Genomic DNA, 56179 nt, shown 5'->3' on the forward strand with positions numbered 1-56179 from the left:
CGGCGGCGGCGTCGGCGGCGGCGGCGGCGGCGGCGGCTGCGCGGGCGGCGGCGGCGGCGGCGGCGGCGGCGGCGGCGGCGGCGGCGGCGGCGGCGGCGGGGGGGGCGGCGGCTGCGGCGGCGGCCATGGCGGCGGCTCGGGCTCCTGGGGCGGCGGACACGGCGGTCATGGCGGTGGTCATGGCGGCGGCAAGAAGTCCTGACGCCTTCTCCCCGCTCCCTGCGGAGCTCCCTGCATGAAGAAAGCGGCCCTTGCGGGCCGCTTTCCCTTTTCCGGTCAGGCGCGGTCGGAAGAGGCGGCCTGCGCCTCTCCCGGCCCCGGGCTCAGAGCAGCTTCGCCATCGCCACGGCGGTGTCGCTCATGCGGTTGGAGAAGCCCCATTCGTTGTCGTACCAGGCCAGCACGCGCACGAAATCGCCGTCCATCACCTTGGTCTGGGTCGCGGCGAAGGTCGAGGAATGGGCGTCGTGGTTGAAGTCGATGGAGACCAGCGGCGCCTCGCTGTAGCCCAGAACGCCCTTCAGCGGGCCTTCCGCCGCGGCCTTCACCGCCGCGTTGATCTCTTCGGCCGAGGTCCGGCGGCCCGCCGTGAACTTCAGGTCCACCACCGAGACGTTGGGCGTCGGCACGCGGATCGAGGAGCCGTCCAGCTTGCCCTTCAGCTCGGGCAGCACCAGGCCCACCGCCTTGGCCGCGCCGGTCGAGGTCGGGATCATGCTCAGGGCCGCCGCGCGGGCGCGGTAAAGATCCTTGTGCATGGTGTCGAGGGTCGGCTGGTCGCCGGTGTAGGCGTGGATCGTGGTCATGTAGCCCTTCACGATCCCCACCGTCTCCTGAAGCACCTTGGCCACCGGAGAGAGGCAGTTCGTCGTGCAGGAGGCGTTCGAGACGATCAGGTGGTCCTTCGTCAGGATCTGGTGGTTCACGCCGTAGACGATGGTCGCGTCCGCGTCCTCGCCGGGGGCAGAGATCAGCACCCGCTGCGCGCCCGCCGCCAGATGCGCCGCCGCCTTGTCGCGCGCCGTGAAGATGCCGGTGCATTCGAGGGCGATCTGCACGCCCAGCTCCTTGTGCGGCAGCTTCGAGGGATCGCGCTCGGCGGTCACGCGGATCGGGCCGCGGCCCACGTCGATGCTGTCGCCCGAGACGGTCACCACGCCGGGAAAGCGGCCATGCACCGAATCATAGCGCATCAGATGGGCGTTGGTCTCCACCGGGCCGAGATCGTTGATCGCCACCACCTCGATGTCGGTGCGGCCCGATTCGACGATCGCGCGCAGCACGTTGCGCCCGATGCGTCCGAACCCGTTGATCGCCACGCGAACCGCCATGATGCATCCTCCTTGCACGCGCCGCGAAGGCCCCTCGCCTTCGTTCCGAACGCTTCCCGCGCCCTCTGGCGCAGCACAGTAAAGGCGGCCCCTCCGGAGCGGAACTCCGCAGAAAGCCGCAAGACTCCGGGCGGAGGGCCAGGCCCCTCGTCCGGAAGGCGGCCCTGTATAGACTCGCCCCGTCGGCCCGCGCAACGCCGCCGGAGCCGCAGCCGGAAGACCGCGCCTCGGGCCCCGATCAGGCGTCCATCCGGCGTCGCGCTGGCGTCGGCGGGGGGGTGCGTGTTAAGCACATTGAAGGGTTCGATTCGAGATTCCTCAGGAAACGGATCGCAGGACGCGGATTCGAAGGCGGGGGCGCATGGCCGAAGGAGATGCTTTGCAGACGGCGACGGCGCGGTTCACCGCCGCGCTGAAACGGCTTCAGGGCGCCATGGAGCGACGCGACGCCTTCGCCGCCGAAGGCGATCCCGAGGAGCGACGCGAAATGCTCCTCGACGAATTGCGGCGGCTGCGCGGACAGCATGAAAGCCTCTCGCGCGAGCTCGAAGCCGCGCTGGAGCTGCAGAGCGAGGAATCGGGATTGCGCAAGGAGGCCCTCGGGCGCATCGACGCCGTCATCTCCGAACTGCGCCGCAGTCTGGGGCCCGCGCATCATGGCTGACGTGAATCTGGAGATCAACGGCAGGGCCTACCGCGTCGCCTGTCAGGACGGGCAGGAGCCCCATCTCGCCGAACTGGCCGGGCGGCTCGACCATCACGCCAGGGAGATCGCCCGGGGCGTCGGGATCGCGCCCAACGAGGCGCGGCTCATGCTGCTCTCGGGGCTCATGGTCGCCGACGAGCTCAGCGAGGCCGAAAACCGCATCCGCGAACTGGAGGCCCAGGTCAGCGAACTGCGCATCAAGGCCTCGGCCAGCCGGGCCCGCGCCGCCGTGACCGCCCCGCCCCCTCCGCCGCCGCCCGCCCCGGCCCCCGTCGCCGAAGACCTCCTCGTCACGCCCGAGCGCATGGCCGAAATCGAGGTCATGGTGGCCGACCTGCTCGACCAGGCCGCCGAGCAGATGGAGCGCATGGCCGACCGGCTCGACGCCACGCCCTGATCCCGCCGCAAGCTCCGCATCCGGATTTTCTGGACGCGCGGACCGCCTTGAGGCAATCTCCGCCCAGCCTTGCGCCGTACGCCAAAGGTTTTCCTGCGGAGAGGCCCCGTCCCTCCACGTTTCATGGATGCGCGCCCATCATGCGAGAACTTGCGACGCTCTGGATCGGCGAGCGTCTGAACGACATCGAAATCGCCAGCCTCTGGTCCTTCGCCAGCCAGGGGCAGAAGGTGAAGCTCTACGCCTACGGGCCCGTCGCCGGAACGCCGCGCGGGGTCGAGATCGCGGATGCGGGGGAGATCCTCTCCGGAGACCCCATCGTGCGCCACAAGAAGACCGGAAGTCCCGCGATCCACGCCGACCTCTTCCGCTACGCCATGATCGCCAGGACCGGCGCCGTCTGGGTGGATCTCGACATGATCGCCCTCAAGCCCTTCGTCTTCTCCTCGGATTACGTCTGCGGATTCGAGCGGCCGGATTCGGTCAACAACGCGGTGCTCGGCCTGCCCCAGGATTCGCCCACCCTCAAGGCGCTCTGCGCCCTGCGGCCCGACACCCGCGGCCTGCCCGAAGGCCTGCAAGGCCTGCGGCGCCTGCGCTATCAGGCCAAGAATCTGCTCGCGGGCGGCCTGCCGATCAGCCGCTGGCCCTGGGGCGACACGGGCCCGGCGATCCTCACGCGCGAGCTGATCCGCAATGGCGAAGACCGCCATGTCCTGCCGCGTGACGCCTTCTATGGCGTGGGGATCGAGGATCTCGCGCGCTTCGCCGAGCCGGGGCGGCTCGACCGGGCGAGCTTTCCCGACCAGGCTTACGGCGCGCATCTCTGGGCCAGCCAGCTGCGCCGCCATCTGACGCAACATCACGATGGGCGTTTTCCCCCGGGCTCTTTCGTCGCGACTCTTCTGGACGAGGCGCGACGCGACGGATTCACGTCATGATTCAGACCTATCTCATCAATCTCGACGGCAGCGACGAGAGGCTCGCCGCGGCCTCGCGGGGACTCGCGGAGCAGGGCCTCGACTTCGAGCGCGTGCCCGCCTTCGACGGACGCGGCAAGAGCACCCGCGATCTGCCGCTCTATGACGAAGACGCGGCGGTCCGCTACATGGGGCGCGCGCTCCTCGGCAGCGAGATCGGATGCTACCTCAGCCACATGAAGGCGCTACGGCGCTTCCTCGAGTCCGACGCCGCGCAGGCCCTCGTGCTGGAGGACGATTGCCGCTTCGCGCCGGATCTCGCGCCAAAGCTGGCGGAGATCGGCCGCTGGCTGGAGGCTCGTCCGATGTGGGACGCCGTCCACGTCAGCGCCCAGAAGATGCGCATGCGCACGCTCCTGCAGGAATTCGGCCCCTATGGGCTCTATCAGGCGCATCATTTCCCCATGCTGGCCACGGGGATCCTCTGGTCGCGCGCCGGGGCCGAGGCCATGCTCAAGGAAGGCGGCGGCAAGATCGACGCCGCATGGGACAATTTCCTGCGCCGCTGGCTGACCCGCAACGGACGGGGCCTCGGAGTCTGGCCGCCGCTCGTCTCGACCTCGAATGTGGCGAGCGACATCGATTCCGCCGCCGTCACCCGCAAGACCGCCAGACGCAGCGCGATCTATGGTCTGCGCAAGCAACGCCGCCTCTGGGCGGATCGCCTCGTGGCCATGAAGATGCGGCGAAGCTTCAAACCCGACCTCGCGCCCCTCCCGCAGGGCGATCCCGCGCAAGGATGAGGAAGCTTGCGCGACGACCGGGAGGCCGCTAGCTTCTCGGTCAGGCGAATCGCGGGCATGATGTAGTGGTAGCCTGGCAGCTTCCCAAGCTGCTCGTGCGGGTTCGATTCCCGCTGCCCGCTCCAGTTTCCCCCGGACGGAAAACGACGCCTTCCCCTGAAAATCGACTTGTCAGCCTCTCACGCCGGCCCTGCAGACCGGAACGCAGATTTCCGGATTCTTGACGCCGATGCTCCAGGATCCCGCCTCATCGCAGAGACGGGGGCGCGCATGTGCGGCATCGCAGGGATCTTCGACGCGCGGGGAAAGGCCGGAATCCCCCCCGCCCGGCTCAAGGCCATGACCGACGCCATCGCCCGACGCGGGCCCGACGGCGAAGGCGCATGGTTCGCCCCCGGACTCGCGCTCGGACATCGGCGGCTCGCGATCATCGACCCCGAAGGCGGCGCCCAACCCATGCTCAGCGCGGACGGAAGGCTGGCTGTGGTCTTCAACGGCATGATCTACAATTTCCGCGAATTGCGCGCCGATCTGGAGGCGCAAGGCGCCGTCTTCCGCACCCATTGCGACACCGAGGTTCTGCTCCACGGCTGGAAGGCCTGGGGCGAGGCCCTGCCCGGAAAGCTCGACGGATTCTTCGCCGTCGGGCTCTGGGACGCCGAAGCCGAAACCCTCGTCCTCATGCGCGACCTCTGGGGCAAGAAGCCGCTCTATCTCGCCGAGGAAGGCGGACGGCTGCTCTTCGGCTCGGACGCCGACGCCATCCTGGCCGCCCTGCCCGGCGCGCCGGGGCTGCGCGAAGAGGCCCTCGCCGAATATCTCGCCTTCGGCTATGTCCCGGATTCCACCGCGCTCCACGCCGGGATCGAAAAGCTGCCCCCCGCCTCGCTCCTCATCTGGCGCAGAGGACGCCCAAGGCCCAAGGCCCGGCGCTGGGGCCGCATCCGCATCCATCCTGAAGACCGGGGCCGCAGCCTCGCCGAAGCCGCCGAAGAGCTCGACGCCCTGCTCGACGACGCCGTCCGCAAGCGGCTCGTCGCCGACGCGCCCCTCGGCGTGCTGCTCTCGGGAGGCCTCGACAGCGGCGCCGCCCTCGCCATGGCCAGCCGGGCCCGCAGCGCCCCGCTCACCGCCTGCACCATGGGATTCGCAGACCCCGACCTCGATGAAACCGAAGCCGCCGCGCTCATGGCGAAGCGCTGGAACGCCGAACATCTCGTCGCGCAGGCCGATCCCGAGGCCATGGCCGATCCCGACGGGCTGGCCGCGATCTTCGGCGAGCCCTTCGCCGATCCCTCCGCCGCGCCGACTCTGGCGGTCTGCCGTCTGGCGGCGCGCCGCATGAAGGCCGCGCTCTCCGGAGACGGCGGCGACGAGATCTTCGCCGGATATCGCCGCTATCCCTTCCATCTGCGCGAGGAGAAGGCGAAGTCCCTGCTGCCCCTGAGTCTGCGCGGGCCGCTCTTCGGAGGCCTCGCCCGGATCTGGCCGCAAGGCGAGGCCCTGCCCAGGCCGCTCCGGGCGGGCGCCACCCTGGAGGCCCTCGCGGGAGATCAGGCCGCAGGTCTGCTCCGCGCCACCGCCGTCATGGACGAACCCACGCGCCGCGCCCTGCTCTCGCCGGTGCTGCGCGCCCGGCTCAAGGCTCATGATCCCGCCGACCTCCTGCGCAAGGCCCTCGCCGAAGCCGAGACCGACGATCCGCTCGCCCGCGCCCAATACGCCGACCTCGTGACATGGCTGCCGGGGCGGATGCTCGTCAAGCTCGACCGGACCTCGATGGCCGTCGGGCTGGAGGCGCGCAATCCGCTGCTCGACAAGGACCTGGCGCTCTGGGCCGCGAGGCTCCCGACGCGGCTGAAGCTGGACGGATTCTCCGGCAAGCGCGTCCTGCGCGCCGCTCTGGAGCCCTACGCCCCGCCGGAGATCCTCAAGGCCCCCAAACGCGGCTTCGTTCCGCCGCTGAAGGCCTGGCTCACGGGGCCGCTGCGGGGCCGCGTCGAGGCCATGGCCCGCAGCGAGGCCCTCGGGCCCTGGCTCGACCTCGGGACGCTCGACCGCCTGCGCCGCGAGACCTTCGAAGGCCGCCGAGACCACAGCCGCGCGCTCTGGGCCTGCCTCATGCTGGAGGCCCGCTTAAGCGCTCCTTAAATCCAAAGGCGTAGGTTTCAGCGCAGCCGGAGGACTCGCGCTTGACGGAGTCCTCGTCCATTCCTTCCGCCGCGCCTCTTCCGGCCGGACGGATCCCAAGCGGAGACCTGACCTCCATGACCCTGCGCTCCCGTCGCCCCGGCCTGGTCGCCCTTCTCGCCGCAGCCGCCTGGTTCGGCGCCCCGGGACCGGGGTTCGCGCCCTCCGCCGCCTTCGCCGCCGTCGATCCCGCCGCGAAGCCCGCCTATGACCGCGCCGCGAAGCTCTTCGAGGAGAAGCGCTATCGCGAGGCCATGATCGAGGCCAAGAACGCCCTCCAGTCGGCGCCCAACGACCCCGAAGCCCGGGTTCTGCTCGGCAAGATCTTCCTCTCGACCAACACTCCCGGCGCCGCCGAAACCGAATTCCGCCGCGCCTTCGAGCTCGGCGGTTCGGACGAGGCCCAGATCCTCCTCGCCGAGGCGCTCATGGGCCAGGCCCGCTTCGACGACGCCGTGAAGACCGTCACCCTCGAAGCCGCCACGCCCGAAATGCGCATCCGCAAGCGCCTGACCCTCGGCGCCGCCCAGATCGCCCGCGTCGCGCCCGATCTCGCCGAGCCCCATTATCAGGCCGCCCTCGAGATGGAGCCCGGACGCATCGAAGCCCGCTACGGCCTCGCGCGCGTGGCCGTGCTGCGCGGCGACGAGCCCGCCGCCATCATCGCCCTCGACGCCATCCTCAAGGGGAACCCCGACTACGCCCCCGGCTGGATGATGCTCGGCGAGGTCTCGCTCACCCGCGGCGACATGAACGGCGCCTTCGCCGCCTTCGACCGCGCCATCGACCTGCTGCCCACCAACGCCCACGCCTTCACCGCCCGCGCCCGCGCCCGGCTCACCGCCGGAGACCTCGACGGCGCCAAGCAGGACGCCGCCCGCGTCGCCGAGCTCTCGCCCCGCGATCCCATCGTGGGCTATCTGCGCGCCGCCATCTATTTCGCCGAGGGCGACCTCGCGCGGGCGGACCAGGAGTTCAACGGCATCCAGCAGATCTTCGAGGCCTTCCCGCCCGCCATGCTGCTCGGCGGCCTCATCAAGTACCGCAAGGGCGATCTCGGCCAGGCCGAGCATTTCCTCGGCCGCTACACCATGATGAACCCCTCCAGCGCCGAGGCTCAGCGCGCCCTCGCCATGGTGCGCGTGCGCAGCGGACAGCCGCTCTCCGCCGCCCAGATCCTCGAACGCCAGCTCCAGCGCGAGAAGCCCCAGAGCCTCACCACCCGGCGGCATCTGGCGGGCGCCTATGTGGTCGCCGACCGCCCGCAGGAAGCCGTCGAGCAGTTGCGCCGCCTGGCGGGCATGAATCATGTCCTCGCCGCCCGCGAAGCCGAAAGCGCCCTGGCGCTGCTCGGAATCGGGCCCAACGCCGTGGCGGACGCCGCCCTCGGACGCGAGATCCTCAAGGGCGTCGAGCTGCTGCGCATCGGCGCCGCCGACAAGGCCGGAGAAGTCGCGGAGAGCCTCGTCGAGCGCGCTCCCGGCAACATCCACGCCCTGAACCTCCTCGCCCGCGTGCAGGAGGCCCGCGGCGACCTCAAGGGCTCGCGCGCCACCCTGGAGGCCGCCTTCGCCGTGGATCCCGGCTTCGACGCCACGCTCCAGATGCTCGAAGCCCTCGACAAGATGGCTCAGGATCCCGCCGCCTCGCTGGACCGGCTCGGACGCGCCGCCGCCGCCAGGCCCGAAGACGCCGGACTCGCCCTGCGCTACGCCATCGGGCTTTCGGAGGTCGGGCGCGGCGAAGAGGCCGAACGCCTGCTGCAACAGCGCGTCGAGGCCAATCCGGGCGGCGCCTTCGAGCTCTCCGAAGCCCTGATCCGGCTGAAGTTCCTGCGCGGCGACAAGGAAGGCGCCGCCCGCGAAGCCCATCGCCTCTCGCAATCCACGCGCGATCCGGCGGCCCTCGCCTTCGCCGCCGCCGCCCTGCGCGACGCTCAGGCCGGAGCCCAGGCCCTGGAGGCCACGCGCCGACTCGCCGAAGTCCAGCCCGACGAACCGCGCTCGGCGGTGATGCTGGCTCAGGCCCATTTCGACAAGGGAGACCTCGGCGCCGCCCGCAAGGTGCTGAACGAGGCCCGCGCGAAATCTCCGCAGGATCTGCTGATCGCCCGCGCGCTGGTCGATCTGGCCGTGCGCGAGAAGGATCAGGCTGGCGCCCTCGCCGCCGCCGAGGCGCTCAAGGCGCAGGATCCCGTCGCCGCCGCCCGTTTCGGCGCCGACGCCCTGCTGCGGCTCGGCGCCCCCGGCAAGGCCGTCGAGCGGCTCGCCGCCGCCTATCAGGCCAAGCCCGATCCGGATCTCGCGCTCGACCTCTTCTCGGCCCGCCGCCGCGCCGGACAGGAGGCCGCCGCCTTCGAGGGGCTCGCCGACTGGCTCCGCCGCTCGCCGGACGACCGCCGCGCGCTGATGGTCCGGGCCATGAGCCTCCAGAGCGCGGGCAAGCTCGAAGAGGCCGAAGTGGATTATCTGCGGCTCCTCGCGCTGGATCCGTCCAATCCGGCGGCGCTGAACAACTTCGCCTGGCTGCGCCACGAGCTGGGCCGCCATGACGCCCTCGACTACGCCGAGCGCGCCTATGGCGTGGCCGCCAGCTCGCCGGAGGTCGCCGACACCTACGGCTGGCTGCTGGTGCAGAACGGACGCCTGCGCCGGGGTCTGGAGGTGCTGCGCGCCGCCGTCGACACCGCGCCCGACAACGCCGACGCGCGCTATCATCTCGCCTATGCGCTGCATCAGTCGGGGCAGACCGCCGAAGCGCGCACGCTGCTCGGAAAGGTGCTGGCGGAAAGCGCGCAGTTCTCCGCGCGCGCCGAAGCCGAGGCGCTCATGGCGCGGCTGAAGTAGGCCGGAGCTCCGGAGCAGAACAGGAAACCCCCGGCTCCGCGAAGAGCCGGGGGTTTTCATGTGAAAGGGAAGGCCGCAGGATCAGAGCTTCGCGGCGATCTCGTCGGGGAATTCGTAATTGCCGGTGACGGTCTGCACATCCTCGTCGTCGTCGAGGATCTCCAGCAGCTTCATCAGGGTGCGCGCGGAATCCTCGTCGCCCATCACATGCGGAGTCTGGGGGCTCCAGATGAGCTTGGCGCTCTCGGCCTCGCCGAGGGCGGCCTCCATCTGGCGGGAGACCTCATGCAGGTCCTTTTCGCCGCAGGTGACCCAATGGCCGTCCTCGTCGGTCTGGACGTCGTCGGCGCCCGCTTCGAGGGCCGCTTCGAGCACCTTGTCCGCGTCGCCCGCCGAGAGCGGGAAATGAATCTCGCCGACGCGGTCGAACATGTAGGTCACCGCGCCGTCCTGAGCCAGAGCGCCGCCGTATTTCGCGAAATAGGACCGCACGTTGCCCGCCGTGCGGTTGCGGTTGTCGGTCAGAGCCTCGACGATCAGCGAGGCGCCGCCGGGGCCGCGGCCTTCGTAGCGCACGCTCTCGTAATTGGCGGCGTCGCCGCCCTCGGCCTTTTTAATGGCGCGCTCGATGTTGTCCTTGGGCATGGACTGCGAGCGGGCGTCGCGGATCGCCAGGCGAAGGCGCGCGTTGGTGTTGACGTCCGCGCCTCCCATCTTGGCCGCGACGGTGATCTCGCGCGAGAGCTTGGAGAACATCTGCGAGCGCTTGGCGTCCTGAGCGCCCTTGCGGTGCATGATGTTCTTGAATTGCGAATGGCCGGCCATCGGACTCCTGTCCCCCCGCCCGTCAAGGGCGTGTTGCTCGGATCTGCTGTGGAATAAGTGGGGCGTGTTATAGGCCCAAAATCGCGGCGCGCCAAGCGGACCGGGCGGATCAGGCCGAAAACCGCCCCCCGGAGCCGGAGGCGTCGAGGGCGTCAGGCGCCGCCGCTTTGCGGATCGGGCCAGGCCGCCGAGAGCCGCCCGCCCCGCCGCAAGGGCGCGATCCGCGTCGCCAGACCCGTCGCGTCGTCGGTCTCGACGAAGACGCCGCAGAGCGTCGCCTCGCCGATCTTGGGCTCGTAGCGGTTCAGGGGCTGGCCGGTGGTGAAGCGCCGCAAGGGCTCGTCCTTGATCATGCCGATCACGGAATCATAATCGCCGCACATGCCCGCGTCGGTCTGATAGGCCGTGCCGCCCGCCAGAACCTGAGCGTCGCCGCTCGGGACATGGGTGTGAGTCCCCACCACCAGAGAAGCCCGGCCGTCGCACCAATGGCCCATCGCCATCTTCTCGGAGGTGGCTTCGGCGTGGAAGTCGATCAGGGCCGCGTCGCAGCCCACGCCCAGAGGACAGGCCGTCAGTTGCGCGTCGATGGCCGCGAAGGGGTCGTCGCAGGGATTCATGAAGACCCGACCAAGGGCGTTGACCACCAGAATCCGCCGGCCGTCGCGCAGATCCACCAGAGCCGAACCCCGGCCCGGAGTCCCCTTGGGCAGGTTCACCGGACGCACGATCCGCGGATCGCGGTCGAGATAGGGCAGGATCTCGCGATTGTCGAAAGCGTGGTTGCCCAGGGTGATCGCGTCGGCGCCCGCCTCGAACACGGCCTCGGCGATCTTCGAGGTCACCCCGAAGCCCGCCGCCGCGTTCTCGGCGTTGACCACCACGCAATCCAGCCGCAGATCGCTCCGCAGGCCCGGAAGGTCGCGCACCGCCGCCTCGCGGCCCGAACGGCCCAGCAAATCGCCCAGAAACAGAATCCTCAAGCGCCCGTCTCCCCCTCTCGCGTCAGGAGGATGGTTTCGCGCTCCGTGACCACGGCGTCAAGGCGCGCATCCGTCGGCTCCTGAGGAAGATGCGCCGATTCCTGCGCCGAGAAGGCGAATCCGCAAGCCCGGATCGGCTTCAGCGCCCGCAGGGCCTCCAGAGTCCGGTCGTAGAAGCCGCCGCCATAGCCGAGACGTCCGCCCGAGCGGTCGAAGGCGACCAGAGGCGCCGCCAGAAGATCCGGCGCGACCTCCGGCGAGCCGGGCGGAGGGACGCGCGCGCCGAAAGGGCCTTCGGTCAGGGGCGAATCAGGAGTCCAGAGCCGGAAGGCCAGAGGCAGTCCCTCGCCGAGGATCGCCGGAAGGGCGATCCGCCAGCCCGCGCCATGAGCCAGGCGCAGAAGCGGCAGAGGATCGATCTCGGAGCGGATGGGCCAGTAGCCCGCCAGAACGCGGCCTTCTCCCGCAGGCGCCGCCTCCATGAACCGCCGCGCGGCGGCCTCGGCCGCCTCCGCCCCGTGAGCCGCGAAAGCGGCGCGCCGACGCGCAAGGGCCTCGCGGCGCAAGGCGGCCTTCAGCGCGACAGGATCAGGGAATGAAGGATCGGTCAGGGCGAACGGCCTTCGGACAGGACAAGCGGCGGGAACCATCATGGGCCGTAACGCGGTTTGATCCTCGCGAGCCTGGGTTACCAGGTGGGCGCCATGTGCTCCGGACCACGGCCCGAAACAGGGACAGCTCCCGCGAGAAGATATAAGGCCACCAGGATTCAAGGCGTCTCGCACCGGACAGAACCCGCCGCCTGCAGGATACATCGCCCGAGCCCCGCCGCCAAGCGGGAAGCGGGTCAGGTTCCCGCAGATTCAGGCGCGGATTCGGGCGCGGCCGCCCGCGCCGGAGACGCCGCATCAGGCGGGGCTTCGGGCTCCTCGTCGGGGGCTCCGGCGGCCTCGTCGGCCGAAGCCTCGGGCGGCAGGCGCTCCAGACGCTCGCGGACCTCCTTCAGGGCCTCGTCCAGCTCTTCGGGCCGGAAGCGGTCGAGCCGCGCATGGTCCAGCCAGAGCAAGGCCGCCTCGACGGCGCATCCGGGAAAGATCTCCTGCGCCGCCGCCCGATAGACCGCCATCTGGCGCAGATAGCCCGTCGGAAGCTTCTCCCGGGCCGGAGGAAGCCCGGTCTTGAAATCCACCACGAAGATCCGCTCTGGAGTCAGGATCATCCGGTCGATGGAGCCCGAGACGGCGCGTCCGCCCAGAGCCGCCACCGGCCCGAAGACCGGCGTCTCGCTCAGGATCCGCGCCCCGGACCCGGCGGAGGGAAAGACCTCGGCGAGGGCGGGATTCCCGCTCAGGGCCAGAGCCCGCGCCACGAGGCCGGGCTGATCGGCGAAATCATCCAGAGGCAGGCCCTCCGCCATGCGCTCCAGAATCCGGTGAAAGGCCACGCCGCGCAGCATGGCCTTCCGGCGCTTCTCCCGGATCAGCTTCTCGTCGTCGGCCGGATCGGGCGGAGGCTCCGCCGCGTCGGGGTCGGGGGCGGAGACCGGCGGCGCGTCGGGGGAGCCGGGTTCGGCGGGATCCGCGTCGAGGCTCAGGCGCGAGGGCGCGACCGGCGCAGGAGGCGCGGGCTCGGGAGGAAGCCGTCCGGCGTCCCAGCCGGGAGGCCAGGATTCCGCAGACGGCTCCGGAGCCCGCAGCAGGGCGGGCGCGGGATCCTCCGGCGTCGGGACGCCGAGGCGCTCGACGCACAGCGCCTCGGGCAGGGAGTCGGGCGCATCCGGCAGGGGGAAGCTCCGGACGCCCGGCATGGACTTCAGGCCCTCCCAGACGGCGCGGTGCCAACTGCCTTCGGCTCCGGCGCCCGCCAGATCGGCGGGCGTGGCCTTCGCGGATTCCGCCTTCGGCTTGCCCTTGCGCCAGCCGCAGAGGATCAGCCGCCTGCGGGCGCGGGTCAGGGCCACGTAGAGCAGCCGGCGATGCTCCGCCTGGATCCGCGCGAGACGCGCCTGACGCGCCTCCTCGGCCTTCGCGGGGAGCCCCTCCTCCTTCGGCCCCAGCCAGAGGACGCCCTCGCCCGCCGCGATCAGACGGGACTCGCGGCGGTCGTCCTGAGCCTCGCCCGGATCGGCCACCACGACCATCTCCGCCTCCAGGCCCTTGGCGCCGTGGACGGTCATCACCCGGATCTCGTCGGCGCCCTGCTCCATGTCGCGCTTGATCTCGGCGCCGAGGCCCTCGATCCAGCGCAGGAAGCCTTGCAGCGTCGGGGGGCGGCTGGTCTCGTAATCCAGAGCCTGGGACAGAAGCTCGTCCACGGGCTCGGCGGCGGGAGAGCCCAGACGCCGCAAGAGGCGTCGCCGACCGTCCTGGGCGCAGAGGATCTTCTCGAAGAACTCGTAGGGGCGCAGAAAGTCCACCCGCGCTATCAGATCGCCCATGCGCGCCTGAGCCTCCGCCCAATGCGCCCGCTCATGGCGACGGCGCGTCAGGGCGCCCCAGAGGCTCCCGCGCCCGCGCGCCCCCGGAGAAGGGGCCGTCAGCTCGATCAGATCCTCTTCGGAGAAGCCGAAGAGCGGCGAACGCAAGGCCGAAGCCAGACTGAGCGAATCGGCGGGCAGAAGCGCCGCCCGCGCCGTCGCCAGAAGATCCTGAGCCGCCAGGGAAGCCCTCAGCCCGATGCGGTCCTCGCCCGCCACCGGGAGGCCCTGCTCCTTCAGCGCCGGGATCAGCCGTCGCGAGAAGCCGCCGCGATTGCGCACCAGAACCAGCACGTCGCCCGCCCGGAGCTTGCGGCCGCCGCCCGGCGCCAGAGGCTCCCGGCCGATCCAGGAGGCCAGCCGCTTCGCGAGGAATTCGGCGAGCCGCGTCTGGGGATCGCTCGCGGCGGAGGCGGGCGCGAGGCTCGTCCAGCCGGGAGGCTCGGGCTCCTCCTCCTTCGTGAAGAGCGGCCACCACTCCACGCGGCCCGGAAGCTCGGGGCGGGCGGAGCGGTGGAGGATCTGCGGCGCGGAGGTCAGGCCCTCCGGATCGGCGAAGACGTGATCCACCGCCTCCAGAATCGCCGGAGAAGACCGGAAGGAATGCGTCAGGGGCACGCCCTGGAGAGGATCCCGCGCGCCTGCGGCCTTGCGCTCGAAACGCGCGCGCTGGGCCGCGAAGGCGGCGTGGTCGGCGCCCTGGAAGCTGTAGATCGACTGCTTCTCGTCGCCCACCACGAAGAGCGTGCGTTTCCCGCCCTCGCGGGCCCCGCGCCCCACGTAGAATTCTTCGGCCAGGGAGGCCGCGACGCGCCATTGCGCGGGGCTGGTGTCCTGAGCCTCGTCCACGAGGATGTGGTCCACGCCCTCGTCCAGCTTGAAGAGCGCCCAGGCGCGGGCCGCGTCGCCGTCGAAGAGCGCCGCCGCCTTCGCGATGAGGTCGTCGAAATCGAGCAGCCCGCGCGGCAGACGCGCGGAGTCGTAGCCCTCGATCAGGCGACGCGCGAAGCGGGCGAAATCCGCCGCCCGCGCAGCCGCCGGAAAAACGGAGAGGCGGGGCTCCAGCTCCGCGAGGCCTTCGGCCAGCATCCGCAGGACAGGTTCAAGATCCGGGCGAAGTTTCTTGAGCGGCCCCGTCATCAGAAACTTCAGCGGGGTCCCTTCGTCCTTCGTCAGCAGGGCTTCGCGCAAGGCGGCGCGCTGCTCCGGGCCGGAGAGCGTCAGAGCCGCCTTCAGTTTCGCGCCTCGGGCCTGATCCTTGTCGCTGCCCCCCTTTCCGGTCAGCAGATGCTCGGCCGCTTCGGCCAGAAGCGGAAGGTCCAGCCCCCGGGCGAACTCCGCCCAGAGGCCTTCCTCCGTCTCGCCCTCCTTGAGGCCGAGGGCCTCGCGCGCCCAGGCCCCCGGCGCCGCCTGAGCCTGCTCCTCCGCCTGAAAGCTCTCGCGATGGAGGAAGGCCGCCGAAGCCAGACCCTCGAGGCCGCCCTGACGCCCGAAAGGCCCCGCGTCCATCACCCGCGCCTCGGCGAAGAAGCGCGCCGCCGCCGCCCGGTCGGCCGCCGAGTCCGAATCGCGCAGATCCAGAAGCGCCCGCTGCGCCGCCTCCCGACGCAGGGTTTCGCCCTCCTCCTCGGGCATCACCGAAAAGCGCGGCGACAACTCCGCCTCCACGGGGAAGCGCCGCAGCACGCTTTCACAAAAGCCGTGGATCGTCTGGAGCCGCAGCCCGCCCGGAGTCTCCAGCGCCCGCGCGAAGAGACGACGCGCCTCCGCGAGATCGCGCCCCCCCTCGCCCAGACGCGTCAGAGCCTCGCGAAGGGCGGTCTCCTCCATCAGAGCCCAGCCGCCGAAGGTCTTGAACAGGCGGTCCTGCATCTCGGCGGCGGCGGCCCGGGTGTAGGTCAGGCAGAGGATCTTCTGGGGAGGCGCCCCCGCCAGAAGCAGACGCGCCACCCGATCCACCAGAACCCGCGTCTTGCCCGAACCCGCGTTCGCCGAAACCCAGACCGAAGAGCGCGGATCCGCCGCCGCGCGCTGGGCCTTCTCGACCTCGCGGATCGGATCCTCAGGAGCTGAATCCCGCGCGTTCACGCCTCGCCTCCTTCTTCGCCGTCGCCGGATTCCTCGCCGCCCCATTCGCCCACCCGCGCCAGATGGTCGTAAGGGCTTTCGAACTTCAGCAGACGGGGCCGCAGACGCGGAAGATAGGGCGTCTGCGGATCCTCGTAATCCTCGAGCAGCCAGATCAGCTCCTGAAGGGTCTTGTCCGAGAACTCCGTCAGGTCTTCGGGACAGCCGAGCTCCTTGAAGCCGGAGAAATCGCTCTCCTTCGCCCCCGGCGAAATCGAGACGTAGCGCAGACCCCGGATCCGCATCTCCGGATCGGCCTTGACCTCCGGGAAGCCGCCCCGGCGCAGGATCGCCGCCTCAAGGGGCAATTGACGCGCCCAGGACCGCACCTCGCCGCCGCCGGGCGGAGTCCCGGTCTTGTAATCCACCAGCAGATAGCCGCCGTCCGGCAGATCGTCGATGCGGTCGGCCTCGGCGGTGAGGCGGAAGCGTCGCCCCGATTCCAGAGGGATCAGGATCTCGCCCCGCGCCTCCAGCAGGACCGGACGCTCGCCCCCTTTCCGGCGCTCGGCCTCGCGCGGCAGGAAGTCCCGCGCGAAGCCCATCGCCCGCACGCGCCAGCTCTCCTGAAGCGCAGGGCGGTCGGCGAGGTCGGTCAGAGCCTCCTCCAGCCCCCCGGCGAAGAGCGCGAGCGCCTCCTCCTCGGGCGGCAGGCCCTTCCGCGTCGCCTTGACGAAGCTCTCCAGCGCCTGATGCAGCGCCCGGCCCCGCGACAGCGCGTCCGGCTCGGCCTCCAGCGCGGGTAGAGCCTCCAGCCCGAGGATCTCCCGGGCGTAGATGGCGTAGGGATCGCGGACCAGGGTCTCGACCCGCGTGACCGAGAGCCGACGCGGACGGCGCTCCACAGGCGGACGCGGCGCCGGGCGGTCTTCGGGCTCGGGCCGCAGGGAATCGGCCTCCGCCTCGCGGGCCGCCCGCAAGGCCGCCTCGCCCCGCGCCCGCGCGGCCTCCCAGTCGCTCCGGGCGTAGCCGCCGAGCAGGATCTCCAGACGCCGCAGCCAGCGCGAGGCCGAAGCCGGAGCCCCCCCCTGCTTGCGCGCCCGCGTCAGCCAGACCTCGGGAGTCCCGCAGGCGATGCGGGCGAAATCCTGCGCCAGACGCCCCGCCTCCGCCTCCAGAGACTCGAGCCCGAGCTCGCGCCGCATGGGCCGCGACAACCAGCCGTCGGGCTGGGAGGAGGCGGGCCAGACGCCTTCGTTCAGACCGCCGATGATCACCACGTCGGCGGTCTGGGCGCGGGCGTCGGCGGGGCCCCAGACGAAGGCCCGTCGATGGCCGCCGCCCGGCGGACGCGCCGCCTCGCCGCGCAGGAGATCCGCGAAGAGCGCCGGCCAGGCCCGGGGCGAGATCGGGCCGAGATCCGGAGCCGCCTCCTCCAGCCGCTCCAGAAACTCCTTCAGGGCCTCGCCCGTGGGACCCTGCTCGGAGGCCCCGTCGCTCAGGGCGAAGGCCGCCCGACGCTGGGCCGCCAGAAGCGCCGCGCCTTCGATCTCGCGCGACGCGGCCGCCTCCGCGAGGGGGCGGAAGATCTCCGTCAGGCCGCAGATCCACTCCCGGATCTCCCCGGCCTCACGCTCGGCGCGCAGACGATGGCCCTCCGGATCGGAGCGGCGTACGGCGGCGGCCAGAGCCTCCGCGAGCGCCCCCTCGACCGCTCCGGCCAGGCCCTCCAGGCCCGGCCCGAGCCGACGTCCCCGCAAGGCGAAACGCTCGTAGCGCCGCGCCAGACGCAGATGACGGCGTCGGGCTTCTCCGGGCTCCGCGCCCGCCGCCGCGAGGGGATGCTTCAGCAGGCTCAGAAGCTCGGTCGCCGCCAGAGGCTTCCCCGGATCGCCGCAGAAGACCCGCGCCAGAAGGCTCAGCAGGATCCCCGGCGCGGTCAGCGCCAGAGGCCGCCCGCCGGAATCGTCGGGCTCGATCCCCCAGCGCCCCAGAGCCGCCGCCGTCCGGCGGCCCAGGGCGCGGTCCGGCGTGACGAGCGCCACCGTCCGTCCGGGCTCGGCCAGAACCCGGCGCATCACCGCCGCGACGGCCGCCGCCTCCTCGCGCGGACTGCGGGCCTCGATCAGCGAGAGCCCCGCGCAAGCCTCCGGCGCAAGCTCGCGGATGCGCCGTTCGGCGGCGCTCCAGGCGTCGGTGAAGGGCGGAGGCCGCAGCGCATGGCCCAGAAGCCGCGCCCGCGCCAGAGCTCCCCCGGCGGGCGGCTCCCACCAGAGCGCCTGATCGCGCGGCAGGCCCTCCAGCTTCAGCAGGGCCGCCGCGTCGCCGCCGGGATGCTCGGGATGCTCGTCCAGCTTGAGCCATTCCTCGGCGCCGAGCGTGTCGTCCAGCCAGGGCAGGATCGCCGCCCCCTGAGGCAGACGCGCCGCCGCATGGATGAAGTCGCGCTCCACGGCCGAACGCCCCGCCTCGCCCGCCACCAGGATGGGCGTCTCGGGGGGATTCGCCTTCCAGGCCTCGATCCGGGATTCCAGAGCCGCCACCCGCAGAGCCGCCGCATCCTCCACGCCCCAGGCGCGGCGCTGCTCGGGCCAGGCCTCGCCGAGGATCTTCAGGAACTTCAGGGATTCGGCCCAATGCGCCGCATGGTCGTCCGGCGCCAGATCCTTCAGCTTCTCCGGATCGATCTTCGCCGCCAGCATCTCGTCGAGGAGATCGGCGATCTGGAGCGCCAGAGCCGCCGAAGCCTCCTCGCGCGCGAGGTCGGGCGCATGGCGCGCCAGGCTCCGCACCAGACGCGCGAAGCTCAGGACCCGCCGCAAGGGCGCCGCCGCAGGCGGAGAACCCGCAGGCGGAGGGACGTCGGGGAAGGCCAGGATGCGCGGAGTCAGGGTCACGCGCCCGGCCTCATGGGCGAAGGCCTCGCGCAGGGCGCGCGCCCCGCGCCGCGTGCCGACGTAGATCGTCATGCGGGCCAGAGCCGCCGGATCCGCCCGCGCTCCGCCGAGACGCCGCAGCACGCCGCGCGCCGTCAGACGCGACAGGTGGACCCCCGGAGGCGCCTGATAGAATCTCGGACCCCCGCCCGGATGATCGGAGAAGAGCCCCGTCACGCCTCTCCCGCCTCGCGCAACAGAGCCTCGGCGGCGGGGATTCCCGCCGGAGTCCCGACGTCGGCCCAGCCGCCCGCATGCCGGAGCCCCGAAGCCCGCCCCGCCGAAGCCTCGGCGAAGAAGACCCTCGACAGGGAGAAAGGCCCCTCCGGCTGATCGACCAGCAAGGCCGGATCGAGGATCTGCGCCCCCGTATAGACCCAGGGCGCGGCCTCGCCCGCAGGAGGGCGGCTCAGGCGCGAAGCCTCGTCCAGCAGGAAGTCGCCCGCCCGCGCATAGCCCACGGCCCGCGCCTTCTCGACCACGAGCAGCAGAAGGCCCATCCGCGCGCCCTCCCAGGCCTCAAGCAAGGCCGGGACAGGCGCGGCGCCCGTCCAGACGGCGTCCGCGTTGAGCGCCAGCACCGGACCCGGACCCAGAAGCGGCAGAGCCTTGCGCATGCCGCCGCCCGTCTCCAGCAGGAGGTCGGATTCGTCGGAGACGAGGATGTCGAGATCCTTGCGCCGCGCCAGAGCCGCCCGCATCTGGTCCGGAAAGGCGTGGACGTTGACCACGGCGCGCGGAATTCCCGCCTCCTTCACGCGGTCCAGAGCCCGGTCGAGCAGAGTCCGGCCGCCGACCTCCACCAGAGCCTTGGGGCGGTCGTCGGTCAGAGGCCGCATGCGCGTGCCGAGGCCCGCCGCGAAGATCAGGGCCGCAGAAGGAGCCGCAGAGGGGGCGAGAGTCATCGGGAGGGCTCCTTCTGCGGCGAGGCGAGGCGGGCGAGGATCTCGGGCCCGGGCGCGGGGATATGGCGCGCGACGAAATCCGCCAGAGGCTTCAGGGCGGGCGCGGAAAGATCGCGCCGGAAATGGCTCCAGACGCGGGGAATCAGCTTCACGTAACGCGAATCGCCGCGCAGGGCGAAGCGGGCGAAAAGCCCCAGGATCTTGGCGTTGCGCTGAGCCGCCCAAGCGTCATGGGACAAGGCGAAGGCGCGCGGATCGCGGCCCGTGCGCTCGGCGAAACGCAGCTTCAGAGCCTCCGCCAGATCCGGCGAGACGTCGCGGCGGGCGTCCTCCAGCAGGGAGGCGAGGTCATAGGCTCCCGAACCCCGGCGCGCGTCCTGATGGTCGAGAATCCCCAGAGCCGCCGCGCCCGGGCGCTCCGGCATGTGGAGCAGGTTCTCGGCGTGGTAATCCACATGGACATAGCCCGCCTCGGCGCGATGCGGCGCCAGAGCCGCCAGGACCAGAGCCAGCCATTCCGCCCGCTCCGCCTCGCCCAGGGGGTTTCCGGCGGCGGGCGCCCAGACGTCGACCAGCAAGGCCGCCTCGCGGGAGATGATCGCCTCGTCGTAAGCCGGAGGGCGATGAACCGTCCCGAGAAAGCTCAGGGCCTCGGGAATCGGCTCCTCCTGAAGCTGCGCCAGAGTCTCCACGGCCAGGGCGTAAAGCTCCGGCTCGCGGGCGGCGTCGGCGGCGCAGAGCCGCGCGAAAAGCCCCTCGCCCAGATCTTCGAGCAGCAGATAACCCGCCTCCGGATCGGCGGCGAGGATCTCCGGCGCCGAAAAGCCCCGTCCGCGCAGCCACTCGCCCACCGCTCCGAACGGCGTCACGCTCAGGCCCGTCGCCGGAGCGCAATCCATGAGGATGGAGGTCAGGCCCTCCTCCGCCCGCAGCCGCAGATAGCGCCGCGCCGAGGCGTCGCCCGCCAGAGGCAGCCGCTCCGCCGCGCTCCAACCCGCGTCTTCGAGCAAGGCCTCCAGAGCCTCCGCCCGGTCGGGCGCCGCCGCCAGAGCAGCCCGAGCCGCCGCAGCCAGAGCCTCGCCGCGCGGGCCGGAGGCCGTCAGGCTCAACAGGCGTCCGCCTTCGGGCGTCGGGACGATGCGGATGCGCAGGGCGTCGCGAGGGGCGCGCCCGCCGAGCGCCTCCGGCCATTCCACGAGGCTCACCGCCTCCGTCCAGTGGAGAAGACCCAGCTCCTCCAGCTCCGCAGCCGAGCGCAGACGATAGAGATCCGCATGGCGCCAGAGCCCTCCGGGCCCCGCATGCTCGTGCACCAGCGCGAAGCTCGGGCTGGAGGCCTCGCGGGCCGCCGAAGCGCCCAGACCCCCTTGCAGGATCGCCCGCGCGAGAGTCGTCTTGCCCGCGCCCAGATCGCCCTCCAGCAGGAGCGCGTCGCCGGGCGCCGCAGCCCTCCCGAGGGCCGCGCCGATCCGCGTCATGGCGGCCGGATGAGGGGCGGAAAGCTCAAGATCCATCGGGGCCTCGGGGTCGTTCCTTCGGGGGAGGGGCGGCGCGAAAGGATCCGCAGGCGCATGGCCGCGCTTGCAAGGCCTTCCGTCTTCGCCTTAAACCTTCTCGCGGGCGGGCGCAATGTTCCCGCTCCGCCCCCGCTCTCCGCTCAGGCTCCCGCCCGGACCCTCTGCGCGCGTCACCCAAAGGCCCCTTCCCATGACCAGCCTGCTCCGCAAGCTCGACCATCCCGTGATCCTGCTCGTGATCACCATGCTGCTCTGGGGCGGCAACTCCGTCGTGGGGCGGGCCGTGCGCGAGGACATCCCGCCCGTGACCCTCGCCTTCTGGCGCTGGACCATCGCGGCGGCGGTCGTGGCGCCCTTCGTCTGGCGGCGGTTCCTGGAGGATCTGCCCGCGCTCAGGGCGGGCTGGAAGGAGACGCTGCTCCTCGGGCTGACCGGGATCGCGCTCTTCAACACCTTCCTCTACGAGGGCCTGCGCCACACCACGGCCATCAACACCCTGACGCTGCAATCGGCGATTCCGGCTCTGGTGCTGGTCATCGGCGCGCTGATCTTCCGCGAGAAGATCCCCGGACGCATCTGGGCGGGGGTGCTGCTCTCGATGCTGGGCGTGCTGGTCATCGCCACCCATGGCGAGATCGCGCGTCTGGCGCATCTGGGATTCGGAATCGGCGAAGTCTGGATGCTGGCGGCGGTGGCCGTCTATGCGCTCTACACCGCCGCGCTGCGTCTGAGGCCGAAGGGCGCCCATCCCATGAGCTTCCTGCTGGCCACCTTCCTGATCGGCGTGGTCGTTCTGGCGCCCTTCTATCTCTGGGAGCGCGGGGCGCGGGGCGGCGTGGATCTGACGCCGACCACTCTGGCGGCCTTCCTCTATGTGGGGCTCTTTCCCTCGCTGATCGCCTACATCGCCTTCAACCGCGCGGTGGAGGCCATGGGCGCCCCCGCCGCCAGCCCCTATCTGCATCTGACGCCGCTGTTCGGAATCCTGCTGGCGATGATCTTCCTCGGCGAAAGGCTGGAGGCCTATCACCTCGTCGGCGGCGCCTTCATCGCGGCGGGGATCTTCTGGGCCACGCGCAGGATCAGGGCGCCGCAGGGCTAGGCGGACGACGCGCCAGGCGCATCAGGGCCCGCACGCCCCGCCCCGGCTCCTCGCGCAATTCGAGGTCGCCGCCATGGCGCCGCAGGATCCGCCGCGCCAGAGACAGGCGCATCGCCGGAAGCGACAACTCCGGCCAGTCCTCGGAATCGCGCGGAGCCGCCAGAGCCTCGGCGAATTCGGGCGGCAGGGCCAGACCCTCGCCGCAGGCGCGGATGCGGATCTCTCCCTCGTCGCCTTCGGCCTCCGCCCGCACGATCTGGCCGGGACGGGCGTTGCGGATCAGGGCGCTCACCGTGTTGTAGACCGCATGCCCCAGACGCGGCGAATCGGCCAGAGCCGTCCCCAGCTCCGGAAGCTCCGCATGCAGCGTCACGCCCCGCGCCGAGGCCTGCTGACCCAGCCAGGCGAAGATCGGCCCCAGAGTCCCGGAGATCTCGACGGGGGCGAACTCCATCCGCTCGGCCTCCGAGACGATGCGGGCGTAGTCGATCAGTTCGTCCACCCACTGGCGCAGCTCCTGAGCCGCCACGCGGATCTGACGCGCCGCCTCGGTCTGGGCGCCCGCCAGAGGCCCCCGCTCGCCCTGCTCCAGGGCGTTGGCGAAGCCCGAGATCACGCTCAGCGAACTGCGCAGGTCCTGCCCCGCCGAGCCGATGGCCTGAAGCACCCTCGGCCTGAGCGTCGCGCCCGAGACCCCCGCCGCCCGCAGAGGCGTCGCGGGCGCGGAATCGTCCTCGACCTGAAGCGTGGTCAGCAGGATCGAGCCGTCCGGCAGAGGCGCCGCCGCCATCTGCACCGTCGAGCCGTCGCGCCGCCGCAGCGAGCGCCGCCAGAAACGCCGGGGCTCGCCCACGCCCGCCACCTGCGCCACCACGCCGTCCCACATGTCCGGATCGGGGTGAAGCTCCGCGCAGAGCCGCGCCACCTCCGCGACGTGAGGCCGCGCGCCGCTGAAGTCCGGCAGGCTCCAGATCTCCAGAAAGGCCTGGTTGGCCAGCTGCAAGGCCCCGTCCGAGCCGAAGAGCGCCACCCCCTCGCGCAGATGGGACAGCATCGTCCGCTGGCTGGAGCGGGCGGATTTGTACTGGCTCTTCAGCGCGAGGGGCTCGGTCACGTCCTCGAAGACCGCCAGAGCCCCCCCCAGAGCATGAGGCCGCCAGCTCGCATGGACGGTGCGCCCGTCGGGGCGGTGCCAGTAGGAATCGAAGCTCTGCTGGCCGGTCAGGCCCCGGATCTGCTGCAGCTGCTCGGCGCGCCAGCGGCCGTAGTCGCGCTCCTCGGGCAGACGGCGGCGGGCGCGCAGTTCGTCGAAGATCTCCGAGAGCGTCGGATGGGCCTCGATCTCGGCGTCTCCCATGCTCCAGATCCGCGCCATGGCCTGATTGCAGAACTCGAGGCGCTCCTCGCGGTCGAAGATCGCCACCCCGACGCGGATCGCGTCCAGGGTCTGCTCGGAGGCCTGCTTCTCGCGGCGCTGGTTCACCTCGGCCTCGACCTCGCTGGTCAGGTCGAGCCCGTAGCCGAGCGAACCCTCCTCGGTCGGGATCTCCAGGATGTCGAAATTCCGCACCGCCCCCGCCACCACGGGCCGACGCCGACGCCGCTGCGGACGGCCCTCCTCGCGCGCCAGACGCGCCAGAGCCGCCGCCCCGGACTTCTCGCCGGAGATCAGCTCCACCTCGGCGGCCACGGCGGCGGCCGGAGTCTCGGCCTCCACCGCGCGGGCGTAGGCCATGTTCGCCCAGGTCAGACGCCCCGAACGGTCGCGGCGCCAGGCCAGAAGCGGCGCCTGATCCAGAGCCGCCTGAAGGCGCGTGCGCTCGCGGACCTCGGCCGCCGATTGCGCCGCCGCCGCCGCCAGTTCGCGCCGGGCCTCGGTCTCGTCGAGCAGCCGCACCACGGCGCGTCCGCCGACCGTGCGGCCCTCCGCCCGGCGCTTGCGGCCGTCCACGCAGGGAATGTCGAAATCGAAGGCCGTGCCCCGCTCGCAGAGCCGCCGCATCGCCGCCGCCAGAGTCCCCGCCACATGAGGCGCCGCCACCGCCTCCGCCGCCAGACGCCAGGCGTTCACGCCCCGCTCGCCCGCCAGACGCCGCGCCGCCGCCTCGGCGAAGCCCACCGCGCCGGCCAGTTCGTCGCCGCGCCAGATGAGCGCGCCGTCCGCCCGCGCGAGGGTCAGGGCCTCCAGAGCCTCCGAGGCCCGGGATTCCGCGAGGCGGCCCGCCTCCGCCGCCTCGGACAGCCGCCGCAGACGCGCCCGCAGCCGGAAAGCCCAGAACGCCAGAAGAGTCGCCAGAGCGAAGGCTCCGGCGGTCACCAGCTCGACGGGCGCGAAGGATTCGAAGACCGGCGCCGGAACGGCCTCGCCGAGCGCCTCCTCAAGCGCCTCCTGAGCCCCGGCCGGCCAGGCGACGCCCGTCAGCAGCGCCGCGAGCGCGACGCGGCGCGCCCGTCGGAGGCTCGACGCGCCGCCGGAGGAGTCTTCTGATGCGTCTGAATCCACGAGGCCCCCCAGAAGGCCTTCAAGGCCGCCGCAGGGCGCCCGCCGCCCCGTCCGCCGCCCCGAGCGTCGGAAGCCGGAGACTAGCCCTCCCCGCCGCCCGCACAAACCCCCTCTGGCGTATGGCGTTCAGGCGGCGGCCGGATCGGCCTCCGCAGGAAACCCCGCAAGGGCCGCGTCGGAGCGCGCTTCGAGCGCCAGCACCCGGTCGGCGGGCCAGAGGATCTCGACCACCGCGCCTTCCGGCGGCTCGCCCTCCTCGGGGCGCGCCGGACGGCCCGGACGATTCGGACGCGCGTTGGCGAACCGCACCCGCGCGCCGCCCCGCTCGAGCAGGGTCTTGGCGATGAACACCCCGAGCCCCATCCCCTCGTAGCCCTCGCGCGGAGAGCCCCCCGCCTCGCGGGCGCGGGTGGAGGCGTAGGGCTCGCCCAGGCGCGCCAGAGCCTCCGGCGAGAAGCCCGGCCCGTCGTCGCAGATGCGCAGACGCAGCACCTTGCCGCCGTCCAGCGCCGCCTCGACCCGCACGCGGGATTCCGAGAAGTCCATGGCGTTCTGAAGGAAGTTGCGCAGCGCATGCAGCGTCGCCGGACGGCGCTCCACCGGCAGGGAGGCCGCGCCGCCCATGATCTCCAGACGACGGTCGCGCGGCGTGACCGGACCCGCCGCCTCCTCCAGCAGCGTGCGCAGGCTGATGGTGTCGAAATGGCCTTCGGCGTCGGCGCGGGCGGTCGCCAGCTTGGCGAGGATGCCCCGGCAACGCTCCACCTGGGCCCGGATGAAGGCCGCCTCCTCCGCGAGATCGGGCTGACCCTTCAGGTCGCGCTCCATCTCCTTCGAGGACATGGCGATGGCCGCCAGAGGCGACCCCAGCTCATGGCCCGCCGCCGCCGCCAGAGTGCCGATGGCCGCCAGCTTCTGCTCGCGGGCCAGAGCCGCCTCCGTCGCCGCCAGAGCCGAGGACATGCGCTGCTCCTCGCCGGTCAGGCGCCGCACGTGCACCGCCACGAAGACCACTCCGATCGCCAGAGCCGCCGCCACCCCCGCCCGATGCAGCTCCGGAATCTGGAGGATCGTCAGCCCGTCGGCGCGCCTCAGCGGCCAGGCCCAGAGGTAGAGCGCCACGCTCAGCGCCAGAGAAACCACCCCCGCCGCCAGAGTCGCCCGCTGGGTCAGCACCGCCGCCGCCACCACCGAAGGCGCCACGAAAAGCAGACAGAAGGGATTGTCGAAGCCGCCCGTCAGCCCGAGCAGCAAGGCCAGCTGCGCGGCGTCGAAGAGCAGCCAGCCCAGAGCCCCCCGCTCGGAGAGCCGGGCGTTGGGCGGCAGGACCACCATCGCGATGAGGTTGAACCAGACCAGCGCCAGAACCGCCATGGCGCAATGCAGCACGGGAATCTTGAAGCCGAGCAGCCACCCGACCGTCAGCGCGCCCACCTGCCCCGCCGCCGCCAGCCAGCGCCAGAGCAGCAGATGCCGCGCCAGAACCAGAGGCGTGGGCTCCGGCGCGAAGACCGACCGCAGCCCGAGAATCGCGCGCGGAGCCGGACGCGAAAGGCGCTCCGCCCCATCGGGGGCCGTCGCCGGCGTCGCGGCCGGCGAAGTCCCGACGAGAGGGGCGGAGGCGCTGGTCATCTCAGGCCGCGCGCGAGGCGGCGGGCTCTTGGGTCAGCAGGAGATAGGCGCTCTGGGCGTCGGGCGCGCCGCGCAGATTGGCCCGCGTCTCCGCATGGCGCAGAACCCGCGAGATCCGCGCCAGAGCCTTCAGATGCTGCGCTCCGGCCTCCTCGGGGGAGATCAGCGCGAAGACCAGATCCACCGGGGCGTCGTCGCCCGAGGCGGGCGCCTCGCTTCCGTCCGGCGCGATCTGGAACGGAAGGCTCCAGTCGCGCAGCGGCTTCTCCAGCCGCAGGAACAGGCCCAGGGCCTGATCGATTCCCTTGAGTCGGGCGTGGGGAATGGCGACTCCGTCGCCGACCCCCGTGGCGGCCAGGACCTCGCGGCGACGCAGGGACTCGAGCGCGTACTCGCGCCCCACCCCGCTCCGCCTCGCCGCGCGCGCGGCGATCTCGGCCATGACTTCAGCTTTGTCCGACGCGCGAAAATCCAGAATGACCGCCTGTCCGGCGGCTTCGCCCAGCAAATCGCTGATCCGCATCGTCTCACCTGTGCATCGGACGCCGCGGCGGGAAAAACCGCCCCGGCGCCGCCTTCGACCTGACCGCCCCCTGAAGGACGGCGGCTTCTCATCTCCCCTGAGCGACGCCCTTCGGGTCGATCCAGCCGATATGGCCGTCCGCCCGCCGATAGACGACGTTCAACTCCCCATGCGCCTCGTTGCGGAACATGAGCACGGCCTCGTCGGCCATCTCCATTTGCAGCACCGCCTCGCCCACGGTCAAGGAAGGGATGCTCGATTTCGCCTCCGCCACGATCACGGGCTGGAGCGCGGCTTCGCCGTCCGGCGCTCCGGCGGCCTCGTCGTCGCCGTAGGCGGTGAGGATGAAGCTCGTCGCCGCCTCGACGCGGTTGACGCCCCCCAGACGGCGCGTCGAATGGGCCTTGAGGCGGCGCTTGTGGCGACGCAGCTGCTTCTCGATGCGGGCCGCCGCCTGGTCGAAGGCGGGATAGATCTCCGGCGCGCGGCCTTCGGCCTGGATGGTCAGGCCGGTGCTCAGCTGCACCGAGACCTCGCTGCGATAGGTCTTGGCGGCGTCCCGCGAGAAAGTCGCGACCGTTTCGAGAGGCTCGTCGGCGTATTTCGTGACGATGTCGAGGACTTTCTCCTCCACATGTTTCGGCAGCGAATCGCCCACGTCGATGTGACGGCCCGTGACTTTCATGCGCATGACGGCCTCTTTTCCTCGTTGAGCGACGCGGGAACGCCCGCGTCTCCTGTCGTCTCCTCCGGGCGTCGGGTCCGGCCGCGCAGACTGGCCGCGCAGGCTCGCCGCATCGCCCCGGCGCGTCGCCCCGAAGACCGGATTCGGCGCGCCTTCCTTCCAGAATGGAGGCGGACCCCGGAGGTTTCAAGACCTAATCAGGCGAAGACGCCCCCGGAGCGACGTCTCCGGACGGATGAGGGAATGTTCATCGATTCCCGATATTTGGCCACCGTGCGCCGCGCGATGTCTATGCCGTCGTTCCGGAGAGCCTTCACGAGGTCGTCGTCCGAGAGCGGCGCGCCCTGGGCCTCGGCGTCGATCATGCCCTTGATGCGGTGCCGCACGGATTCGGCCGAGAAGGCCGCCCCGCCGTCCGCCGAGGCGATGGCCGCCGTGAAGAAATACTTCAGTTCGAAGACGCCCCGGTTCGTGCCCATGTATTTGCTCGAGGTCACGCGGGAGATGGTCGATTCGTGCATCTCCACGGCGGCGGCCACGGTCTTGAGGTTCAGCGGCCGCAGTTCGCGCACGCCATAGGCGAAGAAGCCGTCCTGCTGGCGCACGATCTCCGAGGAGACCTTGAGGATGGTCCGCGCCCTCTGGTCGAGGCTCTTGACCAGCCAGTTGGCCGTCTGGAGCTTCTCGGCGAGATAGGTCTTCACCTCGCCCTTCTTCTCGCCCCCCTCGATCCGGGCGAGATAGCGCTGGTTCACGATGAGCTTGGGCAGGGTCTCGGCGTTCAGCTCCACCGTCCAGCCGCCATGCTGGTCGGGGCGCACGAAGACGTCGGGAATCACCGGCTGGCTCGGCTCGCCGCCGAAGGGCCGCCCCGGACGCGGCTCCAGGCGGCGGATCTCCGCCAGCATGTCCGCGAGGTCTTCGGCGTCCACCCCGCAGAGCTTCAGCAGCTTCGCCTGTTCGCCTCTGGCCAGCAGCTCCAGATTCTGGAGGAGCTTCTCCATGGCCGGATCGAGCCGGTCCTTCTCGGCCAGCTGCAGCCCGAGGCATTCCGCCAGATCCCGCGCGCCGACGCCCGTCGGATCGAAGCCCTGAAGCAGCTTCAGCGCCTCCGCGACCTCCGCCGCGCCCGCGCCGAGCCGATGGGCCGTCTCCTCCAGATCGGCGCGCAGATAGCCTGCTTCGTCCACCGCCTCGACGAGGTCGGCGCAGATGATCTTCACGATGCCCGGCGCCCGCGACAGCCCCAGCTGCGCCAGGAGATGTTCGCGCAGATTGGCCGATTCGGCGAGGGTCTCCTCGACGGAGGAGCCCATCTCCTCGAATCGCGAATCGCCGCCCTTGCCGACCGTGCTCCAGTCGCCGCCCGCGTCGCCGGGGGCGGGGCCGTCGGAATCCGCCACGGAGCGGTCCGCGTAGAGGTTTTCAAGGCCGGTGTCGAAGGTCTCCTCGGCGAGGGTCAGGCGATCCTCGCGCAATTCGGCGTCGAGTCCGGCGGGCTCCGGCGCGGCGACGTCGGCGGGAGGGGCGTCGGCGGGCGGCTCCTCGCGCGGAGCCTCGGCGCCCGGCTCGACCACCTCCAGCAGCGGATTCTGCTCGATCTCCTGAAGGACGAACTCCGAAAGCTCCATGTTGGACATCTGCAGCAGCTTGATCGCCTGCTGAAGCTGCGGCGTCATGACGAGCTGCTGGCTCTGGCGGATCTCGAGGCGGGGGGCGAAGGCCATGGCGCGACCTCAGCCCTGACCGGGCGGAGAGCCCGTCACAGACGGAAGCCCTCGCCCAGATAGACGCGACGCACCACCTCGTCCGCCACCAGGGCCTCCGGCGAGCCCTCGCGCAGCACCGATCCCTCGTGCAGGATGTAGGCCCGGTCCACCACGCCCAGAGTCTCGCGCACGTTGTGATCGGTGATCAGAACGCCCACGCCCCGCGTCTTGAGCTGCGCCACCAGCCGACGGATCTCGTCCACCGCGATGGGGTCCACGCCCGCGAAGGGCTCGTCCAGCAGGAGATAGGACGGATGCGAGGCCAGAGCCCGCGCGATCTCCAGACGCCGCCGCTCGCCGCCCGAAAGCGCCGCCGAAGGGGCGTCGCGCAGCCGCTCGATGGAGAATTCCGCCAGCAGCCGCTCCAGGGTCTTGCGCCGCTTGGCGGCGCTCGACTCGACGATCTCCAGCACCGCGAGGATGTTCTGCTCCACGGTCAGGCCCCGGAAGATCGAGGCCTCCTGAGCGAGGTAGCCCACGCCCATGCGCGCGCGTCTGTGCATCGGCAAGGCCGTCGCGTCCCGACCCTCGATCAGGATGCGTCCGTAATCCGCCGGCGCCAAACCCGCGATCATGTAAAAGCATGTCGTCTTCCCCGCCCCGTTCGGCCCCAGGAGCCCGACCGCCTCTCCCCGCCGCAGCGTGAGGCTGACGTCCCGGACCACGGCCCGGCCCCTGAAGCTCTTGCCGATCCGGTCGACGATGAGCCCTTGCGCCGCATCGGCGCTCCAGGCGCCGGCGGCGGCCCGCGCAGGCCCCTCGTCTTCGGCCATGCTGACCGCCCCTCCTTTAGAATTCCCTATGTCCAGGATTTTACGTCATCGACCTTCGGGACGGAACAGCGTCTGCACGCGTCCGCCTTCGAGGCGGGCCTGGCCGCTGTTGAGGTCGATGCGCAGGCGCGGGCCGCGGATCACGTTGTCGCCCTGGGTCAGGATCACGTCGTCGCCCATCAGCGCCACGCCTCCCGCCACGTCGTATTCGGCCCAGCTCCCCTGGGCGGTCTCGGAGCCGTTGGTGATGAAGACGTCGCCTTCGGCCCGCAGGCTGCGGATCGCTCCCTGAGGCGAAGCGGCGCCCGCGCCGCCGTCTCCGGCGTAGACCACCTCGATGCGCTGGGCCTGAAGCCGCAGGTCGCCCTGACGGGCGTCCACGCCCCCCGCGAAGACCGCCCGCTGCTCGCTCTGGCGCACCTCCAGGGAATCGGCGGCGATCTCGATGGGCAGATTCGGATTCTGGCGGAAGCCGCCCAGAGCCCCGAGCCCGGCCTGACCGAGCGCCGGAGCCGCCGGACTCAGCAGGGCGAGCAGCGCAAGAGCCGCGCAGGCCCGCCCGAGGCGGCGCGGCGCGGGACTCGTCTGGGGGGAGTCAGTCATCGGAGATCTCCTCGCTGGACCTCGCCGGGGCTGAAGAGCCGCGCGCGGCGGCGGGCAGCACGGTCATGCGCACGCGCCCCTTGAAAAGCACATTGCGGGCGTCTCCGTCCAGAGCCTCCAAAGACTCGGCCGAGATCGCGCCCGCCGGTCCTTCTCCGCGCACGGGGGCCAGACTCCGCAAGGCCTGGGTCCGGCCGTCGAGCAGGGCGGCTTCGGTCTCCATCCAGTAGCCTTCCTCGGACTCGACCCGCACGCCCCGGGTCAGGGTCAGTTCGCGGCTCTGCGTGAGGAATTCGCCGCCGCCCGCGTTCAGGCGCAGCGGCGCGCCGTCGGCGGCCTCGAAGCGCCCCTCCAGAGGCCCTATCCGCACGAGCTGCGGCTGAGGCCCGTCCGGCTCGGCCCAGTCGGCCGCCAGAGCATAGGCCTCGCCCTGCGCCGTGCGGCCCGACAGACGGGGGCCCGTCAGGCGCAACCCGTCCTCGAGCGCCTCGCGGTCGTCGTCGGAGAGGAGGATCGTCGGCGCCGAGGGCCGCGAAGGCGCCAGGAACACCAGAAGGAAAGGCGCCGTCGCCGCAAGCGTCCAGAGGGCCGCCCGCCAGCGGCGACGGCTGCGGGGCGCGGCGGGAGGCGCGCCCCCGCCCGTCATCATTTCACCCCGGCGCGCAAGCAGTCGTGGATGTGCAGCAGCCCCACCGGACGCGGCGCAGGCCCCTCGGCGTCGACCACGAAAAGCGCCGTGACCTTGCGTTCGTTCATCGCCGCCACTCCCTCGACGGCCATGGCGCCGCGCCGCACGGTCAGGGGCGTGGAGGTCATGACCTCGGGAATGGAGCGGTCCAGCAGCCCGACGATGTGGCGCCTCAGATCGCCGTCGGTGATGATGCCGACCAGAGCGCCGCGCTCGTCGACCACGCCCACCAGGCCGAGGGCCTTGGCGGTCATTTCGCCCACGGCCTCCTCCATGGTCGCGCTCACGGGGATCAGCGGCAGCCCGGCCCCCGAGATCATGAGATCCTCGACCCGCAGCAGCAGCGCCCCGAGCGTGCCGCCCGGATGCAGCATGCGGAAGCGGTCGGGATTGAAGGCGCGCCGCTCCATCAGCGCCACGGCCAGGGCGTCGCCGAGCGCCAGCGCCATGGTGGTGGAGGTCGTGGGCGCAAGGCCCATCGGGCAGGCCTCGGGCGCGGGCGGCAGGATCAGGGGCGCGGCGGCGGCCCGCGCCAGGGTGCTGTCCGTCCTGGCGGTGATCGCGATGACGGGAATGCGCCAGCGTCCGGCGTGGCTCAGCAGATCCGAGAGCTCCCTGGTCTCGCCGGAGTTGGAGATGATCAGGGCCACGTCCTCGGCGGTGACCATGCCGAGATCGCCATGGCTGGCCTCGGCGGGATGCACGAACTGCGCGGGAGTCCCGGTGGAGGCGAAGGTCGCGGCGATCTTGCGGCCGACATGGCCGCTCTTGCCGATGCCCGAGACGATCACGCGTCCGCGCACGTTCATCAGCAGATCGACGGCCGCGCCGAAGGCTCCGTCGAGAGATTTCGAGAGGGCGAGAAGCGCCTCGGACTCGACCTTCAGCACGCGGCGGGCCACGGCGAGATCGGCGTCGGATTGCGGCTTGCGCGCGGAGGAGACGGGAAGAACCAGAGCTGTGGTCATGGGGGTACGCCTAATGTTCGAACACGTCCGACTCGGGCCAGCCGGCGAGATCCAGCCGCGCCCGGTCAGGCAGAAACCGGAAGCAGGCTTCGGCCAGATCCCTGCGTCCCTCCCTGTCGAGGCGGGTCTCGAGCTCCGTCTTCAGCCGATGCAAGTAAAGCACGTCGCTGGCGGCGTATTCAAGCTGCGCGGAAGTGAGGACCGGAGCCCCCCAGTCGGAGCTCTGCTGGACCTTGGAGAGATCCACGCCCAGAAGCTCGCGGCAGATCTCCTTGAGGCCGTGGCGGTCGGTGTAGGTGCGGCAGAGCTTCGAGGCGATCTTCGTGCACCAGACCGGACGCGCCGTCGCGCCGAGGCCCTTCTCCAGCACCGCGATGTCGAAGCGCCCGAAGTGGAAGAGCTTCAGCGTCTGCGGATCCGCCAGCAGCGCCGCCAGACGCGGCGCATGGATCGGGCCGGGCGCGAAGCGCACCAGATGCGCCGTTCCGTCTCCGGAGGAGAGCTGCGCCAGACAGAGCCGGTCGCGATGCGGAATCAGCCCGAGGGTCTCGGTGTCGATGGCCACCACGGGGCCGAGGTCGAGTCCGTCGGGCAGATCGCCCTCATGCAGATGGATGGCGGCCATGACGTGCTTCCCGGGGCGCGGCCCGGAGACGCCGCGCGGCGTTGCGGAGGCCCGAAGCCGAACAGGGAAGGCTCCGGAAACGACGAAGCCCGCAGAAGCCTGCGGGCCTGAAGGCGGAGCGCGTCGCGCTCCCGAGGGGACGTCCGGCGGGGAGTTTCCTCGCCGCGCCTTCGATCCGGATTTCGGCTCGGGGTCCGCGCCGCTGTGCGGCGCTCGCCCGGAGCCTTGAATCTGGTGCCCAGAAGAGGACTCGAACCTCCACGCCTTGCAGCGCTAGTACCTGAAACTAGTGCGTCTACCATTCCGCCATCTGGGCGCCGCTTGTCGCGACGCCGGGGAGATAAGGCCCCCGACGCCCCTTTGTCAAGGCCCGGATTCATCGAAAGCGCCGGTTTGCGCGCTTTTCCTGCTCCGGCCCGGCGCCGTTCAGAGGGCGCCCTCGCGCAGGCGCACCTGAGGCCGCGCTCCGGCGAACTCCGGCCGCCAGTCGAGGCCGGTCCGGGCGCAGCGGGCGGGCTGGCCGAGGGGATCGCGCGAACCGTCGTGAGGCGCCATGAAGCCCAGGCCATCCGCCACCTGCGTCGGCCCCAGACTGAGGAGGGCGGCCTCGGCGACGGCCCGCGCCCGCTCCTCCGTCGGCCTGCGGGCGTTGGCCACTCCATAGGCCCCGCAGAGCTTCAGTTCGCCCCCCTCCTCCAGCGCCCGGGTGAAGAAGAGCATGTGGCCTCCTTCGCCCCAGGGCAGCGCCGCGAGGTGGTAATCGACGTCGATGGTCTCGCTCCCGACGACCCGCATAGGCTCGGAGGCTACGCAACCGGCCAGAAGCGCCCCCAGACTCCAGATCGTCACACACGCACGCATCAGGCTCTCCCTTGACGAAACACTCACGCATTCATCCGCAGCATGCGTTCCGATGCGCGCGGAGGCAAGGGGGTTTTCCCGTCGCGCAGAGTTCAAGAATCCGGAATCTCCAGGGAAAACATGAGCTTTCGCACAGATCCTCCCGCATGGCGGGAGGATCCCGGGCGCATCCTCCTCCTGCGGCGGATCACCGGTAGCGCAGGACGGCCTTCTCGAAGGCGAGGCTCTGATCTCCCTCCGCCGATTCCAGACGCAGCAGGAACTGGATGTCCGCCGGACGAAGGTTGCGCTCCATCAGCCCAGGACCCGCCTCCAGGCTGAAGGACAGGCGCGCGCCCTCCGCCGCCTCGCCGATCAGCGTCGGCAGCAGCACGCGGTCCGCCAGGAGGAAGGTCTCGCCCTGAGCGCCCCGACGGGCCTCCAGAATCAGCCGGCCGGGCTTCTGCGGCAGACTCACGCCGGTCAGCAGCAGATCCACCGCGCCGCCGGGGGTGGCGGGCGGCGGCGTGGGCGGCGCGACCGTCCCGCTCCCCGCCGAGGCCGGAGCCGCGAGGCCTCCGGTTTCGCCGTTGCCTGCGGCGCCCTCGCGCCGGGGCGCGGTCAGGACGCGGGCCGCCGCGCCGAGGGTCGCGTCTCCCTCCACGGCCAGGACGTATTCGAAGCTCCGCGCGGGCCCGGCCGAGGCAGAAGCCGAGGCGGCGCCGCCGAAGGCGCCGAAATTCGTGCGGTCGTAGCGATAGCCCGCCTGAACGTTGCGCGCGCCGTTCAGACCGAACTCCAGGAAGAAGATCGCGGGCGTCGAATCGAGGTCGCGCGTCGCCGCCTGGAGCATGCCGCCGTTCTGGTTCTGGAAGGCGAAGCGTCGGGCGCCCCAGACCGGATCGGTCGGCGAGGCCCGGCTCGCGCCGCCCTGATTGCGCCAGACCTCCCAGAGCCGGTCCACATTGGCGTGCAGCGCGTAGAACAGCGGATCGAAGCCCGAGGTGCTGAAGTCGAACATGTCGCCACCGACATAGGCGTGGGCGGAGTTATGAGCCTCCATCTCCAGCTGTCCCATGGCGAAGACGCCGTTGACCGGGCGTCCGCCCGCGAATTCGGCGAAATTCCCCGAACGCACCGCCTGACGCTCCGTCTGGACCGAGGAGCCCGCGAAAGGCAGGGGCTGACGGGCGAAGACTCCCACCGAGCGCACCGCATGCGCCAGAGGATTGGTCGCCGGATCGCCCTGATAGATCGGCGGAATCGAGGGATTCGCGTGGACGTCCCAATAGGGCAGCGCCAGATTCGGGTCGCCCGAGGCCTGACGAAGCCGCAGCTCCATCGCCGCCAGATAGGCCCGGTGCCAGGGCAGGAACCACCAGCCGCCATGGACTTCGTTCTCCGGATCCCGACGCCCTGCGCTCAGCCGCGCCGAAGGCCCGCAGATCTGGGCGTGATAGAGCGCCCCCTGACGCCAGCCGCCCGGATGCGGCAGGCCCTGAGGCATGCCCGCGTCCAGGCCGCGCATGACCTGGATTCCCCGCCGCAGCGACTGCACCACCTGGTCGCGGTCGGTCAGCTCATGGGCCGAACGCCGCACCGGAGGTCCGGCGGGTTGCGCCAGAGCCAGCCTGTGGACCGCCGGCGCGGCCAGTGCGCCGCCTGCGAGCAGCAGGAGGGCGCGGCGGGTCGGACGAAAACGCGCGTTCCGGGTCATGCGGCTGGATCTCCCTGATTATGGACGTCGAGGGCCGATCATCGTCTTGAGGCGATTCCCTTCGGCCGACGAGGCATCCTAGCGCGCGGGAATCCCTTCGCCAATTCGCCCGCGCGCCGCAGCCGCGGATTTTACCGAATCTTGTTCAGGATCACGGCGCGGAGAGGCGGTCCGGCGCGACGAGCCCCGGGAATCCGGCCGCGAAGCTCTCCGCCTGACGGGAGTCCAGGCGGGTTTCGAAGGCGATCACTCCCCGGCCCGTCCGGGGGTCGATCTGGAGATCCGCCACCGGCGATTCGGCCGGAGCCGCCTGAAGCGCCAGAAGACGCAGCGCCTGAAGCCGGGCCTCGGGCCCCGCCGGCGCCCCGCCGAGCGCCAGATCCGCCATCTCCGGATCCACCTCGATCATGAAGCGCGCGCCGGTGCCCGCCCGGATCGCCGCGAAATCCGGCCCCGTCTCGGGCGCGAACTCGGGCGGGGACGCCGCCGTCACGGGCGCAGGCGGCGGCGGAGCGGGAAAATAGACCGGAGGCGGCGCGGGCCGGATCGCCCGGGCGTAGGCCGCCGAGCCGAACAGCAGGGAATCGCCTTCCGCGCCCGTCGCGGGACGCAGCCGCGCCAGAACCTCGGGCGACAGCGCCGTGGGCGCGCCCGGCGCCCCGATCCGCGGCGGCAGAGGCGCCGTCCCGCCCGAAGAGGCCGTCGCCAGACTCGGCGCCGACGCGGCCCGCGCGAAGGCCGCGGGCTGGTCCAGCAGGGCCAGAGCCGCCGGAAGATCGAGAATCGGCAATCCGCCGTCCCGCGCGCCCTCCAGCCTGGGGCCGGCCTCCTCCAGCAGCGCCGTCAGCCGCTCGATGGAGAGCCCCGGCGCCTGACGCCGCAGCTTGAGCAGCGCCCCCGCCACCTGAGGCGCCGCGAAGGAGGTGCCCTGATCCGTCGCGTAGAGCGTCGCGCCGAGGGTCGAGGTCATGAGATCCACGCCCGGCGCCGCCAGATCGGCCGAATCGCTGATGTTGCTGAAGCGCGCCAGAGCGCTCCCCTGGGCGTCGAGCGCCGCCACCGCCAGACTCCGCGAGACGCAGGCGGGCATGCCCACCGTCCCCACCGAACCGGAGTTCCCCGTGGCCGCCACCGTCGCCACGCCCATGCGCTCCAGGAGATAGACGATCTCGGCGAGATATTGCCGCCCCTGGAAGGCCTCGTCGCAGGGATCGGAGGGCGCGGCGCTGGCCAGACTGAGATTGGCCACCGCCACGTCATGCTCCGCCGCCACGCTGGAGACGAAGCGCAAGGCCGCGATCTGGTCGGACACATAGGAGAGCGGACAAGGCGCCGTCTGGCCGAAGGCGGCGCAGGTCAGGGGATCCTCCACCCGCGAGAAGACCTGAATGGCCAGAATCGGCGCGCCGGGCGCGATTCCCTCCAGAGCGTGAGACTCGCCCTCCGGCCCGAGGTAGCCGCCGCCCCGCCCCGAGATCAGGCCCGCCACCTTGGTGCCATGGGCGCAGAGCGGCCCCATCTCCAGAGGATCGCAGGGACGCGCGGCGTCGCCGAGGGTCTGGGCGGCGCGGCCGTTGGGACAGAGCGTGCGCGCCCGATCCGCCGCCACCGTCGAGGAGAAGCAGGCCTGACGCACCACAAGCCCTTCGAGATAGGGATGCGCGGCGTCCACGCCCGTGTCGATCACGGCGGCGGCGGGGCCTTCGGGCGGCGCCGGAGGCGGAGGGGGCGATGGCGGAGGGGCCGTCCCGACGGAGGCGGAGGGCGCGGAAGGCGGCGCGCCGGAGGGAGAGGGCTCCCCCGCTCCGCCCGCCTGAGGCTGGGGAGGCTGGGCTCCGGGGATCTGGGCGGGAGGCGAAGGAGACGGCGCGGGAGGCTCGGCGGCCCAGGGGCGCAGACGGTCGAAGGCCGCCGAGGTCAGGCGGTCCACGTAGATCTCGGAGGCGGCGCCCGAATCGATCAGCGCCTGAAGCTGCGCCGCCGTGATCTCGGCCACGCGCAGGTCTCCGCCGAGCGGCTGGATTCCGGTCGGGCGCGGGCCCTCGGCGGCGCCCTCCAGAGCCCCTTGCGCGGCGGCGGCGGCGGTCGAGAAGCGTCCGCCCGTCCGGCGGGCTCCGCCTTCGTCCTCGCGCAGCCGGATCACCGCCCGCACGGCGCCGCGCAGCCGGATCGTCTCGTGGAGCAGGGGCTCGACGTAGGGAGACAGGGAGACGACGTCCTCGGCGGCGGCCTTCCGCGCGCCCGGCCCGGCCAGGCCGAGGCAGAGGGCCCCGATCAGAGCGCCTGCGGCGAAGCGGTCGATGCTCATGGCGCGGCGTCTCCGGTTCGGGGCGTCCGGTTGGGGGGGGCGCCCCTGGACGGGATCTTCGGCATAGGACCATGCGGACCTCCGGAAATCAACGATTCCGCAAGGATTATCCTGTCTCTGGAGAAGCTCCCGGGAGGCTGCGCCTCGCGCGGCGGATCCGCGCCCCGACCCCCCGCCGCCTTCGAACAGGCCGATCCGGACGATCTCCGCCCTTCTCCGGCGCGCCGGAGAGGCCGATTTCCGGCGCGCCGACGCGAAACGCGTCCGGAGAGGCCGCATGTTAAGGAAAAAAACACCAGATGGGCCCTCACTGAGGCAGGCGCAATTCATGGACGCTGAAATGCCTGACCCTGCGGCCGATCCGCTCCCCGCCGCCCCGCATCCTCTGGGCGCCCGCTTCTCGACGCGGCTGGCCCTTGGCCTGTCGGCCTCGATCTGCGCCGCCTTTCTGGGCTTCGCGGGCGTTTCGGCGTGGCGCGAGGCCGGAGCCAGCGCCGAGACCCAGCGCGCCCTGCGTTCGCAGCTCGCGCGCAGCATGGCGGGGGCTCTGTCGCAGCCCGTCTGGAACGAGAACCACGCCATGATCGGCGCCATCGGAGACGCCGCCTTCGAAAGCGGAGTCGTGAGCGTGCGCGTCTTCCGCCATGACGGCGAGCTCCTGCTCTCGCGCGCGGCGAAGGAGGGGGCCGCCCTCGACGAGGGCGAGCTGGTGATCAAGCGCACGCCGATCCTGCGCATGGTCCAGAACGCGCCCCGCAGGGTGGGCGAACTCGAAATGGTCTGGCGGGCGCCGAACTTCACTCAGGCGCTGATCGCTCAGGCCCGCTCGAAGCTGCCCCTGCTGCTGATGACCCTCGCGGCGGCGCTGCTGATGACGCATCTGCTCGTGCGGCGGCTGGTGACGCGGCCTCTGGAGGCGCTCGGGGCGGCCATCGAGGCCTCGCGCCGCGCCGCGCCGCCCGCGCCCCTGCGCATGGAGCGGCCTCCGCCCGCCGAATTCGGCCCGGTGATCCACGCCTACGACCACCTCGCCGAGGAGGTCCGCCGCCGCGACGCCACCCTGGCCACCCGCATGCGCGAGCTCCACCGCGCCGACGAGGCCAAATCGCGCTTCCTCGCCATGATGAGCCACGAATTGCGCACGCCGCTCAACGCGGTGATCGGCTTCGCCTCGATCATCAAGGACGAGATGATGGGCGAGGTCTCGCAGCCGCTCTACCGCGACTACGCCAACGACATCCACGAGGCGGGCGAACATCTGCTCGGGATCATCAACGACATCCTCGATCTGACGCGGCTCCAGCAGGGCCGGATGGAGATCCATCCCTCGCTCATCCATGCGAGCGAGCTTCTGCGGGCGGCGCGGGTGCTCGGCGAGGCCAAGGCCAGCGCGCGCGGGGTGCGTCTGGAGCTGGCGGACCGGCCGGTCTCTCTGGCCGACACCCTGAGGGTGGACGGACGGCTCGTGAAGCAGGCGCTGCTGAATCTGGTGGACAACGCCATCAAGGCTTCGCCGGAGGGCGGCGCGGTGCGGATCTGGTTCCTCGACCGGCCGGCCGGGGGCGTGGCCTTCGTGGTGGAGGATTCCGGCGCGGGATTCGTCGGGCGCGACGTCGAGAAGCTCTTCGAAAGCTTCTCCAGCGAGCAGAACGCCTATGTCCGCGACAAGCAGACGGGGCTGGGGCTGGGGCTGCCGATCTCGCGGCGGCTGATGCGGCTGCATGGCGGAGACGTGGCCATCGACGCCGACGCTCCGGGCGGAGGACGCGCGAGCCTCGAACTCCCCGCGAGCGTCGTCGTGACCCGCCGCGCCCCCGAAGCGCCCAGCGCCGTCTCGGCGGCGGTGTGATCCGCACCTGAAAAAGGGCCCCCGAAGGAGCCCCTTTCCTGTCTCGTCCTCAGGCGAAGCGCCGCGCTTCAGCGTCCGGCGCGGGCGCGCAGGTCGCTGAGGAAGGCGTTCATGTCGCCGCCGCGGGCCTCGATCATCGCCACGAATTCGCTGCGCTGGGTCTGGGCCAGAGACGCGCCCTCGATCACCAGATCCGCCACCTTGGGCGAACCCGAGCGGTCGCTGACGCTCCACTGCACGTTGACCGGCGCCGTTCCGGGCCGGTTGATCTGGGTGTTCACCACCACGCCCCGGTCGCCCAGGTCGGTCGCGCCCACGATGGACAGCATCTCGCCGTTGTAGCCGGTGAAGCGGTCGGTGAACCAGCGCAGCACGTAATTCGTGAAGAGGTCCACATATTCCTCGCGCCGGGCCTCGGGCATGTCGCGCGAGTAGCGGCCGAGCGCGAAGCCCGCGATCTGGCGCACGTCGGCGTATTGGGTCAGGATGGCGCGCATCTGCGCCTCTTCGCCCGCGACGCTGCCGTCGCCGACGATCGCGATCACGCGGCTGGCGGTGTCCTGCACCAGGGTCCGGGCGGTCTGCACGTCCACGGCGAAGGCCGCCGCGGGAGCCCCGAGGGCCAGAGCCAGGGCCAGGGCCGTGGAGCGGAGGAGGGTCGTCATCGTCAGGATTCCTTAAGACTGGTCGAGGGAAAGGGGCCTTCTTCAGAAAGGCTCGTCCTCGTAGATGTCCGGCGCGGACGGCGCCGCCGTGGGATCGCCGCCCGCGATCAGCGCGCGGCGTTGCTGCAGCCAGACGCTCTTGGCGATGGCGTAGCTGTCCGCCGAGCCGTAGAGCGCCGTGTCCACCGTGGCCATGTTCTGCGCGCGCCAGTCCACGGCTCCGGTCACGGAGGCCGCAGGCGGAACCCACTCCGCATGCGCCGCCGGAGCGGCCCAGGAGACCGGATCCAGCGCCACGCCGCCCAGACGCCCCACCGCGTCGCGCGCCGTGGAGGGTCCGAGAAGGGGAAGCTCCACATAAGGCCCCTCGCCCACGCCCCAGGAGGCCAGGGTCCGGCCGAAGTCCTCCGGCTGGGCGGGAAGCCCGACTTCGGTCGCCGGATCGAGCAGCCCGCCCGCTCCGACCACCGTGTTCACCGCGAAACGCCCGACGGAGGTCGCCGCGCTGCGCAGATCGCCCCGCAGGACGCCCTGCACCGCCTGGGCGGGAACCGCGAGATGCCCCACGGCGTTGCCCGCCAGATGCTTGACCAGAGCCGGAGTCGCGGCGTCGTAGACCTGAGCCGCCGGGCGCAGGGCGAAGCGGTCGGCGGCCTTGTTGAACCCGTGGACGGCGCGGTTCGCCGGCTCGAAGGGATCGGCGATCAGGCCGTCTCCCGCCGCGGTCGCTCCCTCCGTCCGGGCGCCGCCCGAAGCGCAGGCCGTCAGGCCCGCCGTCGCCGCCAGAACAATCGCCGCCTTCCGCATGGACAAAGCACGTCTCCTTCCCGTCTCTCTTCCGGTCTAAAATAGGCCTCCCGGCCCCGCATCGCCAGAGCGCGGAAGGCTTTTCCTGTTGCGCCGCATCAAGTTCCCGAAATCTGCGGCGGTCTTGCCGCAGAGGGCGCGGGGCGCCATAAGCCCCGCCATGAGGGCGCGCGATCTGGACCACATGCTGACGGCTCTGCGGGGCGCAGGCGAGGAGACCCGCCTGCGGATTCTCGCGCTTCTGGCGCATGGAGAACTGGCGGTCGCGGAATTGACCCAGATCCTCGGCCAGAGCCAACCCCGCGTGAGTCGGCATCTGCGGCTGCTCGTCGAGGCGGGGCTGATCGAGCGCAGGCGCGAGGGCGCATGGGCCTTCTTCCGGCTCGCGCGGGAGGGATTCGGGGCGGATCTTGCGAGCTTCCTGCTCGCCCGCAGCGCTCCGGAGGACGCCGCCCTCGCCGCCGACCGCGCGGGACTCGAGGGAATCCGCCGTCGCCGCGCCGAACAGGCCGCCGCCTATGTCCAGGAGCGGGCCAGGGCGGGCGATTCCCTGCGGGAGCTCCAGGCGCCCGCTCAGGAGGCCGAAGCCGTCGCGCGGGCGCTGCTGCGCCCCGCTCAGGGCGCGAGGTTCCGGCGCTTCCTGGACCTCGGCGCGGGCGACGGCCGCATGCTGGAGATCTTCGCCGACCGCTATCTCTGGGGGGTGGGCTATGATCTGCATCCGCCCATGCTGGCGCATGCGCGGGCGCGGCTCCAGGGCCCGGAGTTCCCGCATTGCGAATTGCGTCAGGCGGACATCCTCGATCTGCCGGAGGAGCCGGGCGCGGCCGACGGCGCGATCTGCCATCAGGTCTTGCGCTATCTCTCGGACCCGCCCCGGGCCGTGGCCGAGGCGGCGCGGGTTCTGACGTCGGGCGGTCGGCTGCTCATCGGCGATTTCGCCCCCCACGCCCTGGAGGAGCTGCGCGAGAAGCACGCCCATCGACGGCTCGGATTCGCGGACGCCGAAATCTCGGAGCTCTGCGCGGCGGCGGGCCTGAGGCTGATCGAGACGCGCAAGCTCGGGCCGCCCCGCCGCGACGGGCTGACCCTCGCCTTCTGGCTGGCGGAGAAGACTTAGCCGAAGCCCGGCGGAGGCGGCGCCCCCGGCCCCGTCAGCGCCAGAGCCTTGAAGAGCCGCCCCATCTGGTCGGGCGCGGTCAGCCGCAGGCGGTCGGCGGCGATCTGCTCGGCCCGCGCCGGATTGCTCCGCGCCAGAGCCGGGGCCCGCGCCCCGATCCCCAGAGACTCCAGAAGCCCGCCTTGAGTCCGCAAGGGCCAGACCCGCGCCCCTCCTCCGGCCGACGCCGCGCCCAGGGCCGAAAAATCCACATGGGCGGTGAGGTCGGCGGGGCCTTCGAGGTCCAGAACATCCGCGAAGGCGTGTCGGCGCAGGGCCTGGAGCGTGTCGCCGAGCGCAGGGCCCGCATGGCCGTAATCGATCCAGAGCGCCGCCCCGCCGCTCCGGGCCAGACGCCCCCCGATCCGCGCCGCCAGACGCAGGCTCTCCGGCGAGACCTCGAAGAGCGCGCCCTCCGGAGCCTCCTCAGGGGCGCCCGCCGCCTCGACGGGCGGCCCGAGTCCGAAACGCGGCGCGTCGCCTTCCGGCGCGAGCCCGATCAGCCTTTCCCGCCAGACTCCTCCGGCGCGCTGGAACTGCCGGATCGGCAGGGCGTCGAAGAGTTCGTTGGCGAGGAGCAGCAAGGGGCCTTCCGCCGGAAGCTCGGCGAGGTCGGCGGCGAAGCCCGGGGCGAAGGCCGCCAGCTTCCCGGCCTGAATCCCGCGCAGCCTCGGCGAGATCTCGATCAGCCAGAGCCGCGCCGCCTTCAGGAAGCCGGGAACCCGGCCCGCCGCGCGCAGGGCGTCGGCCATGAGCGTCCCGCGTCCCGGCCCCATCTCGACCAGCAGGAAGGGGTCCGGCGCGCCCTGGTCCAGCCAGACCTGCGCCAGCCAGAGCCCGAGCATCTCGCCGAACATCTGCGAGATCTCCGGCGCCGTGACGAAGTCGCCGCCCGCGCCGAAGGGCTCTTCGGTCAGGTAATAGCCCGTTTCGGGATCGGCCAGCCGGAAGCGCATGAACTCCGCGACGCTCATCGGCCCGTCCGCCCGCAGACGCGCCAGAAGCGCCTCCCGCGCCCGGCTCACGCGCCCCTCACGCGGAGGCGGACGCCGGCGGCGGACGCCGCAGGGCGAAGACGACCAGCCCCAGACCGATCAGCAGCATGGGCAGAGAATAGACCTGCCCCATGGTCAGCTTCAGCGGCCCGAGGATCAGGGCGTAGCCTTCTCCGGGCATGAAGTAGTCCATCTGCCGGAAATTCTCGACGAAGAGCCGCGCCGCGCCATAGCCCGCCAGAAAGATCCCCGCGCAGAGCCCCGGACGCCGCAAGGCGCCGCTCCTCCAGGCGAAGAGCAGGATCAGCCCCAGCAGCAGGCCTTCGAGCCCCGCCTCGTAAAGCTGGCTCGGATGACGGGCGACCTCGTCGCCGCGATAGATCCACATGTTCCGGGCGTCGTCCCAGAGCGGGAACTTCATGCCCCAGGATGCGGAGGTCTCGCGGCCGTAGAGCTCGGCGTTCACGAAATTCGCCAGACGCCCGAAGAAGATCCCGATGGGCGTCGCGCAGGCCACCGCGTCGCCCAGAGACAGGGGCGAGGCCTTGATCCGCCGCGCGAAGATCCAGATGGCCAGAACCGCGCCGATCAGGCCTCCGTGGAAGGACATCCCGCCCTCCCAGGTCTTGAGGATGGTCCAGGGCGCCGCGAGATATTCGCCGGGCTTGTAGAGCAGCACGAAGCCGAGACGACCCCCCAGGATCACCCCCAGAGCCATCGCGAGCAACAGATCCTCGGCGCGCTGCGGAGCCATGGGCGCCGCGCCTCCCGGCCAGAGCTTCGGACGGTTCATCAGCGCCGAGACATAGCGCCAGCCGATCAGCAGACCCGCGATGTAGGCCAGGGCGTACCAGCGGACCCCGAACCCGCCGAGGCGCAGAAGATACGGACTCCATTCGGGAAAATTCAATTGCGCGAGCATGATGGAGTCTCCTGATTCCGGCGGGCGCATCCTGAGCGGCGCCGCCCGCTCCGTCAAGCAGCCCGCGAGCGGCCTTGCTCCGCCTCTCCATAAGCGCCATATCAGGCGCAAGCGCCTCAGGGCCATGGAGAGACCGATGCAGACCAATTCGAAATTCTTCGACGACCTTTCGCGGATCGTCACCGGCGCGGCCAGCGTCGCGCAGGGCGTGAAGGACGAGGCTCAGGGCTTCGTCAAGTCGCGGATGGAGGGGCTCGTCAGCGGCATGGACTTCGTCACCCGCGAAGAATTCGAGGCCGTCCGCGACATGGCCCAGAAGGCCCGCGAGGAGAACGACGCCCTCTCCGCCCGGCTCGCCCGGCTGGAGGCCCGGCTCGCCGCCCTCGAGACTCCGTCGGCCGACGCCGCCTCCTGAGGGCTCTTCCGGAGGGCGCGGATCAGCGGAAGCCGATCCGCCCCTCGGACCAGAGCTTCAGCAGCTTGTGCGCGATGCTGAAGCTCGGCGGGATCTGGAGGTAGCCGCGTCCCGCGATGGCCCGGGCCACCTCGGCCCGCGTGGCCCAGACTCCGTCGCGCAGCTCTTCGAGCTCCAGCTTCAGCGGCGCGTCGCCGAGGCTCTCGGCCAGACAGCCGATCATGAGCTGTCCGCCGAAGGGCCAGGGCTGCGAAGCCACGTAGCTCACCCGCCCGACGCGCTGGCCGGATTCCTCGGCCACCTCGCGGCGCACGGCCTCCTCGACGGTCTCGCCCGGCTCGACGAAGCCCGCCAGAACCGAAGCCCAGAGCGCTCCGCCCGTCCGGCGCGCCAGAAGGCAGCGTTCGCCGCGCTCCACCAGCATGATGACCACAGGATCCGTGCGCGGGAAGCTCTGATGTCCGCAGGCCTGGCAATCGCGCCGCCAGCCCCCCGAAGAGGATTTCATCGCGCCGCCGCAGCGCGCGCAATGGCGGGTGTCGTTGCGCCAGAGAAAGAGCGACCGCGCGCAGCCCGCAAGCGCCAGATCCTCCGGCGCGATCTTCGTCGCCGCCTCGCGGAGCGGCGCGAAGGCCGCCGCCGCCCCCGCCGGAGCCGGAGCCGCCAGAGCGGGCGGCACCTCCTCGACGCCGGTCAGATCCAGCGCGAAGCGGGGCGCGCCGGACTCCGTGCGGCCCATGAGCGTGGGCGGCTCGGCGGCCAGAGCCAGAATCTCCGGCGCGAGCGGCGTCCAGGCCAGAGCCTCGCCGAAGAGCAGAGGATCGCCCCCCCGCGCCGCCATCAGCCGCGCCTCCGGCGCCCGGAGCAGCGGCTCCAGAGCCTCGGGGCTTGCGCGCAGTTCGGCGGCCCGATCCGTCAGCCCGCCCGTGAAATCTCTCTCCGCCATGCTGTCCTCCGGCGTTGCGGCGCGGATCATACACAGGAAACCGCAATGAAAAAGACGCGCCGGAGATTTTCCGACGCGTCTGCGCGACCTTCATCCGGAAGCGTTTCAGGCGCGGGCGCGCCGGGCGACGGCCTCTTTCGCCCGGGCCGCGACATGATCCGCGTCGATCCCGAAATGCTTGTAGAGCGCCCCCGCCGGAGCCGAAGCGCCGAAGCCCTTCATCCCGACGAAATTGCGCGAATCCTGGGTGAAGCGCGACCATCCGAACTCCACGGCGGCCTCGACGGCCACCCGCGGCGCCGAGCCCAGAACCTTGGCCTGCCAGGCCTCGTCCTGCTCCGCGAAGAGCTCCTGCGAGGGCATGGAGACCACCGCCGCCCGGATTCCCTCGGCCTCGAGCTTCGCGGCGCCCGCAAGGGCGATCTCGACCTCGGAGCCCGTGGCGATCAGCGTGACGTCGCGGGCGCCGCCCTCGGCCTCGCGCAACACATAGCCGCCGCGCGCGGTCAGGTTCTCATCGGCGCCGTCGCGCAGGAGGGGCAGATTCTGCCGCGACAGCGCCAGAACCGAAGGACGGTTCTTCTGCGCCAGCGCGATCTCCCAGGCCTCGGCGGTCTCGACGGCGTCGGCGGGGCGGAAGACCAGCATGTTGGGCAGGGCCCGCAGCGTGGCGAGGGTCTCGACCGGCTGATGGGTCGGGCCGTCCTCGCCGAGGCCGATGGAGTCATGGGTCAGCACGTAGATCACCCGCAGCCCCATCAGGGCCGACAGACGCATCGCCCCCGCCATGTAGCCCGCGAAGACCAGGAAGGTGCCGCCATAGGGAATGAACCCGCCATGCAGCGCCAGACCGTTCATCGCGGCGGCCATCCCATGCTCGCGCACGCCGTAATAGACGTAGCGGCCCGCATAGTCGCCGGGCTTCACCTCGCCCATGCCCTTGGTGAGCGTCAGATTGGAGCCGGTCAGATCCGCCGAGCCGCCGATGGTCAGCGGAGTGGCGGCGTTGATCGCCGTCAGGGCCATCTCGGAGGCCTTGCGGGTGGCGACCTTCGGCTTCTCCTCCAGCAGCAGGGCCTTGTAGGCCCCGAGCTTCGCGCCGAAATCCGCAGGCAGCGCGCCCGAAACGGCGGCCTCGAACCCGGCCTTCTTCGGCGAGGCGGCGAGGCGCTTCTCCCAGGCTTCGCGCTCGGCGCGCGAGCGCTCGCCGGCGCCGCGCCAGGCCTTGAGCGCCTCCTCGGGGATCTCGAAGGGGCCCCAGGACCAGCCGAGCGCCTTGCGGGCGCCCGCCAGCTCCTCGGCGCCCAGCGGCGAGCCGTGGACCTTCGCCGTGCCGGATTTCGTCGGGGCGCCCTTGCCGATCACCGTCTTGCAGGCGACGAGGGTCGGCTTGTCGAGAGCGGCCCGGGCGCTCTCCAGAGCGGCGTCCACGGCGTCCTGATCATGGCCGTCGACTTCGATCACGTCCCATCCGGCGGCGGCGAAGCGCGTGCGCTGGTCGGTGCTGGTGGAGAGATCCGTCGCGCCGTCGATGGAGATGGAGTTGTCGTCCCACAGCACGATCAGCCGCCCGAGCTTCAGATGGCCCGCGAGGTCGATGGCTTCATGGCTGATCCCCTCCATGAGGCAGCCGTCGCCCGCGATCACATAGGTGAAATGCCCCACGAGATCGTCGCCGAAGCGGGCGTTCATCATGCGCTCGCCGAGGGCGAGGCCGACCGCCGTCGCGATTCCCTGGCCGAGCGGGCCGGTGGTGGTCTCGATTCCCTCGGCGTGGCCGTATTCCGGATGGCCCGCCGTGATCGCCCCCAGCTGACGGAAATTCCGGATCTGGTCCAGCGTCATGTCGGCGTAGCCGAGGAGATGCTGCACGGCGTATTGCAGCATCGAGCCATGGCCCGCCGACAGCACGAAGCGGTCGCGGTCGGGCCAGTCGGGCCGCGCCGGATCAAGCTTGATGTGCCGCGTGAACAGGACCGTCGCCACGTCGGCCATGCCCATGGGCATGCCCGGATGTCCGGAATTGGCGGCCTCCACGGCGTCGGCCGCAAGGAAGCGGATGGCGTTCGCCATCAAGGCGGGGGTCGCAACCATGGTTCTCTCCCTGAAGCGCAATCCGGAAGACCCTGCGGAGGTTCCGGAGAAATTGCGCGGCCCCGGAGCGTTCTCCGACCGGGTTGGGTCGTTCGAAAGCTCCGACTTGTTGCGTGGTCGCATCTTCGCGACGCGAAGCCGAACGGCTTCGCTGGAAAACGCTCTGAAAGAAGCCGGAGCCTCCGGGGATCCCCCAGGATCGGGAAAGGCTCCGGAAGCCCCGGCGGCCGCGCGCCCCGCAGGCGGATCTCCGTCAGTCCCGGGTCAGCTTTCCGATGGCCGCGCGCAATTCGGGCAGCCCCTTCCCCGTCTCCGAGGAGGTGGAGATGATTTCCGGATAGGAGGTCGCATGACGGCCGAGCTCCGCCCTGACCTGGACCGCGACCTCCTCCAGCGCCGTGCGGGAGATCTTGTCGGTCTTGGTCAGCACGACCTGGAAGCTCACGGCGGCCTTGTCGAGCATGTCGAGGATCTCGTGATCCACGGCCTTCACGCCATGGCGCGAGTCGATCAGCACGAAGACCCGCCGCAGGGATTGCCGTCCCCGCAGATAGGCCTTCAGCACCTTCTGCCAGCGGTCCACCAGATCCTTGGGCGCCTGGGCGTAGCCGTAGCCGGGCAGATCCACCAGCCAGACCTTTTCTCCGAGGTCGAAGAAGTTCAGCTGCTGGGTGCGTCCGGGCGTGTTGGAGGCCCGCGCGAGGATCTTGCGGCCGGTCAGCGCGTTGATGAGGCTGGACTTGCCCACGTTGGAGCGTCCGGCGAAACAGACCTCCGTGCGCAGGGCCTCGGGATCGGGCTCCGGCAGCTGATCCAGATGCGCCACGCTGAGCATGAACTTGCATTCATGGGCGAAGAGCACGCGCCCGGCCTCCAGATCCTCCGGAGAAACCGGAGGATCAAGCTGGAAGAAGCTCTGGGGATCGGGTCTGGCCATGGCTCAGCGCCCCGCGCCCGGCGTGGAGTCCTTGGGCTTGCGCCGGAACAGGGCCTTGATGTTGTCCAGAAGCTCGATCCGCGCGCCGAAGCGCTTCATGATCAGCGACTGCTGGATGATCGTCAGGATGTTGTTCCAGGTCCAGTAGATCACCAGGCCCGCCGGGAAGGTGCCCAGCATGAAGGTGAAGAGCACCGGCATCCAGTTGAAGATCTTCTTCTGGATCGGATCGGGCGGCGCCGGATTCAGCTGCTGCTGGAGCCACATGGTCACGCCCATGATCAGCGGCCAGACGCCGATCTGCAGGAAGAGCGGCGGCGTCCAGGGGATCAGGCCGAAGAGGTTGAACAGGCTCGTCGGATCGGGCGCCGAAAGATCCTGGATCCAGCCGAAGAAGGGCGCATGCCGCATCTCGATGGTGACGAAGAGCGTCTTGTAGAGCGCGAAGAAGATCGGAATCTGCACGATGATCGGCAGACAGCCCGAGGCGGGATTCACCTTCTCGCGCTTGTACATCTCCATCATGCCCATCTGCATGGCGCGCGGATCGTCCTTGTGACGTTCGCGCAGCGCCTCCATCTGGGGCTGGAGCTTCTTCATCCGCGCCATCGAGGCGTAGGACTTGTAGGCCAGCGGGAAGACCACCGTCTTCACCAGAACGGTCAGGATGAGGATCGCCACGCCGAAGTTGCCGACCACCTTGTAGATGCCGTTCAGCAGCGCGAAGAAGGGTTTGGTCAGGAAGAAGAACCAGCCCCAGTCGATGGAGTCGTAGAAGCTCTTGATCCCGAGGCGGTCCTGATAATCCTTGATGACCTCGGCCTGCTTGGCGCCGGCGAAGAGCATCATCTTCTCTTCCTGCGTCGCGCCGGGCGCGAGGCTGACCGTCGGGCGCTGCACATAGGCCGAATAGACCGGCGCCGCGTCGGTTCCGGCGCGGCGGAAGGCGGTGACGGCGGCCTCGCCGGGAGGCGTCGCCAGAGCGGCCATCCAGTATTTGTCCGTGAAGCCGATCCAGGCGTCCGAGGCGGCCTTGAACTCCTCGGCGCGCACGCCGGGCTGGCCGGCGGCGGGCTCCATCTTGTCGAGGTCTTTATAGTCGCGCGGCTGGATCACGCCGTCGAAGCCGCCGATGGCCCCCTCATGCAGGATGAAGAAGTTCTGCAGCCCCGGAGGCACCCCATGGCGGGCCGTCAGGCCGTAGAAGGCCAGATCCACCGGCGCCGCGCCCTGGTTCTCCACCCGGTCGGTGACGGTGAACATGTAGTTGGCGTCCACCTCGACGCGACGTTCGAAGCGCAGGCCCGCGCCGTTCTCCCACTCCAGCACGACCGGCGCGCCCGGCGAGAGGATCCGCCCCTCGCGCAGGCTCCAGACCGTGTCGAGTCCGGGGGTGGCGTTGGTCCCGCCCAGCCAGCCGAAGGCGGCGTAATAGGCGTTGTCGGCGCCCTGGGGCGTCAGGAGGGTGACTTCGGGCGAGCCGGGCTGGATCGTCTCGCGGTAGCGCTTGAGCAGCAGATCGTCGATGCGACCGCCGGTCAGCGAGAGCGAGCCGTCGACGCTGGGCGTGTCGATGGCGACGCGCTCGGCGCCGCCCAGAGCCTGGGCCCGTCCGACGATCCCGGGCGTCAGCCCCGCGACGGAGCCTCCCGGCGCGCCCGCCGCGCCCAGCTGACCGGGCGCTCCGCTCGTCTGGGCCTGGGTCTCGGCTTCGGCGAGCTGGCGGGCGATCTCGGCTTCGCGCCTCTGGGGCTCGACGAAGTAGTAGTCCCAGCCGAAGATCACGAGCATGCTCAGCAGCATCGCGAGGAGGAAATTCTTGTTGTCGCCCATGCGGAGCCTCTGAACCTCTCGGCGGCCTGTCGGAAATCATCGGCGAGAAGCGGCGGCGCTCCTCTCCGGCGTGGCGGTTGAAGCGGGCGCAGGCGCGCCCGTCAAGCTCTTTCGCGCAAATTCGGCGGTCCCGAGCCGGGGCCGGGCTCGCGGAGCGCCTCGGGCGCGCCGGAGGCCCCGGGAGCGGCGGCGGGCGGATCGAGCCCCGCGAAATCCATCAGACGGCGGTCCATCAGGTGGCTCGGACGCACGTTGGAGAGGGCGCGGAACATGGTCGCGACCCTGCCCGGACGCGCCTTGTCCCATTCGGCGAGCATGGCCTTCATCTCGTTGCGCTGGAGGCCCTCCTGAGAGCCGCAGAGGTCGCAAGGAATGATCGGAAAGGCCATGGCGCGGGCGAAGCGGGCCACCTCGGCTTCGGCGCAGAGCGCCAGAGGCCGCAGCACCAGCAGATCGCCGTCCTCGTTGAGCAGCTTGGGCGCCATGGCTCCCAGACGCCCGCCGTAGAAGAGGTTCAGCAGGAAGGTTTCGAGGATGTCCTCGCGGTGATGCCCGAGGACCACCGCCTTGCAGCCTTCCTCCCGCGCGACGCGGTAGAGGTTGCCGCGCCTCAGCCGCGAACAGAGCGAGCAATAGGCGCCCTTCTGGATCTTCTCGGTGACGATGGAGTAGGTGTCTTCATATTCGATGCGATGGGGCGCGCCGATGGAGGTCAGGTAATCGGGCAGAACCTCTTTCGGGAAGTTCGGCTGGCCCTGGTCGAGGTTGCAGGCCAGAAGATCCGCCTGCAGCACGCCGCGCCATTTCAGGTCCATCAGCATGGCGAGCAGCGTGTAGGAATCCTTGCCGCCCGAAAGGCAGATCAGCCAGCGTTCTCCGGCGCCTCGGGTCTGGGGGTCGACCATGCCGTAATCGTCGAGGGCCTGGCGGGTCAGCCTGGCGAGGCGGTTGCGCAGCTTGTTGAATTCGCCGCTGTCGGGGGCGTTCCGGAAGACGGCGGGGCCGCCTTCGGGCGCGCCCGGATCCTCGATTTCAGGCAAGGCGTTCATGAGCGGCTCCGGGAGGAGGGAGGAGGCGGAGGAGGATCATAGCCCGAACCGCCCCAGGGGTGACAGCGCAGAACCCGCCGGACCGTCAGCCAGAGCCCCCGGATCGCGCCATGGCCCTCGATGGCCTCCAGCGCATAGGCGGAGCAGGTCGGCTGGAAGCGGCATTTGCCCGGCCCGAGCAGGGGCGAGATCGCCGCCCGGTAGAACAGCACCGGAGCCCGGGCCAGAGCGCGGGACAGGCTCATGCGCCGCCCTCCCCCTTCGGTCCGGAGGGCGGGCCCTTGGCGGAATCCTTCGCGCGGGGAGGCGATTCGACCCGGCGCAGCGCCTCGGCGAGATCGGTCAGCAAGGCGGCGTAGGGGCGTTCGAGCGTGACTTCGGGCCGGGCGATCAGCACGTAATCGACGCCGGCGCCGGCGCCCTCGGCCAGAACCTGCGCGGCCGCCGCCCGCAGGCGGCGCTTGGCGCGGTTGCGCTCGACGGCTCCGCCGATCTTGCGGCTGGCCGTGAAGCCGACGCGCGCCGCCTCGGGAGTCGTCTGCGGCTCCTCGGGGGCGCGTCGGCGCATCTGCAGGATCAGGCCGCCCGAGACCCATTTGCGGGCCCTGGCGGCGGCGAGGAAGTCCCGCCGGTGACGAATCCGCTCAAGCCGGGGCATGGCGGGCCGTCGGATCTCAGGCGCTGAGCGTCTTGCGGCCCTTGGCGCGGCGGCGCTTCAGGATCAGGCGGCCGCCGACGGTCGCCATGCGGGCGCGGAAGCCGTGACGGCGGGCGCGGACGATCTTGCTCGGCTGATAGGTGCGTTTGGTGGCCATCGGGTCTCTCCCAGGATTCGACGCGGCTCCGGACCCGATGGGCGGAAGCGGCGCGAGGGTCGGAAAACAGAACGCGGCGCGCCCTCGCCGGAGCGCGCGTCGTCAGGTCGCCGCTTATAGGCGCGGCGGGACGGCGCGTCAATCTCCCGCCGCGCGGCCCGCAGCTCTCCCTGCGGGCGGGGAGGGAAAAAAGGAGAGCTATCCGCGCGGAGGCTCGCCTGAAACCCTCCCGCAAGATTCATGGGTCAGACTTGGAGCGTCCTCTCTCCCGCCCTGCTCAGGATCCCTCTCATGACGCGCTTCCTCACCCATGTCCTTCTGGAGCGGCCCGCCGCGCTCTCCGTCCGGGGCCTCATGGCCGGGATGCGCCGCTTCGTCGCGCCGGGGAGCTTCGAGAGCCTCGCGCCGCTCGATCCGCCGCCCTCGGGCAAGCCCGACGGCATGATTCTCCTCTCGGCGGAGGGCGTGGGCGTGGTGGTCATGTTCCGGGAGGGCCCCGCTCCGACCGAATTGCGGAACATGGCGCGGCTCGGGCCGACCCGCCCCGGAGAAGCCGCGCGCCCGACCGGCGCCCATGTCGTGATCGGGCTGGTGGAGGCGCCGACCGGCCCGGCCGCGGCGCTGCGGGGCGCCCGGACGGTCTCGCTGACGGCGGGCGTCCTGGCGGATCTCTTCCGCGCGCCCGCGGTGATCTTCGCGGAGGGCCGCACCTTCACCCCCGGCCCGGAGTTCGTGGCGGCGGCCCGCGAGATCCGCGAGGGCGTCGCGCCCGCGCGCATCTGGGTCGGCTGCGATCTGCGCGAGGGCCCCGAGGGCTGCGGCGCCGTGACCCGCGGCCTGACGCCCTTCGTCGGGCGCGAGCTGCAGATCCATCCTTGCGCGCTGGAGGCCTCCGCGCTGCGCCGCCGCCTGACCGACATGGCCTTGCCGCTGATCCACAGCGGGCTCGGGTTTCAGGACGGCGCGACCATCGCTCTCTCCAGCGGCGACCGCTTCCAGGCGCGCCATCTGGTCGCCAGCCCCCTCACCGGCGAGCCCGTGGTGGGCCTGACCCTGGAGGAGGCCCTCGCCGAGCCCGCCCGCCGCAGCGCCTGACGGGGTCTTTCTCCTGCGGCTCTCCCGCGGCGGCCCCGCCCCGCGAAGGCCTCTGGCGGCTTTCGGGCGGGCGCCTTAGAGCTAGGGCCTCACGCTCGCCTGCGAGGCCCTTCGATGACGCGCCGGATCTTCGCCTTCCTGCTCTGCGCCGCCCTGCTGGCGGGCTGCGCGACGCGCGCGGTCAACGTGCTGGCGCCCATCGCCGAGCCGCCGCCTCCGGGCGCGGGGCGCGTGGAGATGCTCGTGGCGACCACCCGCGCGGCCTCGACCGATCCCGGCGAGATGTTCACCGGAGGCCGCAGCTTCGAGCCCTCGCTGATCGCCCTGAGCGTCTCGATTCCTCCGCCCGAGGCGCGCAAGCCCGGCGCGGTGCAGTGGCCCGAGCGCCTGCCGCCGGATCCCGCGACGGATTTCGCCGTGCTGGAGGCCCGCCGTCTGCCCGCCGACCAGCTCGGCGACTGGGCGCGCGACCATCCCCCGCCGAGCGGTCGGGTGGCGGTCTTCGTCCATGGCTACAATTCGAATTTCGAGGCCTCGGTCTATCGTTACGCCCAGATCGCCTGGGATTCGCGCATGGCGGCGACTCCGCTGCTGTTCTCCTGGCCTTCGCGCGGCTCGGCGCTGGATTACGTCTACGACCGCGACAGCGCGACCTTCTCGCGCGAGGCGCTGGAGGAGATCCTCCGCCAGCTGGCCGCCCGGCCGGAGGTCCAGGAGATCTCGGTGGTGGCCCATTCGATGGGGTCATGGCTGGCGATGGAGGCTCTGCGTCAGATGGCGATCCGCGACGGGCGGGTGGATCCCAAGATCCGCGACGTGGCGCTCGCGGCGCCGGATCTGGACGTGGACGTCTTCGCGGGGCAATTCCTGGAGCTGGGCGCGACGCCGCCGAACATCGTGGTCTTCGTCTCGCGCGACGACCGGGCTCTGGCGCTTTCGCAGCGGCTGGGCGGGGGCGTGGACCGGCTCGGGCAGATCGACCCCAACGCCGAGCCCTACAGGACCGGCCTGCGCATGACCAATCTGACGGTGGTGGACCTGACCGGCATGAAGGGCGACGACCGGCTGAATCACGGCGTCTTCGCCCAGAGTCCGGAGATCGTGCGGCTTCTGGGGGGGCTGATCGATTCGGGCGAAGTCCGGGTGGCCTCGGATTCGATTCCTCTGGACGATCAGTTCACCATCTTCGTGCATGGCGCGGCCCGGACGGTCGGCGGCGCGGCGAATCTGCTGCTGAGCGCTCCGGCGGCGATCCTCGGCGGACAGATCTCGGCGCCCTAGGTCTTGCCGGGCCGCCTGTTCACGACGCGAAGCCGTTCCGGCTCCGCTGGACGGCGCTCTAGATCCCGATGGGCGAGGCGGGCGGCGCGCTCTGGAGCGCGAATTTCAGATCCAGCGAGACGGGGAAATGATCCGAAGCCAGAGTCAGGGCGCGGGTGGTCTCCACCTCGCGGGCGAGCGCCGCGTCCTGCCAGGGATTCCAGATCCGCCACTGCGGCTCCGCGCGCTCGGCCAGCCCCGGCGAGATCAGGATGAAGTCGATGAGCGCGTCCACCGTCCCGCCGGTGGCGGCGTCGTGGAAACGCGCGCTGGCGGGGACCCAACCATGGTCGGGAGTCCACCGGACCTTCGTCTCCGAAGTCCGCAGCCGCCTGTCCGGCGGCGCTCCGGTCCCGATGATGGCGTCCAGACTCGAAACCCCGAGCCGCCGCTCGTAGAGATCCAGTCCCGGCCCGTCGTTGAAGTCGCCGAGCACGACCAGATCCTCGCCCCGCGCCAGATGGGCCTCGATCCGCTCGCGCAGCCAGAGCGCCTCCGCGAGCTGCTTGCGGCGATTGGCGAGATGCTGCGCGGCGGCCGCCTCGCGATCCTTGCCGTTGGCGCCCGCCTTGGACTTCAGATGCGCCCCGATCAGCCGCAGGGCCGCGCCGCTGCATCTGTGGCGCAGATCCAGCTCCAGAGGCGGGCGGATGAAGCGATGGGTTTCGGCCTCGCCGTCGCCGTTCACGTCGCGGCGATAGAGCCCGTCGAAGCGCGGCGCCTCCGCCGAGGGCGCCGCCAGAGCCGCGAGCCCCCTGGGCGGCTCGGGCGAGGGGCCTTGCGGATCATGCTTCGCGGAGATCCGCGACGGATCGTAGAGCAGGACCAATTCCTGATCCGTCTCCGATTCGAAGCCCGAGAGCGCGGCGCTCTGGCGCAGGCCGAAGCGGGCGGCGAAGCCCTCCAGAGCCCGCACCGCCGAGCGCCCCGAGCGCGAGCCCGTGTTCGGCGCCTCGACCACCAGCAGCGCGTCGGGATCGACGGCGCGGATCGCGGCGGCGACGGCCTCGGCCTGTTCGCGCCGCGTGACGCCGTAGCGTCGGGCGCGGCGCTCGTCGAGGAGCAGGCGGTCTTCGGCGTCGAAGAGCGCGTCGAACCATTCGACGTTCCAGCAGGCCAGACGCATCTCCGAGCCTTGAGGCATCCGCATTCCTCCGCTTCCTCCGCGATGGGGCCTTGTGAGGCCTTATAGCAAGTCCCGCGCCTTGGCGAACGCCGCGCGAGCCCCTATAAGCGGATGCGTTCCCCTCCCGGACCAGCCGCCAAGGAGCGCGCCCGATGAATCTGGAGCCCGGCTTCGACGCCTTCCGCGCAACCTACGAAAGCGGCGAGGGCCAGATTCTCTGGACGACCGTGCCCGCCGACCTCGACACGCCGGTGTCGCTGATGCTCAAGCTGGGCCACGGGCGGCGCGACTGCTTCCTGCTCGAATCGGTCAAGATCGACGGCGACCGGGGACGTTACTCCTCCATCGGGCTGAAGCCGGATCTGATCTGGCGCTGTCGCGACGGCAAGGCCGAGGTCAACCGCTCCGCCCGCATCGACCCCGAGACCTTCGCGCCCGACTCCAGGCCCGCTCTGGAATCCCTGCGGGCGCTGATGGCCGAAAGCCGTCTCCCCTTGCCCGAGGGCCTGCCGCC

At 71.2% G+C, this 56179-nt stretch carries 48 protein-coding genes, 2 tRNA genes and 1 other RNA gene (1 of these 51 cut by a window edge); 14 read left to right on the plus strand and 37 right to left on the minus strand.

The features are described from left to right. On the minus strand, window positions 1-181 hold a 181-nt coding region (locus tag PHN62_RS12695; RefSeq protein ID WP_300151207.1), incomplete at its 3' end, for a hypothetical protein. A 142-nt stretch (window positions 182-323) separates the two neighbouring features. Next, window positions 324-1331 (minus strand): type I glyceraldehyde-3-phosphate dehydrogenase, encoded by a 1008-nt coding sequence (gene gap, locus PHN62_RS12700; protein WP_300151209.1) that lies wholly within the window; start codon window positions 1329-1331, stop codon window positions 324-326. Between the two features lie 361 nt (window positions 1332-1692). Between gap and PHN62_RS12705 the strand changes: the two genes are divergently transcribed. The 7 genes from PHN62_RS12705 to prsT all read left to right on the plus strand — a co-directional run bounded on the left by PHN62_RS12705 (window position 1693) and on the right by prsT (window position 9193). After that, window positions 1693-1995 carry a hypothetical protein gene (locus tag PHN62_RS12705; RefSeq protein ID WP_300151211.1) on the plus strand — a complete coding sequence of 101 codons (303 nt, stop codon included), beginning with the start codon at window positions 1693-1695 and terminating at the stop codon, window positions 1993-1995. Further along, window positions 1988-2434, plus strand: a complete 447-nt coding sequence (locus tag PHN62_RS12710; protein ID WP_300151213.1) for a cell division protein ZapA — start codon at window positions 1988-1990, stop codon at window positions 2432-2434. The genes PHN62_RS12705 and PHN62_RS12710 overlap by 8 nt, the downstream gene beginning before the upstream one ends. A 140-nt stretch (window positions 2435-2574) precedes the next feature. Beyond that, the gene (locus PHN62_RS12715) at window positions 2575-3375 is read left to right on the plus strand and encodes a glycosyltransferase (RefSeq protein ID WP_300151214.1); all 801 of its coding nucleotides are present in this window, start codon (window positions 2575-2577) and stop codon (window positions 3373-3375) included. Further along, window positions 3372-4157 carry a glycosyltransferase family 25 protein gene (locus tag PHN62_RS12720; RefSeq protein WP_300151216.1) on the plus strand — a complete coding sequence of 262 codons (786 nt, stop codon included), beginning with the start codon at window positions 3372-3374 and terminating at the stop codon, window positions 4155-4157. Before PHN62_RS12715 ends, PHN62_RS12720 begins: the two co-directional genes overlap by 4 nt. A 51-nt stretch (window positions 4158-4208) precedes the next feature. Then, window positions 4209-4282, plus strand: a tRNA-Gly gene (locus tag PHN62_RS12725). Between the two features lie 145 nt (window positions 4283-4427). Beyond that, window positions 4428-6308, plus strand: coding sequence for an asparagine synthase (glutamine-hydrolyzing) (asnB, locus tag PHN62_RS12730; protein ID WP_300151218.1), 1881 nt, complete (start codon window positions 4428-4430; stop codon window positions 6306-6308). A 116-nt stretch (window positions 6309-6424) separates the two neighbouring features. After that, window positions 6425-9193 (plus strand): XrtA/PEP-CTERM system TPR-repeat protein PrsT, encoded by a 2769-nt coding sequence (gene prsT, locus PHN62_RS12735; protein ID WP_300151220.1) that lies wholly within the window; start codon window positions 6425-6427, stop codon window positions 9191-9193. A gap of 81 nt (window positions 9194-9274) precedes the next feature. Here prsT and PHN62_RS12740 read toward each other — a convergent pair whose 3' ends face one another. The 8 genes from PHN62_RS12740 to tsaE form a co-directional block, all read right to left on the minus strand. Continuing rightward, a complete protein-coding gene (locus PHN62_RS12740; RefSeq protein WP_300151222.1) occupies window positions 9275-10018 on the minus strand; it encodes a YebC/PmpR family DNA-binding transcriptional regulator in 744 nt (247 codons plus the stop codon). Window positions 10019-10170: 152 nt separating this feature from the next. Next, window positions 10171-11001, minus strand: coding sequence for a TIGR00282 family metallophosphoesterase (locus tag PHN62_RS12745; RefSeq protein WP_300151224.1), 831 nt, complete (start codon window positions 10999-11001; stop codon window positions 10171-10173). Then, entirely contained in the window at window positions 10998-11567 is a 570-nt protein-coding gene (locus PHN62_RS12750) for a 5-formyltetrahydrofolate cyclo-ligase (protein WP_300151226.1), read from the minus strand. Before PHN62_RS12750 ends, PHN62_RS12745 begins: the two co-directional genes overlap by 4 nt. Before the next feature lie 73 nt (window positions 11568-11640). Beyond that, window positions 11641-11799: non-coding RNA, 6S RNA (gene ssrS / locus PHN62_RS12755), on the minus strand. Window positions 11800-11848: 49 nt separating this feature from the next. Beyond that, complete coding sequence (gene addA / locus PHN62_RS12760) at window positions 11849-15565, minus strand: double-strand break repair helicase AddA (protein ID WP_300151228.1); 3717 nt, start codon at window positions 15563-15565, stop codon at window positions 11849-11851. Further along, window positions 15562-18657, minus strand: coding sequence for a double-strand break repair protein AddB (gene addB, locus PHN62_RS12765; RefSeq protein ID WP_300151230.1), 3096 nt, complete (start codon window positions 18655-18657; stop codon window positions 15562-15564). The genes addA and addB overlap by 4 nt, the downstream gene beginning before the upstream one ends. Next, the gene (locus tag PHN62_RS12770) at window positions 18654-19385 is read right to left on the minus strand and encodes a nucleotidyltransferase family protein (protein WP_300151232.1); all 732 of its coding nucleotides are present in this window, start codon (window positions 19383-19385) and stop codon (window positions 18654-18656) included. Before PHN62_RS12770 ends, addB begins: the two co-directional genes overlap by 4 nt. Then, window positions 19382-20899, minus strand: a complete 1518-nt coding sequence (gene tsaE / locus PHN62_RS12775) for a tRNA (adenosine(37)-N6)-threonylcarbamoyltransferase complex ATPase subunit type 1 TsaE (RefSeq protein WP_300151234.1) — start codon at window positions 20897-20899, stop codon at window positions 19382-19384. The genes PHN62_RS12770 and tsaE overlap by 4 nt, the downstream gene beginning before the upstream one ends. A 193-nt stretch (window positions 20900-21092) precedes the next feature. Between tsaE and PHN62_RS12780 the strand changes: the two genes are divergently transcribed. After that, the gene (locus PHN62_RS12780) at window positions 21093-22004 is read left to right on the plus strand and encodes a DMT family transporter (protein WP_300151236.1); all 912 of its coding nucleotides are present in this window, start codon (window positions 21093-21095) and stop codon (window positions 22002-22004) included. Here PHN62_RS12780 and PHN62_RS12785 read toward each other — a convergent pair. The 14 genes from PHN62_RS12785 to PHN62_RS12850 form a co-directional block, all read right to left on the minus strand. Further along, window positions 21985-24507: a PAS domain-containing sensor histidine kinase gene (locus PHN62_RS12785; RefSeq protein WP_300151238.1), complete on the minus strand. Its 2523-nt coding sequence runs from the start codon at window positions 24505-24507 to the stop codon at window positions 21985-21987. The genes PHN62_RS12780 and PHN62_RS12785 overlap by 20 nt on opposite strands. Before the next feature lie 126 nt (window positions 24508-24633). Next, window positions 24634-26139 carry an ActS/PrrB/RegB family redox-sensitive histidine kinase gene (locus PHN62_RS12790; RefSeq protein WP_300151240.1) on the minus strand — a complete coding sequence of 502 codons (1506 nt, stop codon included), beginning with the start codon at window positions 26137-26139 and terminating at the stop codon, window positions 24634-24636. Window position 26140: 1 nt separating this feature from the next. Continuing rightward, on the minus strand, window positions 26141-26662 hold the full coding sequence (locus tag PHN62_RS12795) for a PTS sugar transporter subunit IIA (RefSeq protein ID WP_300151242.1): 522 nt from the start codon (window positions 26660-26662) through the stop codon (window positions 26141-26143). Between the two features lie 88 nt (window positions 26663-26750). After that, a complete protein-coding gene (gene raiA / locus PHN62_RS12800; RefSeq protein ID WP_300151244.1) occupies window positions 26751-27353 on the minus strand; it encodes a ribosome-associated translation inhibitor RaiA in 603 nt (200 codons plus the stop codon). A gap of 191 nt (window positions 27354-27544) precedes the next feature. After that, window positions 27545-29074: an RNA polymerase factor sigma-54 gene (gene rpoN / locus PHN62_RS12805; RefSeq protein WP_300151246.1), complete on the minus strand. Its 1530-nt coding sequence runs from the start codon at window positions 29072-29074 to the stop codon at window positions 27545-27547. Between the two features lie 35 nt (window positions 29075-29109). Next, window positions 29110-29889 carry an LPS export ABC transporter ATP-binding protein gene (gene lptB / locus PHN62_RS12810; RefSeq protein ID WP_300151248.1) on the minus strand — a complete coding sequence of 260 codons (780 nt, stop codon included), beginning with the start codon at window positions 29887-29889 and terminating at the stop codon, window positions 29110-29112. A 45-nt stretch (window positions 29890-29934) separates the two neighbouring features. Beyond that, the gene (locus PHN62_RS12815) at window positions 29935-30492 is read right to left on the minus strand and encodes an LptA/OstA family protein (protein WP_300151250.1); all 558 of its coding nucleotides are present in this window, start codon (window positions 30490-30492) and stop codon (window positions 29935-29937) included. Then, entirely contained in the window at window positions 30485-31138 is a 654-nt protein-coding gene (gene lptC / locus PHN62_RS12820) for an LPS export ABC transporter periplasmic protein LptC (RefSeq protein ID WP_300151252.1), read from the minus strand. The genes PHN62_RS12815 and lptC overlap by 8 nt, the downstream gene beginning before the upstream one ends. After that, complete coding sequence (locus tag PHN62_RS12825) at window positions 31138-32148, minus strand: KpsF/GutQ family sugar-phosphate isomerase (RefSeq protein WP_300151253.1); 1011 nt, start codon at window positions 32146-32148, stop codon at window positions 31138-31140. The genes lptC and PHN62_RS12825 overlap by 1 nt, the downstream gene beginning before the upstream one ends. Before the next feature lie 10 nt (window positions 32149-32158). Continuing rightward, entirely contained in the window at window positions 32159-32773 is a 615-nt protein-coding gene (locus PHN62_RS12830; RefSeq protein ID WP_300151255.1) for a ribonuclease D, read from the minus strand. A 232-nt stretch (window positions 32774-33005) separates the two neighbouring features. Then, window positions 33006-33089: transfer RNA gene (locus tag PHN62_RS12835), tRNA-Leu, on the minus strand. Between the two features lie 110 nt (window positions 33090-33199). Beyond that, window positions 33200-33634 (minus strand): hypothetical protein, encoded by a 435-nt coding sequence (locus PHN62_RS12840; RefSeq protein ID WP_300151257.1) that lies wholly within the window; start codon window positions 33632-33634, stop codon window positions 33200-33202. A gap of 187 nt (window positions 33635-33821) precedes the next feature. Further along, window positions 33822-35330 carry a tyrosinase family protein gene (locus PHN62_RS12845; RefSeq protein ID WP_300151259.1) on the minus strand — a complete coding sequence of 503 codons (1509 nt, stop codon included), beginning with the start codon at window positions 35328-35330 and terminating at the stop codon, window positions 33822-33824. Between the two features lie 151 nt (window positions 35331-35481). Beyond that, a complete protein-coding gene (locus PHN62_RS12850) occupies window positions 35482-37638 on the minus strand; it encodes a S8 family serine peptidase (protein WP_300151261.1) in 2157 nt (718 codons plus the stop codon). 328 nt (window positions 37639-37966) lie between these two features. Here PHN62_RS12850 and PHN62_RS12855 point away from each other — a divergent pair, with 328 nt between their 5' ends. Continuing rightward, window positions 37967-39487, plus strand: coding sequence for an ATP-binding protein (locus PHN62_RS12855; protein ID WP_300151263.1), 1521 nt, complete (start codon window positions 37967-37969; stop codon window positions 39485-39487). Between the two features lie 68 nt (window positions 39488-39555). Here PHN62_RS12855 and PHN62_RS12860 read toward each other — a convergent pair whose 3' ends face one another. Further along, window positions 39556-40152 (minus strand): phospholipid-binding protein MlaC, encoded by a 597-nt coding sequence (locus tag PHN62_RS12860; RefSeq protein WP_300151265.1) that lies wholly within the window; start codon window positions 40150-40152, stop codon window positions 39556-39558. Window positions 40153-40194: 42 nt separating this feature from the next. Beyond that, the gene (locus PHN62_RS12865) at window positions 40195-40959 is read right to left on the minus strand and encodes a VacJ family lipoprotein (protein WP_300151339.1); all 765 of its coding nucleotides are present in this window, start codon (window positions 40957-40959) and stop codon (window positions 40195-40197) included. A 160-nt stretch (window positions 40960-41119) separates the two neighbouring features. Between PHN62_RS12865 and PHN62_RS12870 the strand changes: the two genes are divergently transcribed. Continuing rightward, window positions 41120-42079, plus strand: coding sequence for a metalloregulator ArsR/SmtB family transcription factor (locus PHN62_RS12870; RefSeq protein WP_300151267.1), 960 nt, complete (start codon window positions 41120-41122; stop codon window positions 42077-42079). On the opposite strand, the gene PHN62_RS12875 is transcribed toward PHN62_RS12870, so the two are convergent. Then, window positions 42076-43143 carry an SAM-dependent methyltransferase gene (locus PHN62_RS12875; protein WP_300151269.1) on the minus strand — a complete coding sequence of 356 codons (1068 nt, stop codon included), beginning with the start codon at window positions 43141-43143 and terminating at the stop codon, window positions 42076-42078. The genes PHN62_RS12870 and PHN62_RS12875 overlap by 4 nt on opposite strands. A 7-nt stretch (window positions 43144-43150) precedes the next feature. Then, on the minus strand, window positions 43151-44035 hold the full coding sequence (lgt, locus tag PHN62_RS12880) for a prolipoprotein diacylglyceryl transferase (protein WP_300151271.1): 885 nt from the start codon (window positions 44033-44035) through the stop codon (window positions 43151-43153). 136 nt (window positions 44036-44171) lie between these two features. On the opposite strand from lgt, the gene PHN62_RS12885 reads away from it, so the two are divergent. Continuing rightward, window positions 44172-44450, plus strand: coding sequence for an accessory factor UbiK family protein (locus PHN62_RS12885; protein ID WP_300151273.1), 279 nt, complete (start codon window positions 44172-44174; stop codon window positions 44448-44450). A 22-nt stretch (window positions 44451-44472) separates the two neighbouring features. On the opposite strand, the gene nudC is transcribed toward PHN62_RS12885, so the two are convergent. From nudC to rpmH, 8 genes are all read right to left on the minus strand, one after another. Further along, window positions 44473-45396: an NAD(+) diphosphatase gene (gene nudC, locus PHN62_RS12890; protein WP_300151275.1), complete on the minus strand. Its 924-nt coding sequence runs from the start codon at window positions 45394-45396 to the stop codon at window positions 44473-44475. Window positions 45397-45501: 105 nt separating this feature from the next. Further along, window positions 45502-47490 (minus strand): transketolase, encoded by a 1989-nt coding sequence (tkt, locus tag PHN62_RS12895; RefSeq protein WP_300151277.1) that lies wholly within the window; start codon window positions 47488-47490, stop codon window positions 45502-45504. A 253-nt stretch (window positions 47491-47743) separates the two neighbouring features. After that, window positions 47744-48427: a ribosome biogenesis GTP-binding protein YihA/YsxC gene (gene yihA / locus PHN62_RS12900; protein WP_300151279.1), complete on the minus strand. Its 684-nt coding sequence runs from the start codon at window positions 48425-48427 to the stop codon at window positions 47744-47746. A gap of 3 nt (window positions 48428-48430) precedes the next feature. Then, window positions 48431-50260 (minus strand): membrane protein insertase YidC, encoded by a 1830-nt coding sequence (gene yidC / locus PHN62_RS12905; RefSeq protein WP_300151281.1) that lies wholly within the window; start codon window positions 50258-50260, stop codon window positions 48431-48433. A gap of 101 nt (window positions 50261-50361) precedes the next feature. Continuing rightward, the gene (gene ttcA, locus PHN62_RS12910) at window positions 50362-51309 is read right to left on the minus strand and encodes a tRNA 2-thiocytidine(32) synthetase TtcA (RefSeq protein ID WP_300151283.1); all 948 of its coding nucleotides are present in this window, start codon (window positions 51307-51309) and stop codon (window positions 50362-50364) included. Next, window positions 51306-51554, minus strand: coding sequence for a membrane protein insertion efficiency factor YidD (gene yidD / locus PHN62_RS12915; RefSeq protein WP_300151285.1), 249 nt, complete (start codon window positions 51552-51554; stop codon window positions 51306-51308). The genes ttcA and yidD overlap by 4 nt, the downstream gene beginning before the upstream one ends. Continuing rightward, window positions 51551-51967 (minus strand): ribonuclease P protein component, encoded by a 417-nt coding sequence (gene rnpA / locus PHN62_RS12920; RefSeq protein ID WP_300151287.1) that lies wholly within the window; start codon window positions 51965-51967, stop codon window positions 51551-51553. The genes yidD and rnpA overlap by 4 nt, the downstream gene beginning before the upstream one ends. Window positions 51968-51983: 16 nt before the next feature. Next, window positions 51984-52124: a 50S ribosomal protein L34 gene (gene rpmH, locus PHN62_RS12925; RefSeq protein ID WP_018632040.1), complete on the minus strand. Its 141-nt coding sequence runs from the start codon at window positions 52122-52124 to the stop codon at window positions 51984-51986. A gap of 291 nt (window positions 52125-52415) precedes the next feature. Between rpmH and PHN62_RS12930 the strand changes: the two genes are divergently transcribed. Beyond that, on the plus strand, window positions 52416-53219 hold the full coding sequence (locus PHN62_RS12930; protein ID WP_300151289.1) for a hypothetical protein: 804 nt from the start codon (window positions 52416-52418) through the stop codon (window positions 53217-53219). Window positions 53220-53333: 114 nt separating this feature from the next. Next, a complete protein-coding gene (locus tag PHN62_RS12935; RefSeq protein WP_300151291.1) occupies window positions 53334-54500 on the plus strand; it encodes an alpha/beta hydrolase in 1167 nt (388 codons plus the stop codon). Window positions 54501-54558: 58 nt separating this feature from the next. Here the strand turns inward: PHN62_RS12935 and PHN62_RS12940 are convergent, their stop codons facing one another. Next, on the minus strand, window positions 54559-55689 hold the full coding sequence (locus PHN62_RS12940; RefSeq protein ID WP_300151293.1) for an endonuclease/exonuclease/phosphatase family protein: 1131 nt from the start codon (window positions 55687-55689) through the stop codon (window positions 54559-54561). 128 nt (window positions 55690-55817) lie between these two features. On the opposite strand from PHN62_RS12940, the gene trpE reads away from it, so the two are divergent. Then, window positions 55818-56179 carry the beginning of an anthranilate synthase component I gene (trpE, locus tag PHN62_RS12945; RefSeq protein ID WP_300151295.1) on the plus strand. The gene runs 1162 nt beyond the window's last position, so the window shows 362 of its 1524 coding nt (coding positions 1-362); it begins with the start codon at window positions 55818-55820; the stop codon falls past the right edge of the window.

This window comes from Neomegalonema sp. (assembly GCF_028688855.1).
GTDB lineage: Bacteria > Pseudomonadota > Alphaproteobacteria > Rhodobacterales > Rhodobacteraceae > Neomegalonema.

What these genes read in the sequence shown, in the direction of transcription:
- gap (WP_300151209.1), bottom strand. Translation starts at nt 1,331, where the DNA reads ATGGCGGTTCGCGTGGCGATCAACGGGTTCGGACGCATCGGGCGCAAC.
- PHN62_RS12705 (WP_300151211.1), top strand. Translation starts at nt 1,693, where the DNA reads ATGGCCGAAGGAGATGCTTTGCAGACGGCGACGGCGCGGTTCACCGCC.
- PHN62_RS12710 (WP_300151213.1), top strand. Translation starts at nt 1,988, where the DNA reads ATGGCTGACGTGAATCTGGAGATCAACGGCAGGGCCTACCGCGTCGCC.
- PHN62_RS12715 (WP_300151214.1), top strand. Translation starts at nt 2,575, where the DNA reads ATGCGAGAACTTGCGACGCTCTGGATCGGCGAGCGTCTGAACGACATC.
- PHN62_RS12720 (WP_300151216.1), top strand. Translation starts at nt 3,372, where the DNA reads ATGATTCAGACCTATCTCATCAATCTCGACGGCAGCGACGAGAGGCTC.
- asnB (WP_300151218.1), top strand. Translation starts at nt 4,428, where the DNA reads ATGTGCGGCATCGCAGGGATCTTCGACGCGCGGGGAAAGGCCGGAATC.
- prsT (WP_300151220.1), top strand. Translation starts at nt 6,425, where the DNA reads ATGACCCTGCGCTCCCGTCGCCCCGGCCTGGTCGCCCTTCTCGCCGCA.
- PHN62_RS12740 (WP_300151222.1), bottom strand. Translation starts at nt 10,018, where the DNA reads ATGGCCGGCCATTCGCAATTCAAGAACATCATGCACCGCAAGGGCGCT.
- PHN62_RS12770 (WP_300151232.1), bottom strand. Translation starts at nt 19,385, where the DNA reads ATGACTCTCGCCCCCTCTGCGGCTCCTTCTGCGGCCCTGATCTTCGCG.
- tsaE (WP_300151234.1), bottom strand. Translation starts at nt 20,899, where the DNA reads ATGGATCTTGAGCTTTCCGCCCCTCATCCGGCCGCCATGACGCGGATC.
- PHN62_RS12780 (WP_300151236.1), top strand. Translation starts at nt 21,093, where the DNA reads ATGACCAGCCTGCTCCGCAAGCTCGACCATCCCGTGATCCTGCTCGTG.
- PHN62_RS12790 (WP_300151240.1), bottom strand. Translation starts at nt 26,139, where the DNA reads ATGACCAGCGCCTCCGCCCCTCTCGTCGGGACTTCGCCGGCCGCGACG.
- PHN62_RS12795 (WP_300151242.1), bottom strand. Translation starts at nt 26,662, where the DNA reads ATGCGGATCAGCGATTTGCTGGGCGAAGCCGCCGGACAGGCGGTCATT.
- raiA (WP_300151244.1), bottom strand. Translation starts at nt 27,353, where the DNA reads ATGCGCATGAAAGTCACGGGCCGTCACATCGACGTGGGCGATTCGCTG.
- rpoN (WP_300151246.1), bottom strand. Translation starts at nt 29,074, where the DNA reads ATGGCCTTCGCCCCCCGCCTCGAGATCCGCCAGAGCCAGCAGCTCGTC.
- lptB (WP_300151248.1), bottom strand. Translation starts at nt 29,889, where the DNA reads ATGGCCGAAGACGAGGGGCCTGCGCGGGCCGCCGCCGGCGCCTGGAGC.
- PHN62_RS12815 (WP_300151250.1), bottom strand. Translation starts at nt 30,492, where the DNA reads ATGACTGACTCCCCCCAGACGAGTCCCGCGCCGCGCCGCCTCGGGCGG.
- lptC (WP_300151252.1), bottom strand. Translation starts at nt 31,138, where the DNA reads ATGACGGGCGGGGGCGCGCCTCCCGCCGCGCCCCGCAGCCGTCGCCGC.
- PHN62_RS12825 (WP_300151253.1), bottom strand. Translation starts at nt 32,148, where the DNA reads ATGACCACAGCTCTGGTTCTTCCCGTCTCCTCCGCGCGCAAGCCGCAA.
- PHN62_RS12830 (WP_300151255.1), bottom strand. Translation starts at nt 32,773, where the DNA reads ATGGCCGCCATCCATCTGCATGAGGGCGATCTGCCCGACGGACTCGAC.
- PHN62_RS12840 (WP_300151257.1), bottom strand. Translation starts at nt 33,634, where the DNA reads ATGCGTGCGTGTGTGACGATCTGGAGTCTGGGGGCGCTTCTGGCCGGT.
- PHN62_RS12845 (WP_300151259.1), bottom strand. Translation starts at nt 35,330, where the DNA reads ATGACCCGGAACGCGCGTTTTCGTCCGACCCGCCGCGCCCTCCTGCTG.
- PHN62_RS12850 (WP_300151261.1), bottom strand. Translation starts at nt 37,638, where the DNA reads ATGAGCATCGACCGCTTCGCCGCAGGCGCTCTGATCGGGGCCCTCTGC.
- PHN62_RS12855 (WP_300151263.1), top strand. Translation starts at nt 37,967, where the DNA reads ATGGACGCTGAAATGCCTGACCCTGCGGCCGATCCGCTCCCCGCCGCC.
- PHN62_RS12860 (WP_300151265.1), bottom strand. Translation starts at nt 40,152, where the DNA reads ATGACGACCCTCCTCCGCTCCACGGCCCTGGCCCTGGCTCTGGCCCTC.
- PHN62_RS12865 (WP_300151339.1), bottom strand. Translation starts at nt 40,959, where the DNA reads ATGCGGAAGGCGGCGATTGTTCTGGCGGCGACGGCGGGCCTGACGGCC.
- PHN62_RS12870 (WP_300151267.1), top strand. Translation starts at nt 41,120, where the DNA reads ATGAGGGCGCGCGATCTGGACCACATGCTGACGGCTCTGCGGGGCGCA.
- lgt (WP_300151271.1), bottom strand. Translation starts at nt 44,035, where the DNA reads ATGCTCGCGCAATTGAATTTTCCCGAATGGAGTCCGTATCTTCTGCGC.
- PHN62_RS12885 (WP_300151273.1), top strand. Translation starts at nt 44,172, where the DNA reads ATGCAGACCAATTCGAAATTCTTCGACGACCTTTCGCGGATCGTCACC.
- nudC (WP_300151275.1), bottom strand. Translation starts at nt 45,396, where the DNA reads ATGGCGGAGAGAGATTTCACGGGCGGGCTGACGGATCGGGCCGCCGAA.
- tkt (WP_300151277.1), bottom strand. Translation starts at nt 47,490, where the DNA reads ATGGTTGCGACCCCCGCCTTGATGGCGAACGCCATCCGCTTCCTTGCG.
- yihA (WP_300151279.1), bottom strand. Translation starts at nt 48,427, where the DNA reads ATGGCCAGACCCGATCCCCAGAGCTTCTTCCAGCTTGATCCTCCGGTT.
- yidC (WP_300151281.1), bottom strand. Translation starts at nt 50,260, where the DNA reads ATGGGCGACAACAAGAATTTCCTCCTCGCGATGCTGCTGAGCATGCTC.
- ttcA (WP_300151283.1), bottom strand. Translation starts at nt 51,309, where the DNA reads ATGAACGCCTTGCCTGAAATCGAGGATCCGGGCGCGCCCGAAGGCGGC.
- yidD (WP_300151285.1), bottom strand. Translation starts at nt 51,554, where the DNA reads ATGAGCCTGTCCCGCGCTCTGGCCCGGGCTCCGGTGCTGTTCTACCGG.
- rnpA (WP_300151287.1), bottom strand. Translation starts at nt 51,967, where the DNA reads ATGCCCCGGCTTGAGCGGATTCGTCACCGGCGGGACTTCCTCGCCGCC.
- rpmH (WP_018632040.1), bottom strand. Translation starts at nt 52,124, where the DNA reads ATGGCCACCAAACGCACCTATCAGCCGAGCAAGATCGTCCGCGCCCGC.
- PHN62_RS12930 (WP_300151289.1), top strand. Translation starts at nt 52,416, where the DNA reads ATGACGCGCTTCCTCACCCATGTCCTTCTGGAGCGGCCCGCCGCGCTC.
- PHN62_RS12935 (WP_300151291.1), top strand. Translation starts at nt 53,334, where the DNA reads ATGACGCGCCGGATCTTCGCCTTCCTGCTCTGCGCCGCCCTGCTGGCG.
- PHN62_RS12940 (WP_300151293.1), bottom strand. Translation starts at nt 55,689, where the DNA reads ATGCGGATGCCTCAAGGCTCGGAGATGCGTCTGGCCTGCTGGAACGTC.